Annotated in this window: 46 protein-coding genes and 1 pseudogene (1 of these 47 running past the window's edge); 23 read left to right on the forward strand and 24 right to left on the reverse strand. The window is 54.3% G+C overall.

The window, feature by feature from the left end:
* The first annotated feature begins 88 nt into the window (after positions 1-88).
* A complete protein-coding gene (locus tag A8O25_RS00005; protein WP_082893359.1) occupies positions 89-1,348 on the forward strand; it encodes a M14 family metallopeptidase in 1,260 nt (419 codons plus the stop codon).
* Positions 1,349-1,430: 82 nt separating this feature from the next.
* On the opposite strand, the gene A8O25_RS00010 is transcribed toward A8O25_RS00005, so the two are convergent.
* The 9 genes from A8O25_RS00010 to asnS all read right to left on the reverse strand — a co-directional run bounded on the left by A8O25_RS00010 (position 1,431) and on the right by asnS (position 11,722).
* Positions 1,431-1,904 carry a GNAT family N-acetyltransferase gene (locus tag A8O25_RS00010; protein ID WP_066829118.1) on the reverse strand — a complete coding sequence of 158 codons (474 nt, stop codon included), beginning with the start codon at positions 1,902-1,904 and terminating at the stop codon, positions 1,431-1,433.
* 64 nt (positions 1,905-1,968) lie between these two features.
* Positions 1,969-2,904 (reverse strand): YeiH family protein, encoded by a 936-nt coding sequence (locus A8O25_RS00015; protein WP_066829121.1) that lies wholly within the window; start codon positions 2,902-2,904, stop codon positions 1,969-1,971.
* A gap of 73 nt (positions 2,905-2,977) precedes the next feature.
* Positions 2,978-3,877, reverse strand: coding sequence for a LysR family transcriptional regulator (locus A8O25_RS00020; RefSeq protein WP_066829547.1), 900 nt, complete (start codon positions 3,875-3,877; stop codon positions 2,978-2,980).
* A gap of 351 nt (positions 3,878-4,228) precedes the next feature.
* Positions 4,229-5,032: a LytR/AlgR family response regulator transcription factor gene (locus tag A8O25_RS00025; RefSeq protein WP_066829123.1), complete on the reverse strand. Its 804-nt coding sequence runs from the start codon at positions 5,030-5,032 to the stop codon at positions 4,229-4,231.
* Positions 5,033-5,259: 227 nt separating this feature from the next.
* Positions 5,260-6,303 (reverse strand): sensor histidine kinase, encoded by a 1,044-nt coding sequence (locus tag A8O25_RS00030; RefSeq protein ID WP_066829125.1) that lies wholly within the window; start codon positions 6,301-6,303, stop codon positions 5,260-5,262.
* A gap of 116 nt (positions 6,304-6,419) precedes the next feature.
* Positions 6,420-7,052, reverse strand: a complete 633-nt coding sequence (locus tag A8O25_RS00035) for a hypothetical protein (protein ID WP_066829128.1) — start codon at positions 7,050-7,052, stop codon at positions 6,420-6,422.
* A 167-nt stretch (positions 7,053-7,219) separates the two neighbouring features.
* Positions 7,220-9,379 (reverse strand): TonB-dependent receptor, encoded by a 2,160-nt coding sequence (locus tag A8O25_RS00040; RefSeq protein WP_066829131.1) that lies wholly within the window; start codon positions 9,377-9,379, stop codon positions 7,220-7,222.
* A gap of 210 nt (positions 9,380-9,589) precedes the next feature.
* On the reverse strand, positions 9,590-10,027 hold the full coding sequence (locus tag A8O25_RS00045) for a hypothetical protein (RefSeq protein WP_153042526.1): 438 nt from the start codon (positions 10,025-10,027) through the stop codon (positions 9,590-9,592).
* 306 nt (positions 10,028-10,333) lie between these two features.
* Positions 10,334-11,722 (reverse strand): asparagine--tRNA ligase, encoded by a 1,389-nt coding sequence (gene asnS / locus A8O25_RS00050; protein WP_066829135.1) that lies wholly within the window; start codon positions 11,720-11,722, stop codon positions 10,334-10,336.
* Between the two features lie 777 nt (positions 11,723-12,499).
* Between asnS and rpoN the strand changes: the two genes are divergently transcribed.
* The 3 genes from rpoN to A8O25_RS00065 all read left to right on the forward strand — a co-directional run bounded on the left by rpoN (position 12,500) and on the right by A8O25_RS00065 (position 16,743).
* Complete coding sequence (gene rpoN / locus A8O25_RS00055) at positions 12,500-13,981, forward strand: RNA polymerase factor sigma-54 (protein ID WP_066829138.1); 1,482 nt, start codon at positions 12,500-12,502, stop codon at positions 13,979-13,981.
* Between the two features lie 642 nt (positions 13,982-14,623).
* The gene (locus A8O25_RS00060) at positions 14,624-15,226 is read left to right on the forward strand and encodes a hypothetical protein (protein WP_153042527.1); all 603 of its coding nucleotides are present in this window, start codon (positions 14,624-14,626) and stop codon (positions 15,224-15,226) included.
* Between the two features lie 68 nt (positions 15,227-15,294).
* Entirely contained in the window at positions 15,295-16,743 is a 1,449-nt protein-coding gene (locus A8O25_RS00065; protein ID WP_066829144.1) for an L-lactate permease, read from the forward strand.
* Positions 16,744-17,248: 505 nt separating this feature from the next.
* On the opposite strand, the gene A8O25_RS00070 is transcribed toward A8O25_RS00065, so the two are convergent.
* Positions 17,249-18,031 carry an enoyl-CoA hydratase-related protein gene (locus A8O25_RS00070; protein ID WP_066829147.1) on the reverse strand — a complete coding sequence of 261 codons (783 nt, stop codon included), beginning with the start codon at positions 18,029-18,031 and terminating at the stop codon, positions 17,249-17,251.
* An 805-nt stretch (positions 18,032-18,836) separates the two neighbouring features.
* Between A8O25_RS00070 and A8O25_RS00080 the strand changes: the two genes are divergently transcribed.
* The 5 genes from A8O25_RS00080 (at position 18,837) to A8O25_RS00095 (ending at position 22,982) form a co-directional block, all read left to right on the forward strand.
* Complete coding sequence (locus tag A8O25_RS00080; protein WP_066829548.1) at positions 18,837-20,390, forward strand: M28 family metallopeptidase; 1,554 nt, start codon at positions 18,837-18,839, stop codon at positions 20,388-20,390.
* 172 nt (positions 20,391-20,562) lie between these two features.
* Entirely contained in the window at positions 20,563-21,000 is a 438-nt protein-coding gene (locus A8O25_RS23640) for a hypothetical protein (protein ID WP_241498891.1), read from the forward strand.
* Positions 20,915-22,210: a beta-N-acetylhexosaminidase gene (locus tag A8O25_RS00085; RefSeq protein WP_241498892.1), complete on the forward strand. Its 1,296-nt coding sequence runs from the start codon at positions 20,915-20,917 to the stop codon at positions 22,208-22,210. The genes A8O25_RS23640 and A8O25_RS00085 overlap by 86 nt, the downstream gene beginning before the upstream one ends.
* A gap of 101 nt (positions 22,211-22,311) precedes the next feature.
* Positions 22,312-22,503 carry a hypothetical protein gene (locus tag A8O25_RS22785; RefSeq protein ID WP_153042528.1) on the forward strand — a complete coding sequence of 64 codons (192 nt, stop codon included), beginning with the start codon at positions 22,312-22,314 and terminating at the stop codon, positions 22,501-22,503.
* An 8-nt stretch (positions 22,504-22,511) separates the two neighbouring features.
* Entirely contained in the window at positions 22,512-22,982 is a 471-nt protein-coding gene (locus A8O25_RS00095) for a hypothetical protein (RefSeq protein WP_066829155.1), read from the forward strand.
* A gap of 261 nt (positions 22,983-23,243) precedes the next feature.
* Here A8O25_RS00095 and A8O25_RS00100 read toward each other — a convergent pair whose 3' ends face one another.
* Positions 23,244-23,720, reverse strand: a complete 477-nt coding sequence (locus tag A8O25_RS00100) for a hypothetical protein (RefSeq protein WP_066829157.1) — start codon at positions 23,718-23,720, stop codon at positions 23,244-23,246.
* Positions 23,721-23,812: 92 nt separating this feature from the next.
* Positions 23,813-24,085: a hypothetical protein gene (locus A8O25_RS00105; RefSeq protein WP_153042529.1), complete on the reverse strand. Its 273-nt coding sequence runs from the start codon at positions 24,083-24,085 to the stop codon at positions 23,813-23,815.
* 187 nt (positions 24,086-24,272) lie between these two features.
* Here A8O25_RS00105 and A8O25_RS00110 point away from each other — a divergent pair, with 187 nt between their 5' ends.
* The 6 genes from A8O25_RS00110 (at position 24,273) to A8O25_RS00135 (ending at position 27,687) form a co-directional block, all read left to right on the forward strand.
* The gene (locus A8O25_RS00110; protein WP_066829163.1) at positions 24,273-24,845 is read left to right on the forward strand and encodes a DUF4142 domain-containing protein; all 573 of its coding nucleotides are present in this window, start codon (positions 24,273-24,275) and stop codon (positions 24,843-24,845) included.
* A gap of 10 nt (positions 24,846-24,855) precedes the next feature.
* Positions 24,856-25,431 carry a DUF4142 domain-containing protein gene (locus A8O25_RS00115; protein ID WP_161947668.1) on the forward strand — a complete coding sequence of 192 codons (576 nt, stop codon included), beginning with the start codon at positions 24,856-24,858 and terminating at the stop codon, positions 25,429-25,431.
* Positions 25,432-25,482: 51 nt separating this feature from the next.
* A complete protein-coding gene (locus tag A8O25_RS00120; RefSeq protein WP_161947669.1) occupies positions 25,483-26,151 on the forward strand; it encodes a DUF4142 domain-containing protein in 669 nt (222 codons plus the stop codon).
* 120 nt (positions 26,152-26,271) lie between these two features.
* Complete coding sequence (locus A8O25_RS00125) at positions 26,272-26,934, forward strand: DUF4142 domain-containing protein (protein WP_066829170.1); 663 nt, start codon at positions 26,272-26,274, stop codon at positions 26,932-26,934.
* An 81-nt stretch (positions 26,935-27,015) separates the two neighbouring features.
* On the forward strand, positions 27,016-27,255 hold the full coding sequence (locus tag A8O25_RS00130; protein WP_066829173.1) for a hypothetical protein: 240 nt from the start codon (positions 27,016-27,018) through the stop codon (positions 27,253-27,255).
* Positions 27,256-27,411: 156 nt separating this feature from the next.
* Entirely contained in the window at positions 27,412-27,687 is a 276-nt protein-coding gene (locus tag A8O25_RS00135; RefSeq protein ID WP_153042530.1) for a hypothetical protein, read from the forward strand.
* Between the two features lie 284 nt (positions 27,688-27,971).
* On the opposite strand, the pseudogene uvrA reads toward A8O25_RS00135, so the two are convergent.
* From uvrA to A8O25_RS00155, 4 genes and pseudogenes are all read right to left on the reverse strand, one after another.
* A pseudogene (gene uvrA / locus A8O25_RS00140) lies at positions 27,972-30,817 on the reverse strand (excinuclease ABC subunit UvrA); the annotation flags it as partial.
* 650 nt (positions 30,818-31,467) lie between these two features.
* Positions 31,468-32,577 (reverse strand): alanine racemase, encoded by a 1,110-nt coding sequence (locus tag A8O25_RS00145; protein ID WP_066829549.1) that lies wholly within the window; start codon positions 32,575-32,577, stop codon positions 31,468-31,470.
* A gap of 315 nt (positions 32,578-32,892) precedes the next feature.
* Positions 32,893-33,756 (reverse strand): LOG family protein, encoded by an 864-nt coding sequence (locus tag A8O25_RS00150; protein WP_182514202.1) that lies wholly within the window; start codon positions 33,754-33,756, stop codon positions 32,893-32,895.
* A gap of 103 nt (positions 33,757-33,859) precedes the next feature.
* Positions 33,860-35,116, reverse strand: a complete 1,257-nt coding sequence (locus A8O25_RS00155; protein WP_066829179.1) for an ABC transporter permease — start codon at positions 35,114-35,116, stop codon at positions 33,860-33,862.
* A 240-nt stretch (positions 35,117-35,356) separates the two neighbouring features.
* On the opposite strand from A8O25_RS00155, the gene queA reads away from it, so the two are divergent.
* The 3 genes from queA (at position 35,357) to A8O25_RS00170 (ending at position 40,782) form a co-directional block, all read left to right on the forward strand.
* A complete protein-coding gene (gene queA / locus A8O25_RS00160; RefSeq protein ID WP_066829552.1) occupies positions 35,357-36,403 on the forward strand; it encodes a tRNA preQ1(34) S-adenosylmethionine ribosyltransferase-isomerase QueA in 1,047 nt (348 codons plus the stop codon).
* A gap of 414 nt (positions 36,404-36,817) precedes the next feature.
* Entirely contained in the window at positions 36,818-39,355 is a 2,538-nt protein-coding gene (locus A8O25_RS00165; protein ID WP_066829182.1) for a PAS domain S-box protein, read from the forward strand.
* Between the two features lie 740 nt (positions 39,356-40,095).
* Entirely contained in the window at positions 40,096-40,782 is a 687-nt protein-coding gene (locus A8O25_RS00170; RefSeq protein WP_153042531.1) for a 2-C-methyl-D-erythritol 4-phosphate cytidylyltransferase, read from the forward strand.
* A gap of 78 nt (positions 40,783-40,860) precedes the next feature.
* On the opposite strand, the gene A8O25_RS00175 is transcribed toward A8O25_RS00170, so the two are convergent.
* The 4 genes from A8O25_RS00175 to A8O25_RS00190 form a co-directional block, all read right to left on the reverse strand.
* Complete coding sequence (locus tag A8O25_RS00175; RefSeq protein ID WP_082893364.1) at positions 40,861-41,580, reverse strand: ABC transporter ATP-binding protein; 720 nt, start codon at positions 41,578-41,580, stop codon at positions 40,861-40,863.
* 86 nt (positions 41,581-41,666) lie between these two features.
* A complete protein-coding gene (locus A8O25_RS00180) occupies positions 41,667-41,888 on the reverse strand; it encodes a DUF2795 domain-containing protein (protein ID WP_066829188.1) in 222 nt (73 codons plus the stop codon).
* A gap of 170 nt (positions 41,889-42,058) precedes the next feature.
* A complete protein-coding gene (locus tag A8O25_RS00185; RefSeq protein ID WP_066829191.1) occupies positions 42,059-42,856 on the reverse strand; it encodes a porin family protein in 798 nt (265 codons plus the stop codon).
* 49 nt (positions 42,857-42,905) lie between these two features.
* Complete coding sequence (locus A8O25_RS00190) at positions 42,906-44,222, reverse strand: DUF349 domain-containing protein (protein ID WP_066829194.1); 1,317 nt, start codon at positions 44,220-44,222, stop codon at positions 42,906-42,908.
* Positions 44,223-44,567: 345 nt separating this feature from the next.
* On the opposite strand from A8O25_RS00190, the gene ettA reads away from it, so the two are divergent.
* On the forward strand, positions 44,568-46,235 hold the full coding sequence (gene ettA, locus A8O25_RS00195) for an energy-dependent translational throttle protein EttA (protein ID WP_066829197.1): 1,668 nt from the start codon (positions 44,568-44,570) through the stop codon (positions 46,233-46,235).
* Between the two features lie 124 nt (positions 46,236-46,359).
* On the opposite strand, the gene A8O25_RS00200 is transcribed toward ettA, so the two are convergent.
* The gene (locus A8O25_RS00200; RefSeq protein ID WP_066829200.1) at positions 46,360-46,662 is read right to left on the reverse strand and encodes a hypothetical protein; all 303 of its coding nucleotides are present in this window, start codon (positions 46,660-46,662) and stop codon (positions 46,360-46,362) included.
* A 72-nt stretch (positions 46,663-46,734) separates the two neighbouring features.
* Entirely contained in the window at positions 46,735-47,106 is a 372-nt protein-coding gene (locus A8O25_RS22790) for a hypothetical protein (RefSeq protein ID WP_153042532.1), read from the reverse strand.
* A 247-nt stretch (positions 47,107-47,353) separates the two neighbouring features.
* Here A8O25_RS22790 and A8O25_RS00205 point away from each other — a divergent pair, with 247 nt between their 5' ends.
* Positions 47,354-48,265 (forward strand): alpha/beta hydrolase family protein, encoded by a 912-nt coding sequence (locus A8O25_RS00205; RefSeq protein WP_206598630.1) that lies wholly within the window; start codon positions 47,354-47,356, stop codon positions 48,263-48,265.
* A gap of 111 nt (positions 48,266-48,376) precedes the next feature.
* Here A8O25_RS00205 and A8O25_RS00210 read toward each other — a convergent pair whose 3' ends face one another.
* Both A8O25_RS00210 and A8O25_RS00215 read right to left on the reverse strand, forming a co-directional pair.
* Entirely contained in the window at positions 48,377-49,075 is a 699-nt protein-coding gene (locus tag A8O25_RS00210) for a YceI family protein (protein ID WP_066829203.1), read from the reverse strand.
* A 1,098-nt stretch (positions 49,076-50,173) separates the two neighbouring features.
* Positions 50,174-53,164, reverse strand: a complete 2,991-nt coding sequence (locus tag A8O25_RS00215) for a M16 family metallopeptidase (RefSeq protein WP_066829206.1) — start codon at positions 53,162-53,164, stop codon at positions 50,174-50,176.
* Positions 53,165-53,960: 796 nt separating this feature from the next.
* Between A8O25_RS00215 and A8O25_RS00225 the strand changes: the two genes are divergently transcribed.
* The 3 genes from A8O25_RS00225 to A8O25_RS00235 all read left to right on the forward strand — a co-directional run.
* Entirely contained in the window at positions 53,961-54,908 is a 948-nt protein-coding gene (locus A8O25_RS00225; RefSeq protein ID WP_066829218.1) for a carboxypeptidase regulatory-like domain-containing protein, read from the forward strand.
* Complete coding sequence (locus A8O25_RS00230) at positions 54,875-56,800, forward strand: outer membrane beta-barrel protein (protein WP_082893365.1); 1,926 nt, start codon at positions 54,875-54,877, stop codon at positions 56,798-56,800. The genes A8O25_RS00225 and A8O25_RS00230 overlap by 34 nt, the downstream gene beginning before the upstream one ends.
* Positions 56,801-57,015: 215 nt before the next feature.
* Positions 57,016-57,671, forward strand: the start of a protein-coding gene (locus tag A8O25_RS00235) for a PAS domain-containing sensor histidine kinase (RefSeq protein WP_241498893.1). The gene runs 1,501 nt beyond the window's last position; the window shows 656 of its 2,157 coding nt (coding positions 1-656); its start codon is at positions 57,016-57,018; its stop codon lies off the right edge, out of view.

Here is a 57,671-nt window from a genome sequence, read left to right on the forward strand (position 1 = left end):
ATTCAAAACCTGTTTTTCGGCCTGTTTGGCCAAACAGCGAAAAACAGAAAAAGAAAAACATCGGCGCAAGCCGAAAGCAACGAGTAGCATGTACGCAAGAAAAGGAACAAACAAATTTACTTTATTCATCGCCGCCGCCGCGTGGCTTCTGCACGGGTGCGGCACCTCTAAAACTGCCACTAACTCAACTTCGCCCGCGCCGGTCACAACCACGCAGGCGCAGACTAAGGCAGCTATCAAAAGTCCGCACATAGCCTATCAGGAGAAGCAGGCCTGGGCCTTCAATGGTGGCAGCGTGGTGTTCCATAACCAGTTCGCCGGGGCGCGGCTCAACGGCGTGACGCAGGAGAACGACAGCACGTTCAGGCTGGAGATAAAGCCGGAGAACCAACCCATCAACCCCAGCCCGTGGTACGCCTTCAAAGTGTGGTCGAAAAGCCAAAAGCCTACTTACGTGAAGTTGACGTACGGCTCCAATGAGCACCGGTATTCGCCCAAGACCAGCACAGATATGCGCGCGTGGCAAGACGTACCCCAAAGTCATTTCATAGATAAGACAGGGGCGTTTTTCAAGGTGCCCGTCAGTCAGGACACCTTGATTGTGGCCGGACAGGAGATGATGACCGCCGCCATGACCTACCGCTGGATGGACAGCCTGGCCCAGAAACCTTTCCTCAAGCGGCAGACCATTGGCCAGAGCTACCTGGGGCAACCCATTGAAGCGTTCAGCACCAGCGGGTCAGACGGCAAGAAACTGATGGTGGTGTTGAGCCGCCAGCATCCGCCGGAGGTAACCGGCTTTATGGCCATGCAAGAGTTTGTGCGCGTGGTGACCGGAGACTCGCCGCTGGCGAAGCGGTTTAGGGAGAAATTTGAGGTGCTCATCATGCCCATGCTCAACCCAGACGGCGTGGATTTGGGCCATTGGCGCCACTCGGCGGGGGGCGTTGACCTGAAACGCGACTGGGAAACCTTCAAGCAGCCCGAGACGGTGGCGGTGCGCGATTTCATTGCCCAAAAAACGGGGGCGCAAGGTGCCAAGGTGTACTTCATGCTGGACTTCCACTCTACCCACCGCGACGTGTTCTACACCAACACCGAGACCACGCCCACCCACGTGCCCGGCTTCACCAACCGCTGGCTCAAGGCCGTAGAGGCGGCGCTGCCCAATTACAAAGCCAACATCAGACCCTCGGGCAACGGCGGAAACGTGTCTAAGAGCTGGTTCTACCGCACCTACAACGCAGACGCCGTGACCTATGAGGTAGGCGATGACACGCCCCGCAACCAAATCAAACTGAAAGGAAGAATAGCCGCCGAAAAGATGATGGAGCTGCTGGTGCAGTAACCGTTTTCCGCCGTGGGCGGAAGGGAATGCTTTTTTCTGTTTTCGGGCTGTTTTCAGAAAAACAGGTCAAAAACGCCTTTGGCTAATGCTGGCCATTTGCCGGTGCCGCATACATAGTAGGCTGGTGCACCTGCATGAACCGCTCTGGCTGGGTAAGCGGGGTGAAGCCGCATTGGGCGTAGAGGGCGTGGGCATCGGCGGTGGCGAGCATCCAGCGGCGCAGGCCCTGCAGCTCCGGGTGCGCCTGCAGCGCTTGTACCATCCACTTGGCCAGGCCTTTCCGCTGGTGTTCCTCCAGCACAAACACATCGCAGAGGTAGGCGAAGGTGGTGTAGTCGGTGACCAATCGGGCGAAGCCCGCTTGCCTGCCTTCAAAGTACACGCCCACGCACAGCGAGTGCTCAACGGCGCGGGCCACGGTTTCTTTGGGGATGCCGGGCGACCAGTAGGTCTGGGACAGGAACCCGTGGATGACCTCTAGCTGCAGCAGCTCTTTGTCAAAGCTCAGGAGGTAGCTTTGTTCGTTGGCTATGGGGGCGGGGGTGAGAAGTGACATGGCAGAAAAAGTTACGAACTGGTTTTACCCTGTTTTACGCAAAACGGCTCCAAAACGCGGTAATCTACTGAAGAATGGCGAATAAACTGCCGGTGCCCAGCAACAGCCACAGCAACAGGCCCATCAAAAGCGGCCGTATTCCCAGCGTTTTGAGGGCACTCCACACCAAGCCGGAGCCTGCTAAGAAAAGGGTGAGCGTAAGGGTGCGTTTGGCCAACGCGGCTATGAATGTAAACGCCGGGGTGAAAGAGGCGGGGGCGTAGGTGTTGAGCAGCATGGCCAAAACAAAGGCCCCAATGAAGTATGGAACGGTGATTTTTCCGCCGCCGGCGGGCTGGAAACGCCACGCCGTGAGCACCGCCACCGGAATAATCCAGAGCGCCCGCGCCATTTTCACCGTGGTGGCCAGCTGCAGGGCGGCCTCGCCGTAACTCTGGCCGGCGCCAACCACAGAGCTGGTGTCATGAATGGCCAGCGCCGCCCACACGCCAAACTGCGCCTGGCTCAGGTGCAGCCGGTGCCCCAGCCACGGGAATACAACCAGCGCCACCGAGTTCAGCAGAAACACAATGCCCAGCGAAAGGCTCATCTGCTTTTCCTGGGCCTGCACCAGCGGCGAGACGGCGGCAATGGCGCTTCCGCCGCAGATAGCGGTGCCTACCGCCACCAGGTAAGCGGTGGTGTTCTCTACCTTGAGCCATTTGCCCAGCACAAAACCCACCAAAAGCGTGAAGCAGATGGAGGCAACGGTCAACGTAAAGCCGGTGCTGCTGGCCTGCACCGCCGCCTGCGCATTCATCCCGAAGCCCAGCCCCACAATACTCAGCTGCAGCAGCTTCTTGGTGAGCGCAGGGGTGGCCTGCCGGAAGGGATTGCCCGTGGTGTTGGCCAACAGCACCCCCAGCCCCAGCGCCACCGGCGGACTCACCCACGGCGTAAGGCAACAGGCACCGGCCAGAATGAAAGCAGGTTGGGCAACAAAGAAAAGGCGGGCAGACATGCAACAACATTTTGGCTAATGCCTGCAAGGTAGCGGGAGGTTATTCCCCAGTCAAATGACAAATGGTGATAAGCTATTCCGGTAAGTTATACTGCCGCTGCGCAAAGCGCTGGAAAAGCTGCGCCAGCCCCTCCTGCTGCCCCAGCAGCTGCACAAACCAGAACGTGCGCGCCAGGTGGAAATCCTGCGGCGGGAGCACGGCCAGCTTGCCCGCCTCCACCTCCAGTTGAATGGCGTGCGCCGAAAGCAAGGCCACACAGTCTGAGTGCTGCAGAAACGATTTGATGGTCTCTGAGGAACCCAGGTACAGGACCACGTTCAGGTCGGGTAGGCGCAGGTGGTGGGGGCGCAGGGCCTCTTCAATGACTTCCAGCGTGCCTGAGCCGCGCTCCCGCAGCACCAGCGGCTGCTGTACCAGTTCCTGAAACGTAATAGTCCCCTTCCGCGCCAGCGGATGGCCCGCCCGCACCACGGGCAGCAGCTCATCTGGCAAAAACGGCGTGTACTGCAGTTCGCGGCGCTGGCTGGAGCCTTCCACTATGCCCAAATCTATGTGCTGGAGCAGGAGTGCCTGTTCAATGGCTTCAGTGTTGCCGTTTGCCAGCGAGAGCTGCACCTGCGGGTGCCGCTGGTAGAATTTAGACAGCACAGGGGCCAGCACGTACTGCGCAATGGTGGTGCTGGCGCCCAGGCGCAAATGCCCGCCCACCTGGTTTTTAAGTTTGCCCAGCGCAAACTGCATCTCCTCCTGCAGGGCATGCGACCTATCAGCAAAGGAGAGCAGGGTTTCGCCGGCAGGCGTGAGCTGGATGCGGTTGCCTTTGCGTAGGAAGAGCCGCAGCCCCACCTCGGCCTCCAGCTCCTGAATGCGTTTAGTGGCCGCCGGTTGCGTGATAAAAAGCTCGCCCGCGGCTTTGGTAAAGCTCAGGTGTTTGGCAACGCTTCTAAAGACAATCCAACGGAAATCCAGCATGGGCGTGGGGTGAATGTTCAGAACAAAAAGCAACAATGCACGCAAACTCGTGAATAAAAATCATTCTGCAATATTTGCTGCCCACCGCTTTCTTAGGCACGCATTTCGTTCCCCCTTCAAAGGAGGCTGGGGGATGACAAGGCCGGCAGAAGAATATAAGCGTAAATCAATTTCAAAGAAATGTGATTCTCGGGAATGGGGGGAATGCCTAATCAGCACGAGGAGTCATCCCCTACCCCCTTCAAAGGGGAACGAAATGCGTTTAGATTCCTGATTTTATGCAATTGAACAATCTGCAATTTCCCGTTTTCGGCCTGTTTTTCAGAAAACAGGTCAAAAACGTATTTTAGGCTATCCGTCCAGCCACGTCCGGAACGCCGCCACCCGCTCCCGGCTCACCAGCACCTCTTCCTGGGTGTGGTTTCTGAGCACCAGTTTGAGGCGGCTGTTGGTGTAGTGAATAATGTCCTGAATGGCGTGCATCTGCACCAGATACCCGCGGTTGACCCTGAAAAAATGCTTTGGGTCCACCAGCTGCTCCAGCTGCTCTACAGTGTAATCAATGGCGAAGCGGCGGTTGTCTTCGGTCTGCAGAAACGTGGCCTTCTCAAAGCTGTAGAAGAAATCAATCTCCTCTACCGGCACCGCCCGCAAGTGTTCGCCCACTTTGATCACAAACCGGTTTTTGTAGGCGGGGGCGGTGGGGTGCTGCAGTTGCTGGAGCGCCTGCTGCAGGAGTTGTAAAGAAGCATCGGCCGGGGCCGAAGTGGTATTTTGGCCGGGGAGCGCCGTGGCGGTGAGCCGCTTGAATTTCTGCAGAGCTTGGGTCAGGTCTTCGTTGTCAATGGGTTTGAGCAGGTAGTCAATGCTGTTGGCTTTGAACGCGCGCAGGGCGTAGGCGTCATAGGCGGTGGTGAAGATGATGGGGCACGTGACAGCCACCTGCTCAAAGATCTGAAAACTCAGCCCATCGCCCAGCTGGATGTCAAAGAACGCGATGTCTGGATTGGGTTCTTCTCTGAAAAAGGCCACGGCATCTTGCACTGACGGCAGTTGCGCCACCACCTGCATGGGGACTTCCTGCTGGTCTTGCAACAGGCGGGTCAGACGGCTGGCGGCCAGAGGTTCATCTTCAACAATGAGGGCGCGGAGCATACGGGTTCGTTACTAGTTGTTTGTTATTCGTTGTTCGTTTTTGGTCTGTTTTCTGGAAAGTAGGCCAGAAACGCAGGTAGAGGCAGGCGTTTGCCACCTAGAAATCTGTGAAACAAGAGAGCAGTTTAGCCAGCTGCGTTGATTCTGCCAACGTTTCCCTGCCTTCCGCTCTGCGGAAATAGGAGTTTGCGTTTTCGGCCTGTTTTTCTGAAAACCAGCGAAAACGGCTATTGGAACGTGAGCAGCGGCAGCCGCACGGTAAAGGTGCCTTCACTGGGGAGTACCTGCATTTTCTTATTGGTCAGCATCTCATAGCGGGCTTCAATGTTGGCTAGGCCCAGGCCGCTGGGTGGCTCGTGTTGGGGTTTGGGCTGGTAGTTGTTCTGCACCACCAAATAATCGTCTTCAATAGAGACAGTTACTTTCAACGGCTCTTTCGCCCAGGCGCGGTTGTGTTTTACGGCATTCTCCAGCAGCATCTGCAGCGCCAGCGGCGGAATCTGGAGCTCTTCTGGCACATCAGTGGGCAGCTTTACCTGCAGGCCCTCGGCCAGCCTGATTTGCTGCAGAAAGGCGTAGCGTTGGGTAAAGTTGAGTTCCTCTTCCAGGGGCACTACTTCTTTGCGCTGCGAGTCCAGCACGTAGCGGTACACCTCAGAAAGCTGTTTGATGAACTTTACCGCCAAATCGGGCTCGGGGTGCACCAGACTGGTGAGGGCGTTGAGGCTGTTGAACAGAAAGTGCGGGTTCACCTGGTTTTTAAGCGCCTCATATTTGGAGAGGGCATGCTCCTTCTGTAGCCGCTCGGCATTCACCGCCGCTTCGCGCCAGCCGCGCAGAAAGGCAATGGCGTGCACCGTCATAGTGATAATGTACGTGACGAGCATCTGGGTGAGCATGGTGTACCGCACCTTGGGCGTTCCCATGTAGCTGAAATCCCGCTTGGGCAGGAGCACGTACCAGAACCAGTTGATGAAAAACACCACTATTGCCGAGTACACCAGAACGGTGAGCAAGGTGAGAAGAAAGCGTTTCCAGGGGCTTTCTGTCCAGGAGACAAAAATATTGAGGTTGTTGCTCACATACCCGTTGCCCAGCCAAAGCATACTGAAGAGCGAGAACGAGTACAGGAAATTCTGCCACGCCTTCCCCATGTCTGTGTAGCAGCTGGAGCAGACCAGCATGACCTGGGTGCCTGCTAACAGGGCAAACAGCAAAAGCCATTTCAGGATAGAGAGGAAGCGGTTCTGTGGTAAGCCGTAGGTTGCCATGGCTGGAAGTTAAGGATTTTCAGGAAAAGCGTAGAGCCCCCTTTTGCCGCTCGGGCATAATGACTTGCTGTTTTGGGGCTAGTTTTTGAAAAACAGCCCCAAAACAGCTTTGGCAGTTACTGGCACTTGGCCAAGAGGGCTAAGGCTCTGCTTTCGCCCCAGTTGGGCAGGAGGGAGCTGGCTGGTTTGTAGGCCGCATATTTCTCTTTGGCTTTGGCCAGGATGGGTTTAGCCGCATCGGCCCCGCCGCCGAACATTTTGGGGGTGTTGAAGGCGTTCTGCCCCAGCAGGAAATAGGCGCGCGGGTTGTTGGGGTTCAGCTGGGTGGCTTTCTCCAGGGCGGCGCTGGCCAGGCCGGAGTACTTCATGCCGCGCATCATGGGTGAAATGACCAAGCGGGCCTGGTGCAGATAGCCTTGCAGCACGTACAGTTCAGATTCTTTGGGCTGCAGTTTCAGGGCGCGGTCCAGAAAGACCTGTGCTTTGTCTAAGGTCTGATCCCGCTGGTCTTCGTCTTTGAGCAGGAAGGTGAGGTTGATGTGGGCGTAGGCGGCGTAGTAGTTGGGCAGCCATTCTTTGGGCTCGGCGTTGGCGATGCGGGTGAGTTGGTTGGCTGCGTTCTGCATTTCCTCAGCGTTTTTAGAAGCCTCCATTTTGGCAAGGGCATCAGTTAAGGCAGCCTGGTATTTGGCTTGGGCATTGGCGAACAAAGCGATAAACAGAAGCGGAAGTAGGAATAATTTTTTCATGTTGGTTAATGGTTAGTAGTTGTTAGTTATTAGAGATTCGTTTTTAGGCTGATTTCCAGAAAAGAGGTCAAAAACAGGAAATGGTTGATTGCTCATTGCTGATTGTCTATTGAAGTAGTGGCACATTCCATTCACGCATTCACTCATTGAGGCCTTTACTCCTTGGCTCATTTTTTCGCGTCATTAATAGACACCAGCAAGGCCACCAGGGCGAAGCGTTTGGCGCCGGGCACCACGGGCAGGGACGCGTATTGTCCGTCTGGGCCGGGGTTGGCGGCGAAGCGGTAGCCGTACACATTGTCTATGCCCAGCAGATTGTTGCAGGCCACGTGCAAGATGGTGGCGTGTCCTTTGAGCGTGGTGAGGTAGCTGGCGCTGAGGCTCAGGTCAAACAGGTTTTTGGTGCGGCTCTGCTGGAAACCCTCCAGGTTGGGGTTGTGGAACGGTCTTCCGCTGGTGTAGCTGAAGGTGGTGCCCACGTAGGTCTTAATGGGGTTGATCATCTGCTTGTACACCAAACTCAGGTTGTGCGCCGAGGCAAAACCGGGCGTGGCGGCCACGGGATAGCCTTTGTAGAGACGCTTGCTGTCCAGGTAAGAATAGGAGATCCAGTAGTCGCCCATTTTGATGGTTTGCTGGTCCCGGAAGAAGAACTCCACGCCTCTGGCATAGCCGTGGCCGCCGTTGTTCAGGTCGGTGGCGTCTTTCAGCTCGGTGGCGTTGTACCTGATCAGGTGCTGGTAGTTTTTGTAGTAGCCTTCCACCCGCAGGGTGCGCTTGCCAAAGGTGCGCTGGTAGTTCAGGATGTAGTGTTTGGCTTTCTCAAAGCTGAGCGGCGTGTGGTATTTGAGGTAGTCGTTCTCCGGGGTCTGGTAGAAGTGCCCATAGGCGAAAGAAACTTGCCCTTCTGCGCTCACCTGGTAGGCCACCGCCAATCTGGGCGACAGCGCATTTTTCTGCAGGAAGTATGAACGCTCCCAGCGCAACCCTGGGCGGGCCACCAATTTATCTCCCAGGTACACGTCCGCTTCGGCAAAGGCCGCCACGTTCTGCTCATCTACTACGCCTTTCCGCACCGCGGAAGTAGGGTTTTCTAAATAATTCTGGCGGTAGCCGCGCAGTTGAGATTCAAGTCCAGTGCGCAAGGTAACGGCGTGGCCGATGTCGCCGATGAGCACCGTTTTGCCGTTCCAGGTGTTGGAGCCCGCGTACACTTTGGTTTCGCCGGCGGCGAGGTGGTCTTGGTTATGGGTGAAGGTCATGCCGGTTTGCAGGGTCCAGTGCTCTTTATAAGTTTCCTCATAAGTGCTGTTGAAAAAGACGTTCTGGTTGCGAAGGGCCACGGCAATGGGGCCTTCGGGGTGGTTCACGTCTTGCTGGTTCAGGGCCAGTTGGCTGTTGGCGTAGGTGCCGTAGAATTTGAGCATGCCCGTGGGCGATGTCTTGTGCCGGAACACCACGCTACCAGATTTGGTCTCGGGCATGTGTTTCCAGTCCTGGCGCTGGCGTACCAGGCTCATGTACGGCCGCAGGTTCATATATTCCGCTGAAACGGCCAGGGAAGTGTTTTCCCAGCGCTTGGTGCGGGAGAGGCTTCCGCCAATGGTCATGAGCGAGATACCCGTCTGCGTTTCCTCCGGCAGATCCTGGCTCTGCAACAGCAACGCTGAGGAAAGCGCCTGCCCAAATTCAGCAGAATAGCCGCCCGAACTGAACGCCATACCGCTGAACAGGAAAGGCGAGAAGCGGCCTCTGGACGGCACATCTGGCACGGTGGAGTTATACGGGGTGGCCACCTGCAGGCCGTCAATGAACGTCTTGGTCTCATAGCTGTCACCGCCGCGCACAAAGAGCTTGCCTTCTTCGCCCACTTTTTGGGTGCCGGGCAGCGTGTTGATGGCGCCCATGATGTCAGCGCTGGCACCGGCGGTGGTCACAATGTCCCGGGAGTTGAGCAGCGCGCTCCGTTTCTCGTCGCTTGCCTCAAACGCCCCCGCCGAAATCACCACTGCCTGCAACTGCCGCTGGTCGGCCTTGAGTGTGATTGACAGCGCAGGAATCTCTTGGTTTAGGTTTACCTGTTTCTCTACCGTGGTATAGCCCAGAAAGCTTACCACCAGCGTTTGCGCGCCCGTCTCTTTGGTGCTGAATTGGAACAGGCCTTCCTCATCTGTAGAAGCCCCGTCATACAACCCCTTCAGGAAGACGTTGGCCCCAATGACAGGCTGACCGGCAGCATCTTTCACAGAGCCTTGCAGCTGCGTTTGGGCATGCCCGGTGAAAGCGGAGAGTAGCAGCAGCAGGGAGAGAAGGGTAGCGGTTTTCATAGCGTTGGCCTTAGTTTCTGACCAAAGGTGCACCGCCGCAGAAAGGATAGAAATTAAAAGAAGATGAACTGTAGAAGGAGGTGGATGAAGTGTAGGGAGTAGGGGATGGAGAGTTCCTGTTTTAGGCCTATATTTCTAAAAACAGGCCTAAAATAGGAAGAGCCCGCAACGTGCGGGCTCTTTTGGTGTAAACAAAGCTGCAAATTAGTCTTAGCTTTTCTTTTCTTTAGCGGCCGCTTTTTTCTCGGCGGCTTTGGCTTTGGCGGCCTCGGCTTTCTCTTTGGCGGCTAGCTTCTGGGCAGCCGCTTTCTCTTTGGCGGCGGCGGCTTTGGCTTTTTCCTTTTCTTTGGCGGCGAGTGCCTTGGCTTTGGCGGCTTCTTTTTTCTCCTGCTCCTTGGCCTTGGCCGCGGCAGCTTTCTCTTTGGCGGCTAACTTTTTAGCGGCTTCTTTTTCTTTGTCGGCGGCTTTCTTGGCGGCGGCCTTTTCTTTGGCTGCTTGCGCTTTGGCCTTTTCAGCGGCTTTTTTCTCGTCGGCCTTTTGCTTGGCGGCCTCTTTTTTGGCCTGTTCTTTCTCTTTGGCCGTTTGGGCCTGGGCACCGCCTACGGCCAGCGCCAGCGCCAATACTAACAGAGTAAAATGTCTTAACATGATAATAAAGGGTTGTAAGGTCTGTTTAGGTTATAAATGTAGGAATATTTAAAGAATGTTTGCGGCGGGGCTGCCAGAAATAATTTTTCAGCCTGACCCGCAACAGACTCTTGGTCAATAGAAAAGCGGTTTGGAGCTGTTTTTTGGAAAACAGCCCCAAAACAGAACTGCCCCGCCACCAAATGGTAGCAGGGCAGCCCCTCTCTTTTGCATCGGCGCAAGCCGAAGTAGGTATACTCAAATGGACTGGTAGAGAAAGAGGAAGAAACTTTTATTCACTCCTTCACCCACTCATTCCTTCACTCCTTAAAACTCGGCGCTCTTGGGGAAGCGGGGGAACGGGATCACGTCTCTGATGTTGCTCATGCCGGTCACAAACAGCAGCAGCCGCTCAAAGCCCAGGCCAAAGCCGCTGTGCGGAACGGTCCCAAACCGACGCGTATCCAGGAACCACCACATTTCTTTTTCGGGCACGCCCATTTCCTGCATGCGGGTCACCAGCTTCTCGTAGTCTTCCTCGCGCTGGGAGCCACCAATGATTTCACCGATGCCGGGGAACAGCACGTCCATGGCGCGCACGGTTTTGCCGTCTTCGTTGAGTTTCATGTAGAAACTCTTGATTTCTTTGGGGTAGTTGGTGAGAATGACCGGTTTTTTGAAGTGCTTCTCTACCAGGTAGCGCTCGTGCTCGCTCTGCAAATCGGTGCCCCAGTCCACTTTGTATTCAAACTTCTGCTTGGCGGTTTTCAGAATCTCCACGGCCTCGGTGTAGGTCAGGCGCTGGAAGTCATTGCTCACCACAAACTGCAGGCGGCTCAGGAGTTCCTTGTCATATAGGTCGTTGAGGAACTGGAGGTCTTCCATGCAGTTGTCCAGGGCGTACTGCACCAGGTACTTCAGGAATTCCTCAGCCAGGTCCATGTTGTCTTCCAGCTCATAGAAGGCCATCTCGGGCTCAATCATCCAGAACTCAGCTAAGTGACGGCTGGTGTTGGAGTTCTCTGCCCTAAACGTAGGCCCGAAGGTGTAAATCTCAGACAGCGCCATGGCCAGCACCTCGCCCTCCAGCTGCCCGGAAACGGTCAGGTTCGCAGACCTTCCGAAGAAGTCTTCAGAGAAATCCACCTCGCCGGTCTCGGTTTTAGGCGGATTGATGGGATCCAGTGTGGTTACTCTAAACATTTCACCGGCCCCTTCGGCGTCTGACGCCGTAATCACCGGCGTATGCACGTAGAAGAAGCCTTTGTCATGGAAGAACTGGTGCACGGCAAACGCCATGGCGTGCCGCAACCGGAACACGGCGCCAAACGTGTTGGTGCGCGGGCGCAAATGGGCAATCTCGCGCAAAAACTCCAGCGAGTGGCCTTTCTTCTGCAGCGGGTACGTTTCCGGGTCGGCGGTGCCTAATACCTCTACCGTTTTGGCCTGGATCTCTACGGTCTGGCCTTTGCCCTGGCTTTCTACCAGCGTCCCTACTACTGACACGCTGGCGCCGGTGGCCACCTCTTTCAACGCTTCCTCGGTAAACACATTCATGTCTGCCACCACCTGTATGTTATTAATGGTAGAGCCGTCGTTCACGGCAATAAAGGTGACATACTTGTTGCCGCGCTTGGTGCGCACCCAACCTTTCACCAACACCTCCTGCCCGCTGGCCGGTGTCTGGAGCAATGCTTTTACTTTGGTTCGTTTCATGTTCTAATCTCGTATCGAGTAGCAAGTATCAAGTAGCACGTATTCTGCTGGTGCAAAAGTAAGTAGCTGGCGGCAAAAATTCGCATTTAATCCACAGGACTTGTTTTCGGCCACGGCCGATGGGAATATTTGCAGCCAAAGCGCATTTCTGTTTCCGGCCTGTTTTCTGGAAAGTAGGCCTAAAACGGAACCCATTTATTTATTTGTCATCCTGAAAGGAACTTGTGGGCGAAATAGGAAATCGTTGCTCAAGTGTTTCTGCCGTTCGCTACCGAGATTCTTCCAGAATGACAAAAGGGGGAGTCGCTTGGCAAGGTTAGTGCTTATCTGCTGATGCTTGGTTGCTGTTTTCGGGCTGTTTTCCCGAAAGTAGGCCAGAAACGGAAATTGTGTTCACGGTTCTATTTGTAAGTGATGTTAGCAGATTTGCGCTTTGCTCAAGCGGCATTGCCGTTCGCCCACAAGGTCCTTTCAGGATGACAAAAGGTAGGGAAAGGAATTGCTTGGTAAGTTGCGCTCATCAGCTGATGGCTTGGTTTCCGTTTCTGGCCTACTTTCCCGAAAACAGGCCCAAAACGCCTCAAGGACTTCTTGTTAGCAATAGTGGCTTTTCACCGGGGGCAGACAGAGGATTAGCGGCCAACCCCCAACGTCTTGCTACGTGATACGCCATACGTGCTACCTCGCGCCGCGGCGCGACTAACCTTTTTTGCAAACCGCTAGTAAAAAACTATAACTTTGGCCTAGTCTACGCTGATTAGACCGGTGTTTTGACGTATGCAGAGACTCGACCTAAAACAACTTTTATCCCAGAAGCTATCGCCGCAGCAGATACAGTTCATTAAGCTGCTGCAGGTGCCTACCGCTGAGCTGGAGGCGCGCATTAAAGAGGAGATGGAGATGAACCCTGCCTTGGAGGAAGGCGATGCCGCCGACGAGCCCGCCCAGGACAGCAACGAAGACTCCGGCGAGGCCGATGATGAATTTGACAACTCCGAAGACGACTTCGGGGAGGAGGAACTGCGCCGTGACGATGACGACGTGAACCTGGAAGATTACATCAACGATGACGAGATAGCCGGCTACAAAATGCAGGGCGACGGCCCCGGCGAGGAGGAAGACCGCGAAATGCCCATTGCCTCTACGGGCTCATTGGTAGATGCGCTCATGGACCAGCTGGGTTTCCTGAACCTGAACGAGAAGCAACTGGCCATTGGCGAGCAGCTTATTGGCTCCATTGACCAGGACGGCTACATCAGGCGGGAACTGGAGGCCATCTCCAATGACCTGGCCTTCTCGCAGAACATTGACGCCAGCGTAGAGGAGATTGAAGACGTGCTGCGCCGAATCCAGGCCTTTGACCCGCCCGGCATTGCCGCCCGCGACCTGCAGGAGTGCCTGCTGCTGCAACTGGAGCGCCGCGACCCCGATGACATTACTGAGGTGGCCGAGCAAATCATTCACGACACGTTTGACGAGTTCACCAAGAAGCACTACAGCCGCATTCAGCAGAAACTGGAGCTGGAAGACTACGAGCTGAAAGCCGCGATTGACTTAATCCTGAAGCTGAACCCCAAGCCCGGCGGCACCGGCAGCGCCACCCGCGTGCAGTACGTGATTCCGGACTTCATCATTACCAATGAAGAAGGCCAGCTGCAGCTGTCTCTGAACGCCCGCAACGCCCCAGACCTGCGCATCTCGCGCTCGTACGCAGACATGTTTGACGCCTATGACAAAAGCGCCAAAACCGACAAGAAGCTGAAGGAGACGGTGACGTTTGTGAAGCAGAAGCTGGACGCCGCCAAATGGTTCATTGACGCCATCAAACAGCGCCAGAACACCCTGCTGCGCACCATGGAAGCCATCATGCGCCGCCAGTATGACTATTTTCTGGAGGGTGATGAGAGCAAGCTCAAGCCCATGATTCTGAAAGACATTGCCGAGGACATTGGCATGGACATTTCAACCGTGAGCCGCGTGGCCAACAGCAAGAGCGTGCAGACCGAGTTCGGGATTATCCCGCTCAAGTTTTTCTTCTCAGAGGGCATTGCCACCGACGCCGGCGAAGACGCCAGCAGCCGTGAGGTGAAAGCCATTCTCAAAGACATCATTGACAAGGAGAACAAGCGCAAGCCTCTCTCAGATGACAAGATTGAGAAGATGCTCAACGAGAAAGGCTACAACATTGCCCGCCGCACCGTGGCCAAATACCGCGAGCAGCTGAACATTCCGGTGGCCAGGTTGAGGAAAGAACTATAATCCGCGCAGCGGAGGGAATGAGAATAGGGAATTAGGAATTGCGAATGGAGAATTAGGAATCGGTATAATCTCCCCATTTTGTCATCCTGAAAGGATCTTGTGGGCGAAATGTAGTTGCCGCGAATTAATATACATCTAGTAGTGTGCTCCCTATAAGATGTCTCCAGAATGAAGGTGATGATTGAAGATTTTGTCATTTGCCCTTGTTGCGTGTTCTCACCAGCAAGAGAAGAAGGTGCTGCTGTTTAGTTTCTTGGTGTGAATACCAAGAATGGAAGAATGTCTTTCAAATTTTCAGGTAGGTCCCCCGAATGATTTGCCGTACTGTTGCAGGTGTCCTCTTGTGTCCACGGTTTAAGGCTGTTTTTTCAATAACATGTCAAGGACGAAGTATACGCGGGGTAGGTGTATGTTTACGCCAGTAGAAGAACCAATGAACAATGCAGGTACTTTCCGCTCTTACCGTTTGCAACCAAGATTCTTGCAGAATGACAAAATGGAAATACAGTACAAGACAGAAGATGAAAAATAAAGCGTAGAAGTTTATCATTCCATTTTTAACTTGCCACCGGTGCTTGAGTGGCACCAATTCTTAGTATTCAATTCTTAATTCCTCCTTATAAAGTGAATTCCCGCCTGGCGATGGTTCTATCCGTAGTGTTTCACCCGCTGCTGCTGCCCTCGTACCTGTTTGCCCTGCTGCTGTATTACCTTCCGCCGGAGGCGGTTTCCCTGCCCATGGAGGCGCGCAGGTTTGTGCTGCTGCTGGTGTTCATCACTACGTTTCTGCTGCCCAGCTTTGGTACGTTTCTGATGCAGAAGGCGGGGGTGGTGACCACGTTTACGCTAGATGCGCGCATTGACCGGCGCTGGCCGCTGCTCATGGCGGCTGTCTGCTACACCATTACCACGGTGCTGCTGTACCGCCAGCCGTATTTTGACCGCATCTTCTTTGTGGTCATGGGGCTGATTACTGCCACGGTCTACGCCACGCTGTTCATTAACCAGTTCTGGAAGATAAGTGCCCACTCTATGGGGTTAGGCGGCGGCCTGGGGATTTTGGTGTTGCTGCACGGCTGGCTCCCTGAACCGGTGCTGGTGTACCCCATTGTGGCGGGTATTGTCATTTGCGGCGCGGTGATGACGGCCCGTCTGTCATTGGGGGCCCATACTACCAAGCAGATTTACACAGGGTTTTTGCTAGGGTTGCTGGTGGGCATCAGTCTCTGGGGCTTTGCGTTTTAAAGCTGTTTCTGGCCTGTTTTTCTGAAAACAGCCGTAAAATAGAGCGTTCTTCCCAAACGAAACCGTGTATGTTTCTCTTAGCCCTACTGCCCATTGCCGTACTCATTCTCTTCTCCCTGCTGAGGAGTGTGCGTGAGGCGGCGTTGCTGGGCCTGGTGGTGACCAGCGGCCTGTTCTTTTACTGGGGCGCCCCGGTTGCCCAGTACCTGGCGGTGATGGGTGTGTCTGTGGTGTCTACCCTCAATATTCTCATGATTGTGTTTGGGGCGCTGTTTCTGTACAACGTGATGCAGGGCACGGGGCTGGTGGAGCAGATTGGGCAGTCGCTGGAGCAGATTCACCCGTCTAAGGAAATCCGGTTTTTCCTGCTGGCCCTTGGCCTGACCGCCTTTTTTGAAGGAGTGGCCGGGTTTGGCACGCCGGGGGCCATTGTGCCGCTGCTGCTCATGGCCATGGGCTATGACGCGCTGGTGTCAGTGGCGGTGGTGCTGCTGTTTGACGGGCTCTTTGCCATTTTTGGGGCGGTGGGCACGCCCTTGCTCACGGGCATGCAGCACCCGCTGCGGCTGCCGCCAGATCAGGTGCGGCAGATTGGGCTCTGGGCGGCCGTGATAGGGGTGCTGGTGCAGGGGGCGCTGCTTTTCTTTGTCTTCAGGTTTCTCCGGAACGCCCAGGCCCCGGTGCGGCACAAAGCTCAGGTATGGGTGCTGTTCTCGTTCTTTGCGGTGCCGTTCTGCGGGTTTGCCTGGTGGGTGACTGATCTGGCTACCGTCTTGGCGGCCTTGGCCATGCTGCTGCTGTCTGTGCTGTACCTGAGGAGCAAAGGCACCCGGCTGCAGGTGGGCCCCTGGGTGCCGTATGTGCTGCTGGCGGGGTTGCTGCTGCTCCCTAAGCTCTGGGGCGGCCTGCAGCAGGTGCTGGGCTGGGAGTTGCGTTTTCACCACCTCTTCGGGACGGGGATTTCTACTGGTCTGCGCCCTTTGCTCTCGCCGCTCTTTCCGTTTCTGCTGGTGGGGGGGGCGGTGGCGCTCTACCAAAAGAGCCGCACGTTTTATCTGGCCGAAGCCGGGAAGAAAACGGCTATGGTCTCGCTGGTGCTGTTTCCGTCTATCATGATTGCGCAGCTCATGATCCACTCGGGCGGGGTGCAGCCGTCTATGGTCAACTATATCTCTGGCATGATGGGCCGCCTGCAAGGCGGCTATGTTCTGTTTTCGCCGTTCCTGGGCATCCTGGGCGCTTTTATCACCGGCAGCACCACCGTCTCTAATGTGGTCTTTGCGCCGTCTCAGCTGGAAACGGCCCAGCTGCTGAAGGTGAATCCTACGGTAATCCTGGCGCTGCAACTGGTGGGGGCGGGGCTGGGAAATGCCATCTGCCTGTTCAATATTGTGGCCGCCGCCTCTATCGCCAACCTGAAAGACTACAAAGAAGTACTTCGGTTGAACTTGCTCCCGGCGCTGGTGGCGGGCTTTCTGGCCGGTGCTTTGGGTTGGCTGCTGCTGTGGCTGCTGTAGCGTAAGTTTCTGTTTTGGGGCTGTTTTTGGGAAAATAGCCCGAAAACGCCCAAGCCAGCATTCCCTCTCCCCGGGGCAAAGGCTAGCGGAACGGTCAGCCCAGGAGCAGTACCCCTGATGGCAATAAGCCAACTAGGTTATTCCCGTGTCCTCGTAAAAAGCTGGTTGAAACCTTAATCTGGCGCGAATCTCCAGACTCGTGCCGATAAGTGAGTGGAGTCTCCAGACTCCCTGTGTTCTACTTGTGGTTTCTTGCGTCTCTGGAGACTCGTATCACGGTTCGTCACAACACCGGAGTATCGCGCCAGTTCATTTTCAACAAATAGCAATAAACCATCAGCAATCTTGAAAAGACCTCGTAGCGTCCGGAGGACCTGCGAGCGTCTGCGCCAATGGCCTTTGCTCCTTCACTGCCCTCACCCTAACCCTCTCCCCGGGGGAGAGGGAATGCCGCCTTTCTGTTTTCGGGCTGTTTTTACAAAAACAGGCCGAAACCAGAATTTGCTTATTCTCCTGTAAAAACAGGTTTGCGCTTCTCGTTGAAGGCGGTTACGCCTTCGCGGTAGTCAGCCGAGGAACCGGCAATCTCCTGGCAGTACGCCTCATATTCCAGCATCTCGTCCAGGCTGGACTCAAACGACTTGTTCAGCATCTTCTTCATGAGCCCAATGGCTTTGGTAGGGGCGCCGGCGTAGCGGTCAGTGATCTGCTGCACGGCGGCGTCCAGTTCCTCAGGCGCCACTACCTGGTTGACCAGGCCCAGGCGCAAGGCTTCCTCGGCGGGGACTTTGGTGCCCAGCGTGCTCAGCTCAAACGCCTTGCGCATGCCCACCAGCCTTGGCAGGAAGTAAGAACTACCGGAGTCTAACACCAGCCCCACGTTTACGAACACCTCAATCAGACTGGCGGCAGAACTGGCCACAATGTAATCACAGGCCAACGCCAGGGAACAACCGGCCCCGGCCGCTACGCCGTTCAGGCGGCAGATGATGGGTTTGGGCAGTTCGCGCATGGCCTTGATGATGGGGTTGTAGCGCTTGTGCAGGCTTTCAGCCAATGAGCGTTTCTCGGCCCCGGCAATGGCTTTCAGGTCCTGGCCCGAGCAGAAGGCTTTGCCCGCGCCGGTGAGAATGACCACGCGCACGCTGGCGTCACGGGTGACTTGTTTTAACGCATCTTGCAGCTCATAGCTCTGCTGGTCATTGAACGCATTGAATACGTCTGGGCGGTTGAGGGTGATGGTGGCCACGCCGTTGGTGACGGTATAGATAAGTTTTTCTTCAGACATTGTTTCAGGGGTGTTTTTCAAAATCAAGGTCAAAGACGCTAAGGTTGGGGCATATTTGGGGAGTGAAAGAAAACTGCCGGCATGCGCTCATTCAAAAGTAAGGGTTTGCGGCGGGAGTGGCAAGGGGTATGGGTTACCCAGGGTGGAAAGCCGCATAAAGGGAAAAGAGGTTTGGTTTCTTTTTACCGTTCTACAGGATTTTCTATGCTTTTTGCTTTTCTACTCCTATTTCTTCCGCTGGTTGTACAGCAGGCGGGCTTTTTGGTGGTGAAAACAAACCTGCCCATCAGGGTTTCTATTTTTTTGACAGCCTGCGCCCTAGGGGTGTTCCTTCCCTGGCAAGCCACGTTTTTGGCAGCCAGTGCTTTATTAGAGGGAGTGACTGCCAAAGGGCAAGGCGCAGGTTGTGTGACTGGCGCGGTCGTGTTTCTGCCGTTAGGCTACGGAATTACCCTCATCACTTTCTGCGTAGGGCTGTATGGCCTTATTTCAAAAGTGGGGAAGAAACAGAGAAAATAGTCAGCTGGGGCAGAGGTAAGCGCTTGTTTACATTTTAATTTTTGCCGGCGAAAACGGGGAGGAAAAGGTGCTTCTAGCCCGTTTTTTGAGCAGCATAGCAGCGCCATGGGGCGGGGCAACCGCCAAGCCAGGTTCAATTGAGGCCCGGTTGCAGCGCATAAGATAATTGTAAACGCATGCTTTTAGCGAGACACTGAGGTGATGCTGTTATTAAAGAGTGGCTAATTTGCAGCAACTTTCTATCTTTACCGCTTCCAACACACTCATTATTAATTCCTACAAACAAATGAACAAAGCTTACGCCTTTTTGTTGGGCACCGCGTTCCTGGCGGTTCCTGCCTTTGCCCAGCAAGCCGAACCGCTAGACGCGGCCGTGGTGGAGAAAATCCGCCAGGAGGGCCTGAAAAACTCACAGGTCATGGACATTGCGTTTTACCTGACAGATGTGAACGGTCCGCGTCTTTCCGGCTCCCCGGGTCTGGCCAGAGCCAACCAGTGGACCAAGGATAAGCTGACTTCCTGGGGATTGAAGAATGCCACCATTGAACCTTGGGGCACGTTTGGCAAAGGCTGGGAGGTAGAGAAGTCTTACCTGGCGCTGACCAAACCGTATTACCAGCCCATGATTGGTTCGCCCAAAGCCTGGACCCCCAGCACCAATGGCACGGTGAAAGGCCAGGTGGTGCTGGTGAAAGCCACCAAAGAAGAAGACCTGGCGCAGTACGCGGGCAAGCTGAAAGGCAAGATTGTGATGATGCAGGTGAACAACCCCATTAAAACGTCTTTTGAGCCCTCGGCTTTCAGATACACAGACGAGCAGCTGCAGAAAATGGCTGAGCCGGTACAGCCTTCGGCGGGACGGGCGCCCATGAGCGAAGAGCAGATGGCCGCGTTCAGGGCCCGCAGAGCTTTGGCTACCAAAATGTCTGAAATGTTCCTGCAAGAAGGGGCTGCCGCCGTTCTGAGTTCGCGCAGCGGCTCCCACGGTACGTTCTTTACCAGCAACGGCGCCTCTTATGCCCAGGATGCCAAGCCGGTGCTGCCTGAGTTTGAGATTGCCCTGGAAGACCTTGCGCGCATGAGCCGCCTGCTGAGCGCCGGTATTCCGGTAGAGGTGGAGCTGGAAAGCAAGACCCGCTTTGTGACAGATGACCCGCAGGGCTACAACGTGATTGCTGAGATACCGGGTACTGACAAGAAACTGAAGTCTGAGCTGGTGATGCTGGGCGGTCATATTGACTCCTGGCATGCCGCCACCGGCGCCACAGACAACGCCGCCGGCGTGGCCGTGATGATGGAGGCCGTACGTATTCTCAAAGCCCTGAACCTGCAACCGAAGCGTACCATTCGCATTGCCCTGTGGGGTGGCGAGGAGCAAGGCTTGCACGGCTCCAGAGGCTATGCTAAAAAGCATTTAGGTGATGCGCAGACCATGCAGACTTTGCCTGAGTATGATAAGGTTTCAGCTTATTTCAACCTGGACAACGGAACCGGTAAAATCAGAGGAATCTACACGCAGGGCAATGAGGCGGTAGCGCCGCTGTTCAAAGAGTGGTTCAAGCCGTTCCATGATCTGGGTGCCACTACTGTGACCAACCGCAACACCGGTGGTACTGACCACTTGGCGTTTGATGCGCTGGGCATCCCGGGCTTCCAGTTCATACAGGATGAGATTGAGTATGACACCCGCACCCACCACACCAACATGGACACCTATGACCGCCTGCAGCCCGATGACCTGAAGCAGGCCTCTGTGATTGTGGCCTCGTTTGTGTACCAGACCGCCAACCGCAAAGACAAGCTGCCGCGCAAGCCAAAACCGCAGCCCAAGCAGTCATAAGTTCAGGTAGCAAGACAATGTGATCTTGACAAACACTACTTTTAAGCAGTGATTTCACGGCCTTTGCCCAATTTTATGGGGCAAAGGCCGTTTTCTTTTTGCCGTGATCCTGTGCAGGTGTTTACCTTTACACAGCCGCAATGCGGCAATGACGAGAATCTAATCAGAAAAAATGCTAAATCTTAGACTTCCCCTGGTGGCGCTTCTGCTTTTAGTGCTGTCGCTTGGCGGCCACGCCCAACCCCCGTCTGTGAACAACATCATTCCCAAACCGGTGTGGGTAAACGCACTTGGCAAGAAGCCGGTGCCCGTAACGGCGCAGACGGTGATTGTGGCAGATGCCCCTTTTCAGGAGCAGGTCACCTATTTGCAGGGGTTGCTGCAAAAACAGCTGGGGCTGACCCTGAAAGTGGTGCAAGGCGCAAAAGCGGCGGGCAACGCTGCCCAGATTTATTTAAAAAATGACCCTTCGGCGGCGCAAACCAGAAATGTACGTGCTTCAGGCGCAGGGGAACCAAATTACCGTGAAGGCCAAAGATGTGCCGGGGGTGGTGCATGGTCTCCAGACGCTGCTGCAGTTGCTGCCCTTGCAGAAAGTAAAAACCGCTGAGGTAGCGGCGGTAGAAATCAAAGATTACCCCCGGTTCGCGTACCGCGGCATGCACCTGGATGTAAGCCGTCATATCTTTCCGGTGGAGTTCATCAAGAAATACATTGACTACCTGGCGTTCCATAAGTTCAACACCTTTCACTGGCACCTCACAGATGACCAGGGCTGGCGCCTGCAGATTGACGCGTACCCCAAACTGACCAGCGTGGGCGCGTGGCGGAATTCTACCCTCATTGGCCACTTCAAAGACCAGCCCGCCCGCTATGACTCTACCCGCTACGGCGGTTTCTACACCAAAGACCAGGTGCGCGACATTGTGAAATACGCCGCTGTGCGCGGCATCAACGTAGTGCCTGAGATTGACATTCCGGGCCACAGCCGGGCCATTATTGCGGCCTACCCTGAGTTCAGCACCCGCCCTGATACCACCTGGCAGGTAGCCAACACCTGGGGCATGTACAACCGGCAGAACAACGTGCTGGCGCCCAACCCCCAAACGTTTAAGTTTCTGGAGACCGTGTTTGGCGAGGTGGCTGATCTGTTCCCGTCGCCGTACGTGCACATTGGCGGCGATGAGTGCAGCAAGATGTGGTGGAAAGCAGACCCCAAGACCCAGGCGTTTATGAAGGCCTACGGCCTCAAAGACGAGAAGGAACTGCAGACGTATTTCATCACGCAGGTGGCGGGCTACCTGGCCAAGAAGAACAAAAAGATCATTGGCTGGCATGAGATTCTGGAGGGGAAACTGGATACCACGGCCATTGTCATGAACTGGGGCGGGGCCAAAGAAGGCATTGCGGCCGCGCAGCTGAAACACCCGGTGATCATGAGCCCCGGAAAGCCGCTCTACTTTGACGCGTATCAGTCAAAAGACCCCAAAGACAGCCTCGCCATTCATGGGTACAACCCGCTGGATGCCGTGTATAACTTTGAGCCCGTGCCGGCAGAGCTGAAGCAGCAGAACCTGGGCCGCTACATCATGGGCGCCCAAGGCAACGTCTGGACCGAGTACATGGGCTATCCGTCTAAGGTGGAGTACATGGTGTTCCCGCGTATGACTGCTCTGAGCGAGGTGCTCTGGACAGAAGAGAAGCAGAAAAACCTCACTGATTTCAAGAAACGGCTGCAGCAGAACATGATCCCGAGGTACCAGTTCTGGGGAAGCGGCTATTTCAAGGATTTTGAGAAGTGGACCATGGCCAACCAGTAGAACCTCTTTTTCTGTTTTTGCCTGTTTTTCAGAAAACAGGCCAAAAACAGACGGGTTGGGGAGTGGCTGGTTTTTTGTATCTTTATTTCTTTCCTATTTCTATGAGTAACCAAACCCGAAACGGGAACATGCTGCTAAACGGAATGCTGGTGGTTTCCTTTCTTATTCTGTGGCGCAATCTGGAGCACCCCAATATTCTGGTGCCCGTGCTGTCATTTGCGGGTTTTCTGATGTTTGTGCTGCTGAAAATCTTCTTTGTGCTGCGTCAACGCAAAAACAATTCACCAAAATAAGACTGCCTATGGAGCCTTTCTTCCTGAATTTAGCCCCCGCTGCTCAGAACGGCACTACGCTTATGCGCGTGTATTTTTTTCTGGCCGTGGTGTTCCTGCTCATTGGCGGGTACGGGGTGTACCACCGCTACGTAGAAGAAGGCGCCACCACGGTGGGGGAGTACATTTTACCCCTGATCCAGCTGGCACTGGCCATCTCGTACCTGTTCATTGCCTGGCGCCGCCGCAAACCATCTGGCACCCGCTATGTAGAGGTGACAGACCAATACCTGGAACTGAAGCTGTTGCCCAACCAGTCTGCTCTCACCCTGCTGTGGAGCAACATTAGTCTGCTGCGGGTGCAGCCAGACAAGATGCTCTACCGCCTGACCAGCGGCCAAGCCGGGGAGATAAGCTTTGACGACCTGCCCGAGGAGCATGAGGAGCTGGTGCGGGACACCATTCGGCAAGCCGGAAGAAAGAAGGGCGTAAGTCTGTAGTTGAGATACGGTTTAGGCCTGTTTTTGAAAAAGTAGCCTGAAAACAGAAAAGGGAGCCTGCTTTAGGCTCCCTTTTCTGTTTTCAGTAGCAAGACAAATCAAATTATACATTTTGTCATCCTGAAAGGATCTTGTGAGCGAACGAGATAAGCTCTTACTGACCGATACTGCCGTTCGCCACCAAGATCCTTCCAGAATTCCAGAGAGGAAAGAAATAGCTAGTTATTTCTGCCCAAGTACTTATGTTCGTTACCAAATGCCTTAGCGCAGGGTAATTTGTTTGGTTCTTCCGTTCACCGTGATGGCCGCCACCTTGTCACAGGGTTCGCCGCCCACGGGGTCATAATTCAAGGTGAGGGTGCCGCCATTCTTGTTGGTCACGCTAACCTGGCCGGCTACAAAGTTCTTGAGACAGCCCACCCTGAACACCTTTTTGAGGGGCGTGGTGATGGTGCAGGTAAACGCAACGCCTTTGCGGTTTGTGCCGGTGGCTGAGCCGGTAATGACATATTCATCATCTGTTAGCTGTACTGTTCCGGCCCCGGCGGTTCGTTCCAGAACCCGGTTGGCTGCCCAGGAGATGGTGCCGTCTGGGGTGATAATGCCCGCGCCGGTGACCACCACCTGGTATTTCCGCTTGCCGGTCTCAGCTGCCAGGTTGGTGATGACCTTGGTGCCGGTGTGCTGGCGGTCATTCACGTAGTACTCCTGCAGGGAAACCGTAACGGTAGCCCCCACGGTGCGTCTGGGGCCGTTGAAGACGGCTATGATTTTTCCGCGGCGGTAGATCCCGTCCGGGCACAGGCAGTTGGCGGTGCCAAAGTCAAGGGTCAGGGTTTGGGTGGCGGCGTTCCAGGAGCGCTGGGCGAGTCTGGCAAGGGGGTGATAAAACCGGTAACCCTGACACCAGACTGATAATCTTCAGGGGCTTCAGTGTCTACCCAGTCAAAGACAGAGGCAAACTCCGCTTCTGCCACCGCGTTGTCTTCTACAGATTGGATGTTCTCCAGGGCGTCTTCCTGTTCCTGGTCTTTCTTGCAGCCCAGAAACAAGACCGGAAACAGCAGCAACCATGCCGCAGCCCCCTTCTTAAGTAGTTTCATGCCAGTAATCATTTGTCTGTTTTTTCCCTTTGACAGCAAAGGGAAGAGTGGGTTTAACCAAGGGTGAATTAAATATAGTAAATTTTATATACAAAACAAGGCCGGGCGCATTTTCAACCCTAGCCCGCTTCGCCCGTAAAAACACGGACAGGTGCCACCTGTAAAGCCATGCGTACAAAATCTAACTATGAAAAAAAATCTGTTTCACTTGATCTGCGGGGGCGCGCTGCTCTTCTGGGTTTCCGGCTGCGGCGGTTCTTCTGACTCTACCTCAGTAGACGCGGCCGCTAAGCACAATGAGGAGCTGTTGGAAAGCACCGGGAAAGATGAAGCCGCCGGCTGGTTTGTGGCCGAGGCCGCCAGCCACAACATGCTTTCAGCAGAGCTGGGGCGGCTGGCGAGCAGCAAAGCCGTAAATCCTGGCCTGAAGCAGTTTGGTCAGCTTTTGCTGGATCACCACACCCAGACCAACGCCCAGCTCAAGCAGATTGCAGATTTAAAGAACCTCATCACCCCTACCAAGTTAGGCAATGATCACCAGGATCTGTACAATGACATTCTGAGCAAAACGGGAGCGGGTTTTGACCAGGCTTACCTGGAGGCGGTGGTGGAGAACCATGAGGAGATCATTAAAAAGTATGAGGAAATGGCCAATGAGGGCAAAGACCCTGAGTTGAAAAGTTATGCCGCCAAAGCACTGCCTACCCTCAGAGCCCATGTAGAACAGGCTGAGCAGCTGGAAAGCCAGGTGCAGAAGTAGAAGAATGAAAATGCAGAAGATAAAACAGTGGGTTCTAGCCGGGTGGGCAGTAGTTTTTTCTCTGATTTTACTGACGGGCTGCGCCGGCGCTGACGTAGGATCAGGTACCGGCGCTGGCGCTGGCACCGGGTCTGGTACGGGTACTCCTTCAGCCTCTAAGGCAGACGCCTCGTTTGTCGCCATTGCGGGCAGTAACGGTCTGCTGCAGGTACAGCTCAGTGAACTGGCTATGCAGAAAAGTGCCAATCTGGAGGTTAGGGAGTTTGCCAAACTGATGGCCCAGCAGCACACCAGGATCAACACAGAGCTGAAGGGGGTGGCCCAGCAGATGCGGGTCACATATCCCGGCGCCCTATCTGGTAATGACAAGGTGATTTATGACAGAACGGCAAAGCTGTCTTCGCCTGTGTTTGAACAAACGTATGCCCGTGAAATGGAGACGGCGCTGCAACAAGACATAGCCCTGTACCAGAATGCCGTCTCCAGCTCCAGCAACCTGGCGCTGCGTGGCTTCGCTTTGAAAAACACCCCCGTTCTGCAAGGCTACCTACGGTTGGCCACGCAGCTCAAGAAGGTAGTGCCGTAACCGCGCCTACCAGTAAGTGCAGTTGATTGTTTGATGTTGAAAAAAATACCTATGAAAAAGCTAATGTATATGTGCATTGCCGGGGCCCTGGCCGCCGGTGCCGCCTGTAGTAGAATAGAAACGTCTACCTCTAATCAGATTCCTGCCACCAACGCCTATGAGGCCAGCATTAGGGACAACAACATGGCCGCTGGCTCCACCAGGGGCACAGATGAGGCCATACGTGAGGCCAATGCCAGCACCAACACCCATGCGGCGGCTTCTGGGGGCTTCATGTTCCAGAACCAGCTCATGACAGAGGGGGAATTCCTGAACGAGGCCGCCAGTTCCAGCATGATGCAGATACAGCTGGCAAAACTGGTGCAACAGAGAAGTGCCAAACCTGAGGTGAGGCAGTTTGCCGAAATGATGATGGACCACCATACCAAGGCCGCGTTAGAAGTGCATTCCATTGCCTCCGGTATGAACATGACTCCGCCGGCGGTGCTTATGCCCGCCCACCAGAAAGCGGTTGACAAACTCTCAAAACTCAGCGGCAAAGAGCTGGATGAGGAGTATATGGAGTTCATGGAAGACCTGCATGAATATGACATAGCCAAGTTTGAGGTAGCCAGTAACAAAGCCCCAACCGTCTCTGTCAAAGCATTTGCGGTGAGAACACTGCCCATTCTGCGCGTGCACCTTGACTCAGCAGACAAACTGGAGTCAAAGATTGACTAACCGCCTGAGGGCGTGGCCTGTCTCTGGTTGGGCAATGCAAGTGTATTGTTCTTGTACGGCTCAACCTCAGTCAAACCTTCCCGTATGTAAGGTGAACCTGAATAAATAACAAAAGGAACTATGAAAAAAACAATGCTTATGATTGCGGCCGGTGCCATGATGTTCACCGCTGCTTGTACTAGCACAGATACTAGTACAGACACAGCCTCTACCGCTGAAACGGCCACTGCCACAGATGCGGCCATGGGTACCACCGGTACCGCAGATGCCACGGCTGGTACCACCGGAACCACGTCTTCTGCCGGAACCACCGGTACTATGGGTACAGACGCTGATGTCACCACAGTCACTGATTTAGATGATCCTGCCTTTATGATGAACGCCGCCAGCGCCAACATGCTGGAGATTGAGCTGGGCAGAATGGCGGTACAGAACGCGGCTAACGCCGATGTGAAAAAATATGGCCAGATGATGGTAGACCACCACTCCAAAGCCAACCAGGAAGCCATGGCGCTGGCCAAGCAATTGAACATTCAGCTGCCTACCACCTTAATGCCTATGCACCAGGCCATGGTAGACAAACTGAAAGGCAAAACCGGTAAAGACTTTGATGAGGATTTCATGGACATCATGGAAACCAGCCACAAAATGACCATTGCCATGTTTGAGGCCAAGAGCAACAACGCTCAGAATGCACAGGTGAAGGCACTGGCCACTAAAATGCTTCCGCAACTACGCTCTCACTTAGAGATGGCTACCAAGCTGGAAGACACCGTAGACTAGTAATTCTTGCACTGCAGGATAAGAGCCAGTCAGCAGAGGTTGACTGGCTCTTTGCTTTTGCTCCATCTACCAGGTACTTGCATGAGAAGAAGAACATGCAAGGCCAACGGGATACTGACAGGCCTGCTCTTTGCTGTTGCCGCGTGTGGCGGAGCAGGAACAGGTACCTCTACCACTGACCAAGGGCCCGGCACTACCGGAGATTCAACAGCGGTGCGCCCTACCTCTGCCACCAGCAGCGCCGGCGGGGCCGGAATGGGGGGAGCCACCTCTACGCATGCCCTGGCCACAGATACTATAGCCAGAGATTCAACGCAGTGAGAGGGATGGAAGCTGCCAGCCCGTAAAAAAACAGCAGGGGGTGTGGCAGTGTGGTAGAGTCTGCTTACTTTTGCGGCGGTAACCTCTTAGGGGAGAACCGGTATAAAGCAGAACTAACTAAGATTTAAAGTTTATCCATACGTTATGAAAAAACTGATGCCATTCATTGTTGCTGGAGCGTTGTTAGTGGGTGCTTCCTGCAATACGTATACTGCCAGTACTGATCCAGATGATAAAGGCACCGGCTATGCCTTGACAGATGACAAAGCAGCCACTGGCCATACCAGCAGCCACGAGGTAGCAGAGGCGAACAACAACGCTACCCTGGACCACCCTGAAACCCAATCTACCAAAGACTCGGCTGCGGCCCCTGCCGCCAAAGACAGCGCTGCGGCTCCTGCAACCACTGCCCCTGCCGCAGGAGCGCACTAAGAACATGGTTTCTTTTTAAAAGCAAAGCCCTCTCTGGTACCAGAGAGGGCTTTGCTTTTAATTATGTTTTCGCCTGTTTTCAGAAAAACAGGCCGAAAACGCTAGTCGGTTTTTTTCTTTCTGCCTGGTTTCTTCTTCTCTGTAGCAGGAGCAGTTTCTGCCGTAGCGGCTTCTTTCTTCTTGCGGCCGCGGGTTTTCTTCTCAGGGGCCGGAGCGTCTGCAGCCTCCTCATCGGCTTCGGGCTCGTCTTCTGCCAACACGGGGGCGTCTACATAGTGGCTGGTGGCCAGTTCCTCTTTCAGGAAGCGGGCGGTGTGGCCGGCGGTGCATTGGGCCACTTCTTCGGGCGTGCCCTGGGCCACAATGGTGCCGCCTTTGGCGCCGCCCTCTGGGCCAATGTCAATGATGTGGTCGGCTACCTTGATCAGGTCCATGTTGTGCTCAATGATGAGTACGCTGTTGCCTTTGTCTACCAGGCGGTTCAACACGTCTGAGAGGTGCTGAATGTCCTGGAAGTGCAGACCCGTGGTGGGCTCATCCAGGATGTAGAGTGTGCGGCCCGTGTCTTTCTTGGAAAGCTCCGTGGCCAGTTTCACGCGCTGCGCCTCACCGCCTGAGAGCGTAGTAGCCTGCTGACCCAAAGTGATGTAACCCAAGCCAACCTGGTTCAAGGTCTGGATTTTACGCAGAATACGCGGCTGATTCTCGAAGAACTCCACGGCGTGCTCCACGGTCATGTCCAGTACATCGGTAATCGACTTGCCTTTGAACCGTACTTCCAGGGTCTCGCGGTTGTAGCGTTTGCCTTTGCAGGTTTCGCAGGGCACGTACACGTCTGGCATGAAGTTCATCTCAATGGTACGCATACCCGCGCCCTCGCAGGTCTCGCAGCGGCCACCTTTCACGTTGAACGAGAAACGTCCCGCCGAATAGCCTCTGATTTTAGCCTCGGGCAGTGACGCGAACAGACTGCGTATCTCCGTGAATACACCGGTGTAGGTAGCGGGGTTAGAGCGCGGCGTACGCCCAATAGGACTTTGATCCACCTCAATCACCTTGTCAATGTTGTTCAGGCCTTCAATTTCCTGGTAAGGCAACGCCTCGCGCTTGGCGTTGAAGAAGTACTTGTTCAGGATAGGGAACAGCGTGTCATGAATGAGCGACGATTTACCGCTACCCGAAACCCCAGTCACGCACAGGAACTTGCCCAATGGCAGCTCCAGCGTCACGTTCTTCAGGTTATGACCCGTGGCACCGCGCAGAATGAGGCTCTTGCCATTGCCTTCACGCTTTTGGCGGCGCACCGGAATGCCGCGGCGGTAGCTTAGGTAATCTGAGGTGGTGGTGTTGCTTTCCATCATCTCCTTCGGGGTACCCGCCGTCACTATCTGGCCACCATGCGCGCCTGCGCCCGGGCCAATGTCCACCACGTAGTCGGCGGCCAGAATCATGTCTTTGTCGTGCTCCACCACTACCACTGAGTTGCCCAAATCACGCAAGTCTTGCAGGGCCTTGATGAGTTTCTCGTTGTCGCGCTGGTGCAGGCCAATGCTGGGTTCATCCATGATGTAGAGCACACCCACCAGCTGCGTTCCTATCTGCGTAGCCAGGCGTATGCGTTGGCTTTCGCCCCCTGATAAAGTTCTCACGGAGCGGTGCAGGTGCAGGTATTCCAATCCCACGTCTACCAGGAAGCCAATCCGCTTCCGGATTTCCTTAAGCAGTTCACGGGCGATGAGGTTTTGGCGTTCGTTCAGTCGCTCTTCCAGGTTGGCCACCCAGGCGGCCAGTTCGGCAATGTCCATTTCGGCCAGCTGCCGATGTGTTTATCATCTAGCTTGAAGTGCAAAGACTCCTTTTTCAGGCGGTAGCCGTTACACTCGGGGCAGGTGCTCTGGGTGGTGTATTCCTGCACCCACGCGCGCACATTTTCAGAATCTGACTCCAGCTGCTTTTTCAGGAAGCTCATCACCCCCTCAAAGATGAACGGCTCACGCTTGCCTTTGGGGTCTTCCTCCTCAAACCCGTACAGTAGGTCATGCCAGGCCTGGGCGGGAATCTCAGAAATAGGAACCGTTAAGCTGGTTTTGTGGCGCTTGAGCAGGGCCGTGATCTGACTGAAAATCCAGATATCGCGGTACTCGCCCAGCGGCGCGATGCCCCCACGGCTGATGCTCAGGCTCTTGTCTGGCGCGATGGAATCTTCGGTGAGTTCCTCAATTTCGCCCAGACCGTTGCACACCGGGCAGGCCCCGTACGGCGAGTTGAACGAGAAGGTGTTAGGTGCCGGGTCATCATAGGCAATGCCGGTGGCGGGGTCCATGAGGTGGCGGGAGTAGAACTGCGTGGCATTGGTGTCAGCGTCCAGCACCAACACGGTGCCTTTGCCGTGCTGCAGCGCGTTCTGGATAGACGTGGACAGGCGGTAACGGTCCTCCACGCTCGGCACCAGCTTGTCAATCACAATCTCAATGTCATGGATCTTATAGCGGTCTACCTGCATCTTGGGCGTGAGTTCCACCAGCTCGCCGTCAATGCGCGCGCGCAGGAAGCCCATCTTCCTGATTTGCTCAAACAGCTCGCGGTAATGGCCTTTGCGGCCTTTCACCACGGGCGCCAGCACAATGGTTTTCTTGCCACTGAAATGCTCCAGCACGTGCTGCACAATCTGGTCATCAGACTGCTTAATCATTTTCTCGCCCGTCACATAGCTGAAGGCCTCGGCAGTACGGGCGTAGAGCAGGCGCAGGAAATCGTAGATTTCCGTAATAGTGCCCACCGTGGAGCGCGGGTTGCGCGAGGTGGTTTTCTGCTCAATGGAAATCACCGGCGAAAGCCCCTCAATCTTGTCTACATTGGGGCGCTCCAGTCCGCCCAAGAACGAGCGGGCGTAGGCCGAAAACGTCTCCATGTAGCGGCGCTGGCCCTCGGCGTAGATGGTGTCAAACGCAAGCGAAGATTTCCCGCTGCCCGAGATGCCCGTGAACACCACCAGCTGGTTGCGCGGTATTTTGAGGCTGATGTTCTTGAGGTTGTGTTCCCGCGCGCCGTACACTTCAATGAAGGGCACGTCTACGGTAGAGCTATTTTGTTTGGCTACAGGGGTAGCCGCAGAATCTTTTGGCGTCATCCGATTTGGTTCGGTTTAAAGAGCAAAGGTAGGCATTTGCCCGCTAGAAAAGCAGCGGCCAACCCCATCTCTTCTTAACCGAATTTACAGCGGAATAGTTTATCCTCACCCCCGGCCCCTCTCCCACGGAGAGGGGAGATTTTTGGCTACTGCGTTTTGGGGCTGTTTTTGGAAAAACAGGCGGGAAACGGGATTGTCTGCACCTAGATCTATGGAATTTTCAGGATTGCTGGATTTTGCGGTGGGCAAGGCTGTTGGCAGAGACACTCGTAGGAGCTGCGCACGCTACGAGGTCTTTGGAGCGGAATAGTTTAACCTCACCCCCAGCCCCTCTCCCACGGAGAGGGGAGCCTGCATATTGCGTTTTGGGGCTGATTTGAGTCTTTTTTATTTCCATGGCGCGGAAGTTACTTCCGTGACTTACTCCAAATTGCTGTTTGGCTATAGAAAGAACAGAAAGATATAGAAAGAACAGAAAGATATAGAGCGATTGTGCAGAAAGGGGAAAGCCGCTGCTCCAAAGACCTCGTAGCGTGCGTGGCTCCTGCGAGTGTCTGTGTCAGTTCCGTTTCCAGCCTGTTTTTCCAAAAACAGCCCCAAAACGCAGTAAGCAGGCTCCCCTCTCCGTGGGAGAGGGGCTGGGGGTGAGGTTATACCCCACTCAAATGCTCCAGCATTTCCCCTTGCAATGTGGTGTAACCTTTCATTAAATCAGCGGTCAGACAGGAATGCACCGGAAGCACGCCTACCAAATCCCCCACCTTAAACTGAGAGAATAACTCCGGCGAAGTCCGTACCACGCCGTGCTCTTGTGAAAGCGAAACCAAAGTGGTGTCTGGCAAAGGCGCTCCCCAACCAGTTTCCGTGAGCGGCACCACCAATCCGAAAAGAGGTACCCGGTCTGGCTCCCGAAGCGCGTCTTTGGAGAGATGTACCGCGCCGCCGTAGAGAATCACCTCATGTCGGTCTGGGTGTAGGGCTACCACGGGGCAGGCCATGGCTACGGCAATGTCTTCCAGACGGCAGGAACCAATCTTGTATTGCATCAAATCATAGAAGACAAAGTTGCCGGGCCGGATTTCCTCTATGCCCGAGAAATCTTCCATGACGCTGCAACTGGGCGTGTCGCCCACGGAAAGTTGCAGGCCAGGCCAAGCCGCAGCATAACGTTCTTTCAGCGCCTGCATTTTAGCCAGCGTTTGCGTATGTATGTCCGCAATAGCATTTTTGCCCCGGGCTTTGTACGTGTGGCCGGCGTGGGCCAGAAAGCCTAAGAACGTATGCTGCGGTGTTTGCGCCAGCTCTTGCAAAACGGCATCCAGCACGGCGGTATCTTCGGTTTTAATGCCGGTGCGGCCATAGCCGGTGTCTGCTTTCACCCAGATGTTTACGGGTACAGAAAGCTGCTCCCGCAGAAATACCACATCATCCGCTGACGTAACCGTAACTCCAAGATTAATCTGCTGCGCCAGTTCGGCTAGCTGGAGCAACTGCCGGCGGTTCAGCGGGAAGGCGATGGTGATGTCTGACCAGCCGTGCCGTACAAAGTACTGGGCCATTTTTACGCTGGAAACCGTGATAGCCGTAACGCCTTCCTCCTTAAACCATTCGCCTACCTGTCTGCTTTGGTGGGTCTTGAAGTGAGGGCGCAGGCGCACATTCTGCCTTTTGGCTTTTTCGGCCATGCGGCGGATGTTGGCGCGGGCAATCTGCTCATTGAGCAGGAGGGTGGGTTCTGAGATTTGTGCAAGGAAGGACATTGGCAGTGGTGTGACTGGTCTCCAAAGATACAAAAACAGCAGTGCCAGCCATTTCCTGTTTGCGGCCTGTTTTCCCAAAAACAGGCCGGAAACAGAGTATGGGCGCAGGGAACTGCCGTTTCTGGTCATGGGTAGAAGTAGCAGAAGGGGCTTGCTGTGGGGCAATTGCAACCCGTAAATCAGGAAAGGAGACAGAAGGCAAATCTGCCAACTCTCTTCTGTTCGGCTGCAGGCCGCAGAAACCAAAAGAGCCCGGAAATTGCGTTTCCGGGCTCTTTTTCTGAAAACAGGCCAAAACTGCCAACGCGGGGTCTCTTAGAAGTTGGGAGACAGCATGTACTTGCTGTAGAAATCATCAATGATTTTTACGGCGTCTGTGGCGTTATCAACAATGTGCACCAGATCCAGGTCTTCCGGACTGATGTTGCTTTCCTGCGTGAGCATCACATCTTTGATCCACTCAAACAGCCCGCCCCAGTAAGACTTGCCTACCAGCACAATGGGGAACTGGCCAATTTTCTTGGTCTGGATAAGCGTAATGGCCTCAAACAGCTCATCAAGCGTACCAAAGCCGCCGGGCATGCCAATAAAGCCCTGGGCGTATTTCACAAACATCACTTTGCGCACAAAGAAGTAGTCAAAGTTGATGAGTTTGTCTGGGTCAATGTAAATATTGTTGAACTGCTCAAACGGCAGGTGAATGTTCAGGCCCACAGAGCGCCCGCCTTCTGAGTGCGCGCCTTTGTTACCGGCTTCCATGATACCCGGGCCACCGCCCGTAATCACTCCGTATCCGTGGCGTACCAGTTTGGCGGCTATCTCCTCGGCCATTTTATAGTAAGGGTTGTCTTCCTTGGTGCGGGCAGACCCGAAGATAGACACGCAGGGGCCAATTTTAGCCATTTTCTCAAAGCCCTCCACAAATTCTGCCATCACTTTAAAGATCTGCCAGGAGTCGGCTATCTTGATTTCATTCCAGTCTTTGTCTGTGAAGGCTTCGCGAATGCGTTTGTCATCGTCACTGAGTACGGGGGCCTCCTGTTTGGCTATTTGCTTGGCCTCGGCCAGTGATTGCGCTTTGTGTTCGTTGGCCTCAGGCTGTGTAATAATGGTGCCGCTGCCGGCGTTGCTAGACTCGTCTTGTAGCTGGGTCTTGCTGGTTTTTCTCAACTTCGTCATATATCAGTCATGTAGTAAGCCTACCTCTGGGAAACAGACCCCTAAGGGGGCGTTTCAAGAGGTAGCGCTGGAAAAGAGTTAGGGTAAATAAGAACAGGCTTGGTTATTTTGACCTGATGGCAATCACGGGGTCTAAATGGGAAGCAATTACCGCCGGGATGATCCCTGAGAGCACGCCAATCACCACCGATACGCCCAAGCCCAGGAGAATGTTGCCGGCAGAGAGAAAAATCTCCAGGGTACCCATGGGAATGAGGGTGATGAGGGAAACGAGCAAGATGCCTACCCCGCCGCCTATCAGGCTCAGGAACACAGACTCAAAGAGGAACTGGAACAGGATGAAAAAGTTTTTGGCACCCAAAGATTTCTGAATACCTATGATATTGGTGCGTTCCTTCACAGAGACGAACATGATGTTGGCAATGCCAAAGCCCCCCACCAGAATAGAGAAGCCGCCAATCACCCAGCCGGCCAGCCCAATGATAGAGAACATTTTGCCAATGGCGTCTGCCATCATCTCTGAACGGTTTACGGCAAAGTTGTCCTCCTCATACGGTTTGAGGCCCCTAATGGTGCGCATCTTGCCGCGTACCTCGTACTCCAGGTTCTGGAGCCCCTCATCGTCTGCCCGGCCTTTGATCATGATGTTAGGCTCAATGCCCCGCTGCCCGCTGGCGAACATCTTGCCGAAGGCCCCAAACGTGGTGTAGGCGTTCTTGTCATTGGTGGGCATGCCTTCAAAAAGACCGGCCCCCTGTTTCTCCATAACCCCAATCACGGTGAACTTCTGCCCCTGGATTCTGATGTCGCCCCCCAGGGCGCTGCCGTTGGGGAAAAGGTTCTGGGCAACTTCAGCGCCAATGATGATCACGTTGCGGGAGCCGTCTGTCTCCTGCTGGGTAAAGTAACGGCCTTCTTCAATGGGGACCTCGGCCACTTTGTTGAAATCCTGGGTCACCCCCTGCAGCATAATGCCACTCATGCTGTTGCTGCCGTGCTTGAAGGTGTTGCTGCCGCGGCGGGCCACCAGGGCCACCCCTTCATCATTCTCCAGGTTCTGGTTCAGGAAGTTGTATTCCCGCACCGTGGCAGAGGGGCGTTGCATGTATTTCCACCAGGGAATATCATTGCCCCCCTCAAAGATCCAGGGCCACTTCTGGATGTACACAATGCGTTCGCCCACAAAGCTCATGCTCTGCCTGATGCTCTTCTCCAGAGAGTCTACAATGGTAAACACCGAGATGATGGCAAAGATGCCAATGGTCACCCCCAGCAAAGAAAGAATCGTGCGCAGGAGGTTAGACCGCAGGGCCTGCCACGCAAAACGGAAACTTTCAAAAACCAGCCGAAGGTAGATCATGTAAGAAAGATAAAGCTATTTATAGTGAAACGGGGCAATTTCCCGTTTATTAAATTGTTACTTCTAAGTTGTTTGTAGTGAGCGGGTAAGCGCACAGAAGCCCCGCCGCGCCGCGGGTTTTCTGTAAAGCCGGGGCGCGAAGGGAGACTTATTTAGGCTAAATGTAAAAGAATTTAGCGCAAAGTGCCTACCTTTGCCCTCTATTTTTTTTGCTACTATTTTAATACCGTAATATTAAAAATGAAATTATCAGAGTTCAAGTTTGACCTGCCTACTGAGTTAGTGGCCTCACACCCGGCCCCAAACCGTGATGAAGCCCGTTTAATGGTGATTCACCGTGACAGCGGCAAGATAGAGCACAAAGTCTTCAAAGACATCATCACCTATTTTGACGAGGGCGATGTGATGGTGACCAACAACACCAAAGTTTTTCCGGCCCGTCTGTACGGCAACAAAGAGAAAACCGGTGCCAAGATTGAGGTGTTCCTGCTGCGTGAGCTGGACAAGCGCATTCACCTGTGGGACGTGCTGGTAGACCCGGCCCGGAAGATACGCGTTGGCAACAAGCTGTACTTTGGTGAAAGTGACCTGGTGGCAGAGGTGATTGACAACACCACTTCGCGCGGCCGTACCATCAAGTTCCTGTTTGACGGGTCTGATGAAGATTTCTACAAGACCATTCATGACCTGGGGGAGACCCCGCTGCCCAAATACATCAAGCGTGAGCCTGAGCCAGATGACCAGGAACGGTACCAGACCGTGTATGCTGAGGTGACGGGGGCCGTAGCGGCACCCACCGCGGGTCTGCACTTCACCAGGGAAGTTTTAAAGCGTCTGGAGCTGAAAGGCGTAGATGTGGCGCCTATCACCCTGCACGTAGGCCTGGGTACGTTTAGACCGGTAGACGTAGAAGACCTGACCAAGCACAAAATGGACTCTGAGCAGTTCTTTGTGCCTGAAGAAACCACCAGGTATGTGAACAAGGCCCTGGACAACAAGAAGCGGGTTTGCTCTATTGGCACCACCACCATGCGTGCCCTGGAGTCTTCTGTTTCTGCCAACAGCCGCTTAAAGCCCAATGAAGGCTGGACAGACCGGTTTATATTTCCGCCGTATGATTTCAAAATTGCCAACAGCCTGCTGACCAACTTCCACATGCCGGAGTCAACCTTGTTGATGATGGCGGCGGCGTTTGGAGGCTATGACCTGATTATGGAGGCCTACCAGACCGCCATCAAAGAGAAGTACAAGTTCTTCAGCTACGGTGACGTGATGTTGATTCTCTAATCTAAGCCTGAAAAGGCCGTTGTAGAAGCCCCGCCGGTCTATGCCGGAGGGGCTTCTGTTTTTGGCCTGTTTTCACCAAAACAGGCCAAAAACAGAAGCCCCATGCCAGGGGTACGTGAACCGCACCTTTGTTCCCTGTTGGGCGGTGACTGCCAGGGGGAGTAAAATCTGCTAGCTGTAACAGAATGTACAGGGTCAGGTTGAAATGCTTGTCTAAGAGGGAGTTGGTTTAAAGAATTGCAGTATATTTAGCTTTTGAAAACCGGGGCGTAGAAAAGTGGAAGGCTCTCATCTGCTCCTGAAAAATCAATTATGTGAGGCATCTGTCAATGGTGCCAGTAGCTGGTTGGAGACGTGAGGTGACGTAGTGAAAGAATGATGGCAAAACGCATTGGTTTGAATTGCAACTGAGGCATGAAAGAGAATTTGTCCGCCCCAGCAACCCCGGTTGCCGGCATGGTTTCTCCGCCGGAAGGCTCCCAGCCGGCCGGTCAGAAGATACGGCAGCTGGAAGAACAGGTGAAGGCATTGCAGGAGGAGCTGCAGAAAGCCCAGACGGCCTTGCAAGAGGCCAGAAAACAGGCGGCGCCCTGTAGCCACAAGGTAGAACTGGAACAGCTGGGAAAGCAGGTTCTGGAGCAGAATGCCTTGCCGGGCAGCACGCTGGAGTCTACCGTTTCCTTTTATCTGGCGGGGATTGAACGCCTGCACCCAGGTATGTTCTGTGCCTGCCTTCGGCGGGAAGGGCAGAAACTGTACCCTGTGGCCGCCCCCAGCCTGCCCGCGGGCTTTATGGCCCGCATCAACGGTATTTCTATTGAGCTGAATGCCGAGGCATGCGGCTCAATAGCCTATCTGGGGCAGAAAGTGGTCAGCACAGAGGTAAAAACAGATCCCCGTTGGAAGAAATACTTCCCTCTGCTGCTTTCTTACAACCTGCACGCCTGCTGGTTCTTCCCATTGGTGGGGGCCAGCCAGAAAGTGTTGGGTGCCGTGGCGGTCTTCTACCAGGAAGCAAAAAAGCCAACGCCGCAAGAGGAGCAAACGCTGGAGAGCATCAAACACGTGCTGCAGCTCATTGTAGAAAACAAGCTGGCCGAATCTGCCCTGAAGCTAGTCAATGAACGCTACCGGCTGGCCACCTCAGCCACCCATGATGCCATTTATGATTGGGACCTGGCCTCTGACACCCTGTATTGGGGAACCGGGTTTGAGAAAGTGTTTGGGGTGACGCGAAACCGGCAGAATTCTGCCCTGGCCTACTGGACGCAGATGCTGCATCAGGAAGACCAGGCCGAACTGATCGCTTCCCTGAACCAGGCGCTGCAGGACGAATCCAGGAGTTCCTGGCAGGCAGAGTACCGGCTGGTAAGGGAAGACGGCAATTGCCTGTACGTAAGTGAGCGGGGTTACATTGTGCGGGATGAGCAGAAAAAGGCCATTCGCATGGTAGGTGCCATTCAGGATGTAACAGTGAGCAAACAGGCAGAGGAAGAGCTGAAGAAGTTATCTGTCATTGCTAAAGAAACCATTAATGGTGTGCTCATCATGAGCCCGGCCATACAAGTGCAGTGGGTGAATGATGCGTTTACCAGACTGATGGGATATACCCTGCAGGAGGTGGAGGGGCGCACCCCGGGCTCTTTCATGAACGGCGCAGAAACTGATCAGGAGACCATCTCCTACATAGATGAACAGTTGGCCAGGCTGGAACCGCTGGAGTGTGAGCTGGTGCAATACTCCAAAAGCGGGCAGAAATACTGGCTGCGGCTGCAGGTGCAACCCCAGATAGATGAGACTGGCAAGGTGGAGCATGTGTTTGCCCTCCTCACAGACATCACCCGGCAAAAGCAGGAAGAGCAGCAGTTGCGGTTGCTGGAGTCTGTGATCATCAACGCCCATGACGCCATTGCCATCAGTGAAGTAGCCCCCCGCCAGCCACAGCAGTTGCAGACTATTTTCTGCAATGAGGCTTTTCTGCAAATGACCGGTTATGGCGCTATGGAGGTGCTCGGCAGAGATGTCCTGGTGCTGAGCGGGCCAGAGACAAGTACGGCCGCCTTGGCAGAGCTGGAACAGATTCTGCAGCGGCAGTGCGCCGGTGAGGTGGAGATGATCAACTACCGGCAGGGCGGGGAGAAGTTCTGGACCCACCTGGCAGTCATTCCTATCTTTGATAAGAAACAAACGCTTACCCACTGGATCTCTATTCAGCGGGACATCACCGCCCAAAAGAACCTGGAAGCAGAGCGGGAGCAGCTTATCTCAGAGCTGACCAGCAGCAACGCCGGTTTAAAGCAGTTCTCTTACATTATCTCCCATAACCTGCGGGCGCCGCTTGCCAACCTCACAGGCATTGCTGACCTGATTGACCTGAACTCTGTGCCTGAAGGCAGAAACAGACTCCTGATCCAGAAGTTAGGGGAGTCAACCCGCCAGATGAACACCATTGTCAATGACCTCATGGAGGTGCTGATGATGAAAGAGAACCGGCAGGTAAAGAAAGAGGTGGTGCGGCTGGAAGAGGCGTTCCAGGAAGTGGTGGGTTCTGTAGACGGGCAGCTGCAGGAGGCAAACCCGCACATTACCGTAGACTTCTCCCAGGCGCAGGAGCTTTCCTTCAACCCGGGCTACCTGCACAGTATTCTGCTTAACCTGCTTACCAATGCCTTGCGGTACCGGGCCCCAGGCAGAAGATTAGAGATAGAAGTAAAGACAGAGGCCCGGCCAGACAAGATTCTGCTGCATTTCTCAGACAACGGGCAGGGAATCAACCTGGAGCGCTACGGTGACCGCATCTTTGGCCTGTACCAGCGGTTTCACCAGCACAAAGACAGCAAAGGGCTGGGGCTGTACATTGCCCACTCCCAGGCCAAAGCCATGGGCGGAAACCTGTCGGTTGCCAGCCAGGTGGGGCAGGGAACCACTTTTACCCTGCAGGTGCCTACATAACCCTGTAAAGAGGAAGCCACTGAGAGAGGAAGCCTCCCTGCTGTTTAGAGTTTTCAGCATTTAGAGGCTTTTGGCTGGCGCAAGCGACCGTTTGTGCCCAGGTTTTGGGCCTGCTTTCACAAAAACAGCCCAGAAACAGAACCTTGCTATCTTATTAAACGGCATGGCAGGCGCTTTGCGCCAGGAACAAAAGGAGAAAACTCTAAACAACTACCTCGTTTGCTTCTGGGCAGCCTGTTTACATTTTGGTTTTACTGTCAAAAAGTGCCTCTGAAAGATTCTGTAGAAGCATTTTTTTGAGCCGGTAGCAGGGCGGGTGAGATGTGAACGCAGGTGCGTTTTATAGCCTTTAGCCGCGTAAAAGACAAATGCAAGCAGCCTCAGGTGCGCGCAGGTTCAGCTTATCCTGCGGCAGTTCAAAAGAGAAATAGGGCCATGAACTGCGGTTGGCGTCATGCTGCTCTTGTGCCAGTTACCGCCTGTTAAGGGGTTGTCAGCTCATTCAGGGAGAGCGAGGTTCTTTTAGACCCTAATGGCAGCGCTGTGAATACAAAAAGTGTAAAGGCACCACGCGTTGTTGCCAGGGGCCTTTGCCGTATGAAAAACAAAGTTGAAGACAGGTTCTAGGTTTAGTGAAGTGTAGAGCCCATGAATTTCCCTCTACATGTGTTTTTGGCTTATTTTTCCAAAAACAGGTCAAAAACGTAACTTAGGGCTGCCAACTTGTACCGCCTATGCCCATGTTTCAGAAATACGCCATCATTGTTGCCGGGGGCTCCGGGAGCCGAATGCAAACCTCCCAACCCAAGCAGTTTCTTCCCATGGGCGGTGAGCCGGTGCTGCTGCATACCATTAGACGGTTTTTCAACTATGACCCCGCCCTGGTGCTGGTAGTGGTACTGCCGGAGCAGGAGATGGGTACCTGGCAACAGCTGTGCGCGCAGCATGGTTTTCAGGTGCCGCACCAGGTGGTGGCAGGGGGGCAGACCAGATTTCAGTCAGTGAGGAACGGGTTGGCGGCGCTGGCGCACGCCGAAGAAGGGGTGGTGGCCGTGCATGACGGTGTGAGGCCCTTTGTTGACAAGGCCATGCTGGAGGCGGCGTATGAGACGGCTTCCAGGCAGGGGGCGTCTGTGGTGGCGGTTGAGCTGAAAGACTCTATTAGAAGGGTGCGCGGGGGCAGCTCCAAAGCTGTAGACCGTACCGCATACCGGCTGGTGCAGACGCCGCAGTGTTTCAGGTTGCCGTTGCTTAGGCGGGCGTATGCCCAGCCTGAGGTGGCGCAGTTCACAGATGACGCCTCAGTGGTGGAGCGGTTTGGGCATAAGGTGCAGCTGGTACAAGGCAGCTACAGAAACATCAAGCTCACCACCCCAGAAGACCTGGTGCTGGCAGAGGCGTTTCTGGTACAGGAAAAAGGGAAATAGCATTTCGGCCCCCAGGCTATGGTTGTTTTAGGCTGTTTTCAGAAAAACAGGCCAGAAACGCAAAGCCAGGCATGGCTGCTAGTGCTGAGGCTTCTCCTCCAGGAATTTCTGGTGACTGAGAACCGTTTCAGGGGAAAGCGCCTCCAGTTGGGGGTGGGGCTGTGAAAGGTTGAGCAGGCAGCCTTGCAGCGGCAGCAGGTTCAGGAGGTCATGCGTAATGCACAGCACCGTCTTCTGCTCTTGCCGCACCCAGGAGGCCATTAAATCAAATACCCGTTTCTTGTGGTACACATCCAGCTGCTGGGTAGGTTCATCCAGCAGGGCGACAGGGCTGTCCTGCAGCATGAGCTGGGCCAGCCACACCAGTTGCTGCTCCCCGCCAGAAAGATCTGTGAACGTGCGGTGGCGCAGGTGGTGCACTCCCAGGCGGCTTAACACGTCCTCGGCGCGGCTGTAGTCCTGGGCGGTGTAGTGGTCCAGAAGCCGTTTTGATCTGAAGAGCCCCATCACCACCAGTTCCAGCACTGTGACCGGAAAGGCCACAGTGTTCTTCTGCGGAAGGTAGGAGAAGGCGCGCGCCAGGGCGCCAGGGCGATGGGGCAGGGGCTGGCCTTGCACGAGCACCTGCCCCTGTGAGGGGATTTGCCCTGTCAAAGCTTTCAGAAAGGTAGACTTGCCGCTGCCGTTATGCCCAATGATGGCAATAAAGGTGGGCGCTGGTACAAAAAAAGAAAGGTTGCGGAGCAGTAGGCGTTCACCGTACCCCGCAACCAAATCTTTTATTTCTAAAACAGCCAACGTTCTTAATTGAGAATGATGAATTCAAAATTAAGAATTATCAATGAGGCCATTCTTAATTCCTAATTCCCAATTCTTACTTAAGGCTAGTATTCGTCTTCATTGAACATGAAGTCTTCTTTGGTAGGATAGTCCGGCCAAACTTCTTCAATGTTCTCATATGGTTGGCCATCATCCTCCAGGTCCTGCAGGTTTTCTACTACCTCCATAGGGGCGCCAGAACGGATAGAGTAGTCAATAAGCTCATCCTTGGTTGCTGGCCAAGGGGCATCTTCCAGGTAAGAGGCAAGTTCTAGTGTCCAATACATAGTAATTCTCCTTAAAAAAATATAGCGTTACAATAGGTTGCAAAAGGTGTAATGGTCTGCAAAAATAAAATATTGTTTGACAAATCAAACGGGTATTTCAGGCGTGCCCTTTTGCATTGTTTCAACACAACGAAGACAAAGGTAAAATGTTTGCGCAGACCGCGTATTTTTTATTGGTGGCGGGCAGAGGAGCGGCCGTCGCCGGTGTTGAACAGGAAATTGAGCCCCACCTGTAGGCCTACCACCATGTTTTGGCGCAGGGTGTAGGTGTCTGGGTCATAGCTGCTCTCCAGGTGCTCTTCTTTTCTGATGTTGACAAAGTTGTAACTGTACCTGAGGTTGGTGGTGAGGAAAAGGTGGGGTGTCAGGTCATACTCCAGGCCCGCGCCCAAGAGAATACCCGCGTCATATTTATTGAATTCGCCCACCTCTGCATTTTTCTGCCGGTCAGACTCCTGGGTGCTGGCCAGCAGGTGCGTGCCCACCCGGCTGGCCGGAATGGTGTACTCTACGCCTTTACGGGTGTAGGTGCCGGCTTTCTCCAGGCGGTTGGTTTCTGTTCCCTTCTGGAGAATGCCCAGCTGGGGGCCCACCTGAAAATTAAACCGCAGCTTGCCGGCGGTGGTGTATTTGAACAGCAGCGGGATGTTCCAGTACACCAGGTCAATTTCCTTCTCACCTGTCTTGTTGCCGTCTTTGTCTACCAAATCAAAGTTCTCGCCCTGCTTAGACCTCATGAGCTCTACCTGCAGGTTGTGGTTTTCATTGAACTTGTAGCCGGCGGTAATGCCAAAGGGGGCCCATTTGGTGGTGAACTTGTGTTTGTAGTTCACATCATCATACTGCTCGTCATTGATGATCCAGGTGTTCTGGAACTGGGTGGTGACCCCCAGGTAGGGGCCTTTCACGTTCTGGGACTGCGCCAGGAGGGGAAGGAGGAAAACAAATGGTAGAAAGTATTTTTTCATAGCGTAAGCCGTTAGTGTAGTGCGTTGACACTAACGGCTTACGAATGACTTAGGCTGTTTTGTTGCTCTCTACGCCGTACTTTTTGCGCAGCAGCTCAATCAACTCCTGTTTGGTTTTGAGTTTACGGTTGAAGTTCTTGATTTTGCCTTCCAGCATGCTCCGGAACGCCTCATTGCCCGGGTTGGGGTTCAGGCGGCCCATGTTGGTCTCCAGCACCTCCAGTTCCTGCTTGTCATGCTTCATGAAATCACGCAGGGCGTTAATGCGGGCGTGCAGCTGGTCATTGGCCGTGTCTTTGCCTTCTGGTAGGGGGCGTTTGCGCATGTAGTGTTCCAGGCTGCTCAGTTCAAAGATCTTGTCACAGGCTACCAGAAAGCTTTCCCACACGGCGTCAGATTCCTCCTGGCGCACCGGACCCACTTTCTTCCAGGCGGCCTGCAGTTCTTTGGCCTGGGTAACCGCCTGCTGCACCGGTTCATCTAACAGGGCGTTGGCCTGGGCCACCAGCGAGCGTTTCTTCTCCAGGTTTTCCTCCAGGTACTTTTCCTTTGACTCGGTTTTCTGGCTGTTGATGTGTTTTTTGAGGCGCTCAAAGAAATGGTTGTTGGCCGCCCTGAAACTGTTCCAAAGGTCATTGGACAGCTTGCGGGGCAGGGTGCCGCCAATTTCCTTCCACTGGTTCTGCAGGTCTTTGAGCTTCTTGCTGGTCTCTTCCCACTCCTCAGAGTTCTTCAAAGACTCAGACTGCTGAATAAGGGCCCGGTATTTGTCAATGGTGCGGGTGAGCATGTCCTTTTTGTCCTGGAAGAAGGCCTTCTTACGGGTGAAGAATTCCTCTACTGCCGTTTTGAAACGCTCTTCCAGCTCATCTGTCAGTGACTTGTCAACGGGGCCGGTTTTGATCCAGGTCTGGCGCAGTTCTTTCAGCTTCTCAGTGGTCTCTGGCCAGTCAATGCTTTCCTTCAGGGTCTCGGCCTGCTGAATGAGGGTGATCTTGGTGGCCAGGTTCTTGTCACGGTTCTTGGCAATGGCTTCCTTTATGTCAGCCTCAGCGGCAGAAAGGCGGTGGTGCAGCGACTCAAAATCGCCAATGGCGTCATATTTCTCAATCTGCTCCTTGAGGTGCAGCACCTTCATCAGGAAAGAACCTTTGTTTTCTGAGGTTTCTATCTTTTCCAGTAGGGTATTTACCTTTTGGCGGAAGTTCTCAAAACGGTGGGCAAAGTACTGCAAACTCTCTTCTGGCACCTCTTTCACTTCGCCTACCTGACGTGCAGGAAAGTGCATAAAGGGCTTCAACCACACCTGGTTCCCCTCAATGTAGCCGTACTTATGAGCCTCCTCAGACAAATCTTTGGTTTCCATCTACTGGATATTTACTGAAAAAAATTAAAGTCTATTTTGGTACAAGTTTATGAATTGCCGCCAATTTTCATAACTCACGGCCGCCAAATTTTACGATATTTGCAGAGCTTGGCAAACAGGCGGCAAAAGCAAACATTTGTTTTGAAGCAGGGGCGCGGCCTTTTGGGCGGCTGAGGCAAGTGCAGTACCCACGGGTGCTGCACCGGGCAACAACTCCCCCCGTGCTTATTACTCAATTTTACATTGCAAAGTTATGTGCCTGTTTCCGGGCTGTTTTTCCCAAAACAGCTCCAAAACGTTCCCAAGCCACTACTGTTGAACCTGAACTAATCATACTGCACCTACATGAGCAACGAAACCATCATTTTCTCCATGGCGGGGGTAAGCAAGATTTACCCGCCGCAGAAACAAGTACTCAAGAATATTTACCTCTCTTTCTTCTACGGCGCCAAGATTGGGGTGCTGGGGCTCAACGGCTCCGGTAAATCATCTCTGTTAAAAGTAATTGCCGGTGTTGACAAGCAATACCAGGGCGATGTGGCGTTCTCACCGGGTTACAGCGTAGGCTACCTGGAGCAGGAGCCGCAGCTGGACCCAGCCAAAACCGTAATGGAGATTGTGCAGGAGGGCGCCGCCGAAACCGTAGCCCTTTTAAAGGAGTTTGAGGAAATCAACGAGGCCTTCGCAGATGAGAACGCCGACTTTGACAAACTCATGGCCCGCCAGGGCGAAGTGCAGGAGAAACTGGACCACCTGGGTGCCTGGGACCTGGACAGCAAGCTGGAACGCGCCATGGACGCCCTGCGCACCCCGCCCGCCGATGCCGTGATTGGCAACCTGTCTGGCGGTGAGAAACGCCGCGTGGCCCTCTGCCGGCTCTTGTTGCAGGAGCCAGACGTACTGCTGCTGGATGAGCCTACCAACCACTTAGACGCTGAGTCTGTTTTGTGGCTGGAGCAACACCTGCAGCAGTACAAAGGCACCGTGATTGCCGTCACCCACGACCGTTACTTCCTGGACAACGTGGCCGGCTGGATTCTGGAGCTGGACCGCGGCGAAGGCATTCCCTGGAAAGGCAATTACTCCAGCTGGCTGGAGCAGAAGGCTGAGCGCCTGGCCAAAGAAGAGAAAACCGAGAGCAAGCGCCAGAAAACCCTGCAGCGTGAGTTGGAGTGGGCCCGCATGAGCCCCAAAGCACGCCAGGCCAAGTCTAAGGCCCGTTTAGGCAATTACGAGAAAATGGCTTCTGAGGAGGCCAAAGAGAAAGAGCAGAAACTGGAGCTCTTCATCCCAGACGGTCCGCGGTTGGGGAACGTGGTCATTGAGGCCGAAAACCTGAGCAAAGCCTTTGGTGATAAGCTGTTGTTTGAGAACCTGAGCTTCAACCTGCCACCCGCCGGTATTGTGGGGATCATTGGCCCGAACGGGGCCGGTAAATCTACCTTGTTCAGATTGATCACCGGCCGTGAAACACCAGACACGGGCACCATCACGGTGGGCCCAACCGTAGAAACGGCCTACGTTGACCAGCAGCATGAAAGCCTGGACCCCAACAAGTCTGTGTTTGAAACCATCTCCGGCGGTACTGAAACCATGCTGTTGGCCGGTAGGCAGATAAACTCCCGCGCGTACGTGAGCAAGTTCAACTTCACGGGCGGTGACCAGGAGAAGAAAGTGGGCGTGCTGTCTGGCGGGGAGCGCAACCGCGTGCACCTGGCCATGACCCTTAAGCAAGGCGCCAACCTGCTGCTGCTGGATGAGCCTACTAACGACCTGGACGTAAACGCGATCAGAGCCCTGGAAGACGCGCTGGAAAACTTTGCCGGTTGCGCCGTGGTCATCAGCCATGATCGCTGGTTCCTGGACCGCATCGCCACGCACATCCTGGCCTTTGAAGGCGACTCCCAAGTGGTTTGGTTTGAAGGGAACTTCTCAGACTATGAAGAAGCCAAGAAGAAACGCCTGGGTGACGTGGAGCCGAAAAGAATCAGATACAAAAAGCTAATGGACTAGCGCCTGGTTTTGTCCTGATTTCAGAAAAAGAGCCCGGAAACGCAGTTTCCGGGCTCTTTTGGGTTAGTAGTTACTGATAAGTTTACTGCTCACTTACTTACATTATTGGGGTGGAATATTTTCACTACAAGCCATCACAGGTAACATTAGCCTGGTTGATAAGGGCATCAGCACTTTGTTTATGTTGTGAATTCCCACATTCCTCGGCTAACTTTTTATAGTCATTTAGTGATTTCTTATAGGCATCACAGGTTGCTCTACTTGGGTTTGTGGCCATAGCCTGGGCTTTGGTTGTTGCAAATTCTAAGGCTGCTCTAAGGTCTTCAGCACAGTCCTTTTTATCGTCATCATCATCAAAGCAAGCCGTTAAAGTTACACTGGAGAAAGCCATCACCAGCATCAGGAAGAGGGAGTTGAATTTTTTCATGTCAGTTCTGTTTAGTTTTGCCGTAAAGGAACAGCAATGGTGTAAAAAGGGAAATACCTATATCTGAGTATTCTAATAGAGTGCAGTTGGCAAGGGGTTGAATACCAAGAGTGTTCTGGTCAGGGCTTTGGTGAGAAGGCCTGGCATTCGCTGTGGGCTGGTGGGGGCGTGAGGATACAGCATGCTGTTAAAGCCATCTCTAAAAAGAAGGCCCGGGAACGTCTTTCCCGGGCCCCAGGTGAATGAAGAAATCAAAGGTGGAATAGTATATTGTATAAACAGTTTAAAAGCTTGTTTGCATTTTGATTTTGCAAGCGAAAACGGGGAGCGAAAGGTTCTTCTATAGCGTTTTTTGAGCAGCATACGCCCCACTATGGTGCGAGAAAAAAGCAACGTCAGGTTCTTTTGATACCCGTTTGCAGCGCAAAAGAAAAATTCAAACATGCTCTAAGGTCAAAAAAGCCGGCAGCAGTGTGGGTAAAAAGAAAAAGACCTGTGGCTATTTTCTGGTTCCCGGGCCGGAGAAGTAGCACCAGGTGGCGGTGCCTGCTGGTGTAAAGGTCAGACAAATGGGGGGTGAGGCAAATACCGGAATCCTGGTATTTTGGCTATGCAGGAGGGAGGCGAACCATTGTGGTGCCTGGTGCCAGACAGATCATCTTGCCAGGAAGAATGTGTACCTTCGTCTTCTATGAAAAACTGTTTTTACGTGCTGCTGCTGGTTCTGTGCCTAAAGATTCTTCCCGTGCATGCCCAGAGCCCACCGCCCCTGGTGTCCTGGCAAGACCTTATGCAACTGCCTGCACCAACAACAGGGGTTAAAATCCAGTATGGGCCAGACTCCCTTCAGTTTGGGGAGCTGCGGGTGCCTGCTACGGGCCAAGGACCTTTTCCGGTAGTGGTGGTCATTCATGGCGGGTGCTGGCTGTCACAATACAACTACGCGTACATGAACCACCTGAGCGCAGCTCTGACCAAGGCAGGGTATGCCACCTGGAACGTGGAGTTCAGGCGGGTGGGTAATCTGGGCGGCGGTTGGCCCGGAACGTTTCTTGACGTGGGCAAAGCCATAGACTATGTACCTGCGCTGGCAAAAAACTATCCTTTGAATAAGAAGCAGGTGGTGGTGCTGGGGCATTCTGCCGGCGGGCACTTGGCGCTCTGGGCAGCCACCCGGCAGAAACTACCCAAGAGCAGCCCGCTGTACGCCCAGAACCCTTTGAAGATTACAGGAGTTGTCTCTTTGGCGGGAATTACTGATTTAGTGGGGTATAGCCAGGAGAAAGGCAGCTGTAACGCCGCCGTGGAGAAATTGATGGGTGGTTTGCCATCAGCGGTGCCAGAACGGTACGCAGACGGCTCACCTTTGGGGCGTATCCCGGTGAAGGTGCCGGTGCGGTTACTGCAAGGCGCTTTAGACCCTATTGTGCCGGTACAGCAGGCAGAGCAATTGGCCGCTTACTCGTCTAACAAAAACTATAGGGTGCAAACCGTGCTTTTGCCTTTTGCCGGTCATTTTGATCTGGTGGCCCCCACTTCGCCTGCGTGGCTGACGGTAGAAAAGGCGGTACGGGAGGTAGGGCAGGCTGCAGCCAGAAACTAGCTGAGCCGGTAGTGAGAGCGAGGGACGCCGTTCCTGTTTTTGCCCTGTTTTTAGAAAAATAGCCCGAAAACACACGTGTCTTCGGGCTATGTAGTTAGTGCAGGAGTTGTGTTACTGGGCTGCTCCGGTGCCGTTGGGTTTGGTGGCCTTCAGGTCCAGTTCAATGTTTACGGTCTCAGAGATGAACTTGTCTCCCAGGGTTTTATCATTGCCGTAGTTCATTTTCCACTGGCGGCGGTCAATGTCAAAGTTGGCTTCGGCCTCCATAGAATTCTCATTGAGCTCAATGCGGGCCGGGAACGTGATGTTCTTGGTTTCGCCTTTGAGGGTAAGGTTGCCGCTTACATTAAAGTTGGCGCCTTCCACCAAAGAGGTGTCGCCGCTGGTGGGTTGGTAGGGCTCCACTTTGGTGATCTCGAATTTAGCGGTCCCAAACTTTTCAGCGTCAAAGAAGTCGCCGCTCATCAGGTGCGGGCGCAGCTTGGTATCAATCATTTCCCCTTCTTCCTCCATGTCCATTGATTGAATGTTGATGGTGAACTGCCCGCCCGTGATCTGGTTGTTCGCCACCGCCACCGTGCCTGATGACAGCTTAAAGGTACCCGGGTGGTTTTTGCCCACGCCATTTCCCGTGAACCTGATTTTTGAGTCAGCGGTGTCTACCATAAAAGACTGCCCCGCCGCCGTGGCTGCGTCCTGCTGGTCTGTAATGGTGGCCTGGTCTCCCTTGGGGGCTTTGTCGCAGGCGGCAAAGGCGGCGGCCAGGGTAATGGCCACGGCCGTTTTCTTAAGGAACGGAAGTGCTTTCATAGCAGTAGGGGTTAGGTGACTATATAGGTGTTTTGGTATGTTTTAATATGCCTTAGAACGAAAGAATATCAGATTGGTTTATGTTCGTACACATGATTCTTTTGCTCAACGCTCTGTCAGGCCAGCCGCTGGTTTGGCGCTGATTTACGAAAAACAGGCCGGAAACGGCTTTTGGCACAGACGCCCGCAGGCCCTTGGACCGCGTTTAGGGTCTCGGGGCAGGCGGTACAGCGGTGGCAGGCGTATGGAACCCACCCCTGCCCCTCCCGGGAGGGGAGTATCAGGCATGCGTGTCCTCCTGAGTAAACATCCCCCTTCACCCCCTTCAAAAGGGGGAGTATTGGAGTGAGTTCTGAGTCCTGAGTCTTGAGTCCTTCCTTTTTTCTTTAGGCAATTCAACACGAAAGAAGCAGCAATGTCTGGTTTCGCTGCCGCGCCGCGAGGGCAGCCAGAGACCGCCCGTCAGCTGTAGGCACGCGTTTGGAGACTCGCGCCAGCGCGTGAGTATCAGCTGGAGTTTAGAAGGCACGGAAGTTACTTCCGCGCCATAGAGGGCAGAAGAAGCAGAAGTAATGTGAGGCTGCCGCCTCATGGAAGCTGAAAGCTTCCGCCACCATAGGTCCAGGTTGGAAACTTGAACCAGAGATTGTGACAGACAAGCAGCAATGAACAATCAACACTTCTGCCCCTAGCTGATGTGCGCAGCACGGGCTCGCCTCAGGCTAGCGGATTAGCAATAGTTACCTGCAGAGGCAGACAGAGCAACACTAACAGCTACAGCAGAGGAACAGCAACCAGTCCTGGCGGTGAGCGCCTCTGTTAATACGGTGCCGCTCCGGCGGCAAGGCCGGAGGGCCTAGTTTTAACAGCAGTGCTCACCCCCAGGACGGGGCCCCGCGGCCGTGAGCGCGTAGCGGAAAAGATGAAACAACTCAATAAGTGAAGCACTGGAGCAAACGGGAGAGCCAAGGGAACAGCAGACTACGCATTCCTGCCGCAGCTAAGGGAACAGGAAAAAAGAGGCGTTTCCGGGCTCTTTTCCCGGAAACGCCTCCAAAACAGGTCACTGCCGGAGCAGTGTCTGGTATTGCAGAAGAACTAGAAGATGCGTCCCTCTTTCTTGGCCTTCTTGCCTTTCTTGGGGTCCTCCTTCTTCGGCTCGGCGATGATGGCCGGGGCCTCCACCTTGGCCACGATTGGGGCACCGTCCGGGTCCAGCTCCACCACCTCGTAGCCCAGTTTCTCCAGGCCCGGCTTGATAGAGGCTTTGTCGCCCACCAGCATGATGCTCATTTTCTCCACCTGCAGGTGTTTTTTGGCCAGGGCGTTGATCTCCTCCTTGGTGATGTTTTTGAGGATTTCGTTCTGCTTGGCTACGTAGTCTGGCTCCAGGTTATAACGCAGCATGTTGTTCAGGAACATGGCTTTCTGGAATGACGTCTCATATTTACGGGCGTCTGACTGGCCAATGGCGCTCTTCATGAAGGCCAGCTCCTCGTCGGTGATGCCTTCCTCGCGGAAGCGCTTGATCTCCTTCATGAACTCTACTACGGCACTGTCAGAGACGTTAGAGCGTACTCCGGCGTAAGCGGTGTATGGGCCTGCGCTCTCATTGCCGGCGAAGTAAGACCCGGCGCCATACGTGTAGCCTTTCTCTTCGCGCAGGTTTAGGTTGATGCGGCTGTTGAAGGCCCCGCCCAGCACGTAGTTCATGAGGTTGGCCTTGTAGTATTCGCCGGTGGCGTCATACGGCATGGCCATATACCCTATTCTGATTTCAGACTGGGCGGCTTTCTCCTTGTCTACAATGAACAGTTTGGTCTTGTCAATGGTAGCCATCTTGGCCTCGGTTGGCATGGTGACCGCCTTTGGCTGCCAGTTGTTCAGGAACGCCAGCTTGGGCATGATCTGGTTCTGCTCCACGTCGCCCACAATCACCAGGTTGGTCACGCTTGGCGAGAAGTAGTTTTTGTAGAATTGCTTCACATCATCAAGCGTGATGCTTTCAACGGTTTTAGCAGTTCCAATGACCGGAATGGCTTGGATGTGGCCTTCGCCGTACAGCATTTTGTTGTACACGTTGTTGGCAATCACGGTAGGCTGGGTGCTCTGGTTTTTGATGGCCTCCAGGCGCTGCTTTTTCAGGCGGTCAAAGTCATCCTGGGAGAAGCGCGGGTGCATCATGCGCTCCTCCAGCAGGGCTAGCGTAGCATCCAGGTTCTTCACCTGTGACTGCACCTGCACGGTCATGTTGTCTGAGCCACTGCCGAAGGAGATGGAGGAACCCAGTTTCTCCAGTTTGGTGCTAATTTCTTCTGCGGTGAATTTCTCAGAATCTTCATTCAGCATAGAAGCCATGAGTGACGCGATACCGGCTTTAGACGGGTCGTGCGCCTCCAGCTTGTGACCACCTTGTAAAGAAAACAGCAAGGTCACGGTAGGCACTTCATCGTTTTTGGTACCAATCACCTTGATGCCGTTGGCCAGGTTCTGCTTCCAGAACGGCGGAACGGTGATGGTGGGGTTGGCGCCGGCGGCAGGTTTCTTGCTGCGGTCAAAGGTGTCTTTGGCTTTCACATACTTCAGGCCAGCGTACTGGTCTGCCGGGGCCTTGTAGCCTGCCTTGTCCACTTTGTAGTTGTCGGCCTTGGCCACCATCTCTGGTTTTCCGGTAGGCACCACGCTCAGGATAACGGCTTTCTTGCCTTTGATGTACTGGTTGTAGACCCGCATCACGTCCTGCTTGGACACCGCACGGTGCGCCTGCAGCTGTTTAGCCAGGTAATTGGGGTTGCCGGTAAAAGTCTGGTAAGAGGCCAGGGTTGATGTCTTGCCAGAAACACTGGACAAGCTGTTGATGATGCTGGCCTCATAAGAAGACTTGAACTTCTCCAGGTCATCATCAGACACGCCTTTTTTCTCAAACTCCAGCAATGCGTTACGCAGCTCCTTCTCCATGTCTGCCAACGTGTGGCCTGGCAATGGCAACACCGTCAAGGTAAACTCACCGGCCAGTTCTGTACATGGGTGACCGGCGCTGGCTTGTACCGCTTTCTGCGCTTTGGTCAGGTTCTGGTACAGGATAGACGTTTTGCCGCCGCCAATAATCTCTGACAGCAGGTCTAACGGCACTTCATCTGGGTGATAATTGGGCACGGTAGGGAACACCATCTGCAGCAGCGGGAACCGGATGTTGTCTTCATAAGACACGTATCTGTCCTGGGTCAGCACCGGGGCGGGCAGCTTCATGTTCTTCACCTCCGGCCCCTTCGGGATGGGGCCGAAGTACTTCTCGGCCAGCTTCACCACCTGGGCCGGCGTCACGTCGCCGCCCACGGTGAGGGTGGCGTTGTTGGGGCCGTACCAGCGCAGGAAGAAGTTCTTCAGGTCGTTTACGTCTACGCGGTTCAGGTCTTCCAAGTAACCGATCACATCCCAGGAATAGGGGTGGCCATAGGGATAGAGGGTGCGGTAGATGGTTTCGCGGGCTTTGCCGTAGGGTTGGTTGTCTACGCTCTGCCCGCGCTCGTTTTTCACGGTCTCGCGCTGCACCTCAAACTTCTTCTGGGTGACGGCGTCGAGCAGGAAGCCCATTCTGTCGGCCTCCAGCCAGAGGGCGGTCTCCAGCTGGTTTGAGGGCACGGTCTCGAAGTAGTTGGTGCGGTCGCGGTTGGTGGTGCCGTTGAGCGTGCCGCCTGACTGGGAGACGATCTTGAAGTGCTCCTCGTCGGCCACGTTGTCTGAGCCCTGGAACATCATGTGCTCGAAGAAGTGGGCGAAGCCGCTCTTGCCCACCTCCTCGCGGGCGCTGCCCACGTGGTAGGTGACGTCCACGTGCACCACGGGGTCGGAGTGGTCCTCGTGCACGATCACCGTCAGGCCGTTGGGCAGCACGTACTTCTCGTAGGGGATCACCAGCTCGCCGCCCTTCCTGGTGACCTTCTCCACCAGCCGGGGGCCCTGCTGGGACTTGGCGGCGGCGGCGGTGGTTTTCCTTACGGGCGTGGCCGCCTTCTTGGCCGTCTGCGCCTGGGCCTGCGTCAGCAGCGCCGCCGCCAGCAGTACCGCCAGTGTACTCTTCTTTGACATATCTTTTTTGGTTTAGTTAGAGGGTGTGTAGGAGTAAAGTAAGTTAGTTACTTCTTGCTTCATTTTATTACATTTTTTTATAAAAATTTTTCATCCCTTATGGAAACCCGGGCTTAGAGGCATCTAAGCAGAAAATCTGCTTAAGCCGCTGAGGCTTACCCCCCAACCACTACCCGCAGGAAAAAGTAGTCAGTAGTATATATAGTGATAATTATATTAATTGTTGAAGAATGGTGATAAAAGCCAGAAAAGGGCCCGGCGAAGAAGTATGCCCGCCTGCTGCTGGGCTGGCGTAAGGTAAGCCTATCAGATTGAGTTTCTGAAAGAAGTTGGGCAGGCCAGAATTAACGATAGAGGGGCGGTAGAGGGATTCCAAAGAACATTCCTGTTTTGTGTTTTCTGAAAAACAGCCCCAAAACAGGAATGACAAAGCTGAAGGGTCAGGTTCTTCCTTCCGCCGGAGCCCAAGCCGTGCACGTGCCACTTTCCTGGGAGCTAAGAGCGTGTATGCATTTGCCTAATGCGCTGCAAACGGACCTAAGGACCTGATCTTGCGGTTGCCTCGCGCCAGAGTGCCGCTATGGTGCTCTAAAATTGGGATAGAAGTGCTTTTCGCTCCCCGTTTTCGCCTGCAAAACCAAAAGTTAAAGAAGCTCTGGTGCCACCTACTGCTGGTGTGTTGGCGGGCAGGCAAACGTTAAACATATGTTAATGGCGCTTCCTTACCTTTGGTGCAACTGCCTTATACTAGATATTAGATCCTGAAAATAGACCCCCTAAAGAAAATCTCCCCTTTATGAAGCACGTGTTACGCTTTGTCTTTTTAACTTCCTGCTCTTTTCTGCTTACGGTTGTTCTGGCTCAGGCGCAGAAGGGAGAGGTGAAGGGAAAACTCTGGGATACCGCCCACAAAGAGGTAGTGTCATATGCCACGGTGGCCATCTACACCGCCCAGGACACTACGCTGGCCACGTTCAGGGTGAGTGATGAGAAAGGGAATTTCAGAGTGCCTAACCTGGCGCTAGATACCCGGCTGCGAATTGTCATTACCATGACGGGATTGAAAACCTACCGGAAGGAATTTACCCTCAGTGCGGGCCAGCCCGAGCTTGACCTGGGGCAGATTAACCTGGAGCAGGCTGACCATATGCTGGGGGAGGTGGTCATTGCCGCCGAGGCGCCTCCCATTATTGTGCGCAAAGACACGCTGGAATTCAATGCCAACTCCTTCAAAACCCTGCCCACGGCCCTGGTGGAAGACCTGTTGCGCAAGCTGCCGGGTGTGCAGGTAGATGCTGAGGGAAACATCTCTGTGAACGGGCGCTCTGTGCAGAAGATATTGGTAGACGGGAAAGAGTTCTTCGGGAATGATCCCAAGGTGGCTACCCGCAACCTGCCGGCAGACATGATCTCAAAGGTGCAGGTGGTAAATGACCCAGATGCGCTGAGGCGGGACCCAGACATGCCGGTCAGTGAGATTCCGCAGGTGATCAACCTCAAGCTGAAAAAAGGGATTAAACAAGGGGCCTTTGGCAAACTGTACGTCGGCAAGGGAACCAAGGACCTGTTTGAAGGCGGCGGTATTGTGAACCTGTTCCGGGATACTACCCAGCTGAGTGTACTGGGGTATGCCAACAACCTCAACGGCCGGGGTTTGGGTTTGAGGAGATCAACCGTATTGGGGGCTTTAACCGCAGTGGCTGGAACTCCATGTCTATGTGGAGCGACGGCGGCTTTGCCCTGAACGGGATCTCGTTTGGCGCCACGGGGCAGGGAATCCAGCGTTCAGCCGGGGCGGGCGGGAATTTCAACACCCTGCTCAAGAACGGGATCAAGCTCAACCTGCAGTATTTCTACGGCGGCATTAACGCAGACCTGAACCAGCTTGTAAATTCGCAGCAGTTCCTGAAAGACAGGGTGCAGCAGCCCAGTGACACCCTGAACACCCGCCGCCTCCGGGAACAGGACAGCCGGGACCAGAGCCACCGCATTGGCGGAAAGATTGACTGGAAGATAGACTCACTCACCAGTTTCAGCATTACACCCAGCGTCACGTTTTCTACCAGTACGGCTAACCAATATTCACTGGCCAACACCACCTTCAATTTTCAGGAGCTCGCCAATGACAGCCAGGACTCGCTGCGCCGGGAGGGCAGCCGTACGGCCTTTACCACTGCGGTTTCATTTGAGCGCCTGTTCAAGAAGAAAGGCAGAATCTTCACCCTGTTTGGGGACTATAACTACAACCTCTCTGACCAGGACCAGATCAACCGCTCCATCAATCAGTTTTACCGCGAGAACCCGTACACCGTTTACTTAGACCAGCTGCGGGTCAATGACCGCGAAGGGCTCACCACCTACAGCAACTTTTCTTTTACAGAGCCCCTCAGGAAAGACCTGAGCGCGGTGCTGCGGTTCAACACAGAGTACTTCCAGGATGAGAATGACATCAACACCTACCGGTACAATGAAGACCGGGGGCAGTATGATATCTTAGAGGAAAGCCTCTCTGACCGCGTGAACCGCGACGGCTGGCGCAACTACCTCACCCTGGGTCTGCGCTGGAAAATCAAAGACGTGTCTCTGCAGCCGGGCGTGCGGGCTACCCGCCTTGATATTTATAACCGCTTTGAGCGGGACGCACCCATTGATCAGCATTATTTCTATGTGTACCCGTCTTTGAACATAACCTGGAAACAGCTCAACTTCAGCTACAATGTCAATGTGCGGGAACCCAACGCCGCTGACCTGCAGCCGGTGCCAGACAACACCAACCAGTTGTATGTGCAGTATGGCAACCCCGGTCTTACCCCCACCATCTCCCACAGCCTGAACCTGCACTACCGGTACAATAACACCAACCGCTCCCTGAACTACAGCACCTACCTGTACGGGACCATCAGTGAAGATGCGGTGACCCGGGCAAGAACCGTAGACCTGGAAGACGGGAAGCAGACCTCTACGCCCCTGAACACCGGCGGGAACTGGAACATCAGCAGCTACACCAATGTGATGAAAGACTACAAGTTTGACGGCAACCGCCAGTTCTCAGTAGGAGGCGGCCTCAACATCTGGTACAGCCGCACCCTGATCTTGCTGGACCAGTACCGCAGAGGGGTACTGGAGAACCAGTTGAGAGGCTTTGGGCACAGTATTAACGTTTCTCCCAGGCTGGAAGGGCGTATGAACCTCAATGACAAGCTGGAGATTATCCAGACCTATTCTGTAAACCGGCAGTGGGGGCGTTATGAGAAAAACCTGGCCAACAACATTGCCATCACCAACCAGACCGCCAAGTCTGAGGTCATTGTGCGGCTGCCTAAAAAGCTGGTGTGGGAGGTGTCTTATGACTATTGGTACAACTCAAACGCGGCCCCAGGGCTGCAGAGAAGCTATGGCCGCCTCAACGCCGGCATCACGTATCTGTTCATGAAGAATGACCGCGGCCAGCTCAAACTCTCTGTCTTTGACGCCCTGGACCAGAACCTGAGCGCCTACCGCAGTGTGCGGGAGAACATGGTAGAAGATTACCAGACGGCCGTACTCAACCGCTACGGGCTTCTCACGTTCACCTACAACATCCGGAATTTTGGGGGCAAAGTGGGCGGCTCCAGCAATTCCTTCTTCCGCTTTTAGCAGAGTAGGGGGAGACGTGTCAGGTACTGCCGGGCGCGGGCTCATTCCTGTTTATGACCTGTTTTTGCCAAAATAGCCCTAAAACACCTGGGGCTATTTTTTTTCTACTGCTTGCTCTTTCCTGATCAGCGTGGGGCAAAGGATAATAAAACCTTATGTCATGGGAAGTTCGTACTTTGGAAGTCTGTACGGCAAGTACAGTATCATTCCCCTATATGCCACAAGAACCTACTCCTCATAAGACCTCTGCCCAGACGCTCACCATCTTTCAGGGGGGCGGTGAAATGGGGGCTTTGATGCGGGATTACCCCTGGGAAAACCATCCGCTGGGGCACCCCGCGCAATGGCCCCAGAGCCTGAAAACCAACATCAGGCTGCTGCTGAATTCTGAGTTCCCCATGTTTATCTGGTGGTCAAAAGACCTGTATGCCTTCCACAATGACGCCTACCTGCCCGCCCTGGGGAAAAAGCACCCCAAAGCCCTGGGCATGGCTGCCCGGGAGCTGTGGGCCGAAATCTGGAGCAATGTGGGCGGAATTGCAGAGGGGATTCTGGCCGGGGGCAAGCCTTACTACGCAGAGGGGCTGCTGCTCTACCTGGAGCGGAAAGGCTTCTCAGAAGAAACGTACTGGACCTTCTCCTACAGCCCCGCCTTTGATGATGATGGGCGCGAGGCCGGGGTTTTCTGCGCCTGCACAGAAGTGACCAGTACAATAGTGGGCCAGCGCCGCCTGAAAAGCCTGAAAGACATCTCTGATGCCATGTCTCAGATCCAGACGCTGGAGCAAGCTTGCCAGATGGCCAGTGAGGTGCTGGCGCAGAACCCCCAGGACGTGCCCTTCAGCCAGATTTACCTGTTGAACGCAGACCA

This window comes from Rufibacter ruber, from assembly GCF_001647275.1.
Taxonomy (GTDB): domain Bacteria; phylum Bacteroidota; class Bacteroidia; order Cytophagales; family Hymenobacteraceae; genus Nibribacter; species Nibribacter ruber_C.

Bases quoted from the DNA above. Each gene is read 5' to 3' on its own strand.
- A8O25_RS00005 (WP_082893359.1), top strand. From the start codon at position 89: ATGTACGCAAGAAAAGGAACAAACAAATTTACTTTATTCATCGCCGCC.
- A8O25_RS00010 (WP_066829118.1), bottom strand. From the start codon at position 1,904: ATGTCACTTCTCACCCCCGCCCCCATAGCCAACGAACAAAGCTACCTC.
- A8O25_RS00015 (WP_066829121.1), bottom strand. From the start codon at position 2,904: ATGTCTGCCCGCCTTTTCTTTGTTGCCCAACCTGCTTTCATTCTGGCC.
- A8O25_RS00020 (WP_066829547.1), bottom strand. From the start codon at position 3,877: ATGCTGGATTTCCGTTGGATTGTCTTTAGAAGCGTTGCCAAACACCTG.
- A8O25_RS00025 (WP_066829123.1), bottom strand. From the start codon at position 5,032: ATGCTCCGCGCCCTCATTGTTGAAGATGAACCTCTGGCCGCCAGCCGT.
- A8O25_RS00030 (WP_066829125.1), bottom strand. From the start codon at position 6,303: ATGGCAACCTACGGCTTACCACAGAACCGCTTCCTCTCTATCCTGAAA.
- A8O25_RS00035 (WP_066829128.1), bottom strand. From the start codon at position 7,052: ATGAAAAAATTATTCCTACTTCCGCTTCTGTTTATCGCTTTGTTCGCC.
- A8O25_RS00040 (WP_066829131.1), bottom strand. From the start codon at position 9,379: ATGAAAACCGCTACCCTTCTCTCCCTGCTGCTGCTACTCTCCGCTTTC.
- A8O25_RS00045 (WP_153042526.1), bottom strand. From the start codon at position 10,027: ATGTTAAGACATTTTACTCTGTTAGTATTGGCGCTGGCGCTGGCCGTA.
- asnS (WP_066829135.1), bottom strand. From the start codon at position 11,722: ATGAAACGAACCAAAGTAAAAGCATTGCTCCAGACACCGGCCAGCGGG.
- rpoN (WP_066829138.1), top strand. From the start codon at position 12,500: ATGCAGAGACTCGACCTAAAACAACTTTTATCCCAGAAGCTATCGCCG.
- A8O25_RS00060 (WP_153042527.1), top strand. From the start codon at position 14,624: ATGGTTCTATCCGTAGTGTTTCACCCGCTGCTGCTGCCCTCGTACCTG.
- A8O25_RS00065 (WP_066829144.1), top strand. From the start codon at position 15,295: ATGTTTCTCTTAGCCCTACTGCCCATTGCCGTACTCATTCTCTTCTCC.
- A8O25_RS00070 (WP_066829147.1), bottom strand. From the start codon at position 18,031: ATGTCTGAAGAAAAACTTATCTATACCGTCACCAACGGCGTGGCCACC.
- A8O25_RS00080 (WP_066829548.1), top strand. From the start codon at position 18,837: ATGAACAAAGCTTACGCCTTTTTGTTGGGCACCGCGTTCCTGGCGGTT.
- A8O25_RS23640 (WP_241498891.1), top strand. From the start codon at position 20,563: ATGCTAAATCTTAGACTTCCCCTGGTGGCGCTTCTGCTTTTAGTGCTG.
- A8O25_RS22785 (WP_153042528.1), top strand. From the start codon at position 22,312: ATGAGTAACCAAACCCGAAACGGGAACATGCTGCTAAACGGAATGCTG.
- A8O25_RS00095 (WP_066829155.1), top strand. From the start codon at position 22,512: ATGGAGCCTTTCTTCCTGAATTTAGCCCCCGCTGCTCAGAACGGCACT.
- A8O25_RS00105 (WP_153042529.1), bottom strand. From the start codon at position 24,085: ATGAAACTACTTAAGAAGGGGGCTGCGGCATGGTTGCTGCTGTTTCCG.
- A8O25_RS00110 (WP_066829163.1), top strand. From the start codon at position 24,273: ATGAAAAAAAATCTGTTTCACTTGATCTGCGGGGGCGCGCTGCTCTTC.
- A8O25_RS00115 (WP_161947668.1), top strand. From the start codon at position 24,856: ATGCAGAAGATAAAACAGTGGGTTCTAGCCGGGTGGGCAGTAGTTTTT.
- A8O25_RS00120 (WP_161947669.1), top strand. From the start codon at position 25,483: ATGAAAAAGCTAATGTATATGTGCATTGCCGGGGCCCTGGCCGCCGGT.
- A8O25_RS00125 (WP_066829170.1), top strand. From the start codon at position 26,272: ATGAAAAAAACAATGCTTATGATTGCGGCCGGTGCCATGATGTTCACC.
- A8O25_RS00130 (WP_066829173.1), top strand. From the start codon at position 27,016: ATGAGAAGAAGAACATGCAAGGCCAACGGGATACTGACAGGCCTGCTC.
- A8O25_RS00135 (WP_153042530.1), top strand. From the start codon at position 27,412: ATGCCATTCATTGTTGCTGGAGCGTTGTTAGTGGGTGCTTCCTGCAAT.
- A8O25_RS00145 (WP_066829549.1), bottom strand. From the start codon at position 32,577: ATGTCCTTCCTTGCACAAATCTCAGAACCCACCCTCCTGCTCAATGAG.
- A8O25_RS00150 (WP_182514202.1), bottom strand. From the start codon at position 33,756: ATGACGAAGTTGAGAAAAACCAGCAAGACCCAGCTACAAGACGAGTCT.
- A8O25_RS00155 (WP_066829179.1), bottom strand. From the start codon at position 35,116: ATGATCTACCTTCGGCTGGTTTTTGAAAGTTTCCGTTTTGCGTGGCAG.
- queA (WP_066829552.1), top strand. From the start codon at position 35,357: ATGAAATTATCAGAGTTCAAGTTTGACCTGCCTACTGAGTTAGTGGCC.
- A8O25_RS00165 (WP_066829182.1), top strand. From the start codon at position 36,818: ATGAAAGAGAATTTGTCCGCCCCAGCAACCCCGGTTGCCGGCATGGTT.
- A8O25_RS00170 (WP_153042531.1), top strand. From the start codon at position 40,096: ATGTTTCAGAAATACGCCATCATTGTTGCCGGGGGCTCCGGGAGCCGA.
- A8O25_RS00180 (WP_066829188.1), bottom strand. From the start codon at position 41,888: ATGTATTGGACACTAGAACTTGCCTCTTACCTGGAAGATGCCCCTTGG.
- A8O25_RS00185 (WP_066829191.1), bottom strand. From the start codon at position 42,856: ATGAAAAAATACTTTCTACCATTTGTTTTCCTCCTTCCCCTCCTGGCG.
- A8O25_RS00190 (WP_066829194.1), bottom strand. From the start codon at position 44,222: ATGGAAACCAAAGATTTGTCTGAGGAGGCTCATAAGTACGGCTACATT.
- ettA (WP_066829197.1), top strand. From the start codon at position 44,568: ATGAGCAACGAAACCATCATTTTCTCCATGGCGGGGGTAAGCAAGATT.
- A8O25_RS00200 (WP_066829200.1), bottom strand. From the start codon at position 46,662: ATGAAAAAATTCAACTCCCTCTTCCTGATGCTGGTGATGGCTTTCTCC.
- A8O25_RS22790 (WP_153042532.1), bottom strand. From the start codon at position 47,106: ATGTTTGAATTTTTCTTTTGCGCTGCAAACGGGTATCAAAAGAACCTG.
- A8O25_RS00205 (WP_206598630.1), top strand. From the start codon at position 47,354: ATGAAAAACTGTTTTTACGTGCTGCTGCTGGTTCTGTGCCTAAAGATT.
- A8O25_RS00210 (WP_066829203.1), bottom strand. From the start codon at position 49,075: ATGAAAGCACTTCCGTTCCTTAAGAAAACGGCCGTGGCCATTACCCTG.
- A8O25_RS00215 (WP_066829206.1), bottom strand. From the start codon at position 53,164: ATGTCAAAGAAGAGTACACTGGCGGTACTGCTGGCGGCGGCGCTGCTG.
- A8O25_RS00225 (WP_066829218.1), top strand. From the start codon at position 53,961: ATGAAGCACGTGTTACGCTTTGTCTTTTTAACTTCCTGCTCTTTTCTG.
- A8O25_RS00230 (WP_082893365.1), top strand. From the start codon at position 54,875: ATGTCTATGTGGAGCGACGGCGGCTTTGCCCTGAACGGGATCTCGTTT.